The following is a 55,111-nucleotide window of genomic DNA, read 5'->3' on the forward strand; positions in this document are numbered from 1 at the left end:
AGACGACTTCCATCCCCCGGCGAACATCGCCAAGATGTCGGCCGGCACCCCGCTGGACGACGACGACCGCTGGCCCTGGCTGGACGCCATCGGCGCGTGGGCACACGGGCGGGCGGGGCTCGGCGGGGTCGTCTCCAGCTCCGCGCTCAAGCGGGTCTACCGGGACCGGCTGCGGGGCGGTGCGCCGGACGCCCTCTTCCTGCATCTGACCGGTGACCGGGCGCTGATCGAGGAGCGGATGGCGGACCGCAAGGGCCACTTCATGCCCACCGCGCTGCTCGACTCGCAGTTCTCGACGCTTCAGCCGCTCCAGGCCGACGAGGCCGGGGTGAGTGTCGACGTGTCCGGCACCCCCGAGGAAATCACCCAGCGAGCCGCCGCCGCGCTGCGCCGGCTCGACAGTTAAGGACCATCACCGTGACCAGTCTCAGCGTCGAGATGCTGGCAGCGGACGCCGCCGAACCGATCACCTCGGCAGGCAACGCTCAGTTGGGCATCGCCGTCCTGGCGGGTATAGCCGTCATCGTTCTCCTCATCACCAAGCTCAAGATGCACGCGTTCCTGGCGCTGACCATCGGTTCGCTGGCGCTCGGCTCCTTCGCCGGAGCCGCCCCGGGCGACACGATTCTCAGCTTCACCGCGGGCCTCGGCTCCACGGTCTCGGGCGTGGGCGTCCTGATCGCGCTCGGCGCGATCCTCGGCAAGCTGCTCGCCGACTCCGGCGGGGCCGACCAGGTCGTCGACACCATCCTGGCGAAGGCCAGTGGCCGGGCCATGCCCTGGGCGATGGTCCTCATCGCCTCGATCATCGGGCTGCCGCTGTTCTTCGAGGTCGGGATCGTGCTGATGATCCCGGTCGTGCTGCTCGTCGCCAAGCGCGGCAACTACTCCCTGATGCGGATCGGCATCCCCGCGCTCGCCGGGCTCTCGGTGATGCACGGGCTGATCCCGCCGCACCCCGGCCCGCTGGTCGCGATCGACGCCCTGGACGCCAACCTCGGTGTGACGCTGGCGCTCGGTGTGCTGGTGGCCATCCCGACGGTGATCATCGCCGGTCCGGTCTTCTCCCGTTACGCCGCGCGCTGGGTGGACATCAAGCCGCCGGAGAACATGATCCCGCAGCGCCCCTCCGAGGAGCTGGAGCGCCGTCCGAGCTTCGGCGCCACCCTGGCGACGATCCTGCTGCCGGTCGTCCTGATGCTGCTGAACGCGCTCGTCGAGATCGTGGTCGACAACCCGGAGAACGGCCTCCAGAAGGTCACCATGGTCATCGGTTCGCCGCTGATCGCCCTGCTCGCGGCCGTCCTGGTCGGGATGTTCACGCTCGGCCGGGCCGCCGGGTTCACCAAGGACCGGATCGCCGGCACCGTGGAGAAGTCCCTCGCCCCGATCGCCGGGATCCTGCTCATCGTCGGCGCGGGCGGCGGCTTCAAGCAGACGCTGATCGACGCCGGGGTGGGCCAGATGATCCTGGACTTCTCCGAGAACTGGTCGATCCCCGCCCTGCTGCTGGGCTGGCTGATCGCGGTCGCGATCCGCCTCGCCACCGGCTCGGCCACGGTCGCGACCATCTCGGCCGCCGGTCTGGTCGCCCCGCTGGCCGCCGACATGTCGACCTCGCACGCGGCTCTGCTGGTGCTGGCCGTCGGCGCCGGTTCGCTCTTCTTCAGCCATGTGAACGACGCCGGGTTCTGGCTGGTGAAGGAGTACTTCGGCATGAACGTCGGCCAGACGATCAAGACCTGGTCGGTGATGGAGACGATCATCTCCGTGGTCGCCATGGCCTTCATCCTGCTGCTGTCGCTGTTGCTGTAGCCGGTTCCGTACGGCGATGAACGACGGACGCCCGCCCCGGTACGTCACCGGGGCGGGCGTCTTCGCGTACGTACGTCGCGCGTGCTCACGTCGCGCGTACGGGGGTGTGTCAGCGGCGGGACGCCTCGCTCTCGGCCGCCTTCTCCAGCTGGAACGCCTCGTTGCCGAGGCCGATCCGAGCATGCACCTCGGGCTTGGCCTTGCGCAGCACCGCCCCGTACACCAGGCCGCCGGCGAGGGCGAGGATGATCACGCCGGGCAGCAGCCAGTTGAGGGCCGAGCCGGGGCCGGAGCCGACGAGGACGTCGAAGTCGCGGACGGTGAAGACGGCGATCGCCAGGAGCGCGAGTCCGGCGAGGGCGGAGGCGACCAGGCGCGGGGCCTGCGCGCGGCCGGCGCCGCGCTTGACGAAGAAGGCGATGACGGCGAAGGAGGCTGCGGCCATCAGCAGGATGACGCCGAGCGCGCCGACGTTGCCCATCCAGGTGAACAGCCGCAGGACGGGGGCGGTGGGATCGCCGACCGGGTTGTCGTCGGTGAACGCGAACGCCGCGATGATCACGACGGAGACGGCGGACTGGAGCAGCGAACCGGTGCCGGGAGCGCCGCTCGCCCGGTTGGTGCGGCCGAAGCCGGCGGGCAGCAGCCCCTCGCGGCCCATCGCGAACGCGTAGCGGGCCACGACGTTGTGGAAGCTGAGGAGCGCCGCGAACATCCCGGTGACGAAGAGGATGTGCAGCACGTCGGTGAAGGTGGAGCCGAGCCGCTCCTCGGTGAGGCCGAACAGCATGCCGGGGCCCTCCTTGAGGGAGGTGTCGGCGATGGAGCCGGGTCCGGCGGCCACGGTCAGGGCCCAGGAGCTGATGGCCAGGAACAGCGCGGCGTAGCCCACCGCGAGGAACATCACCCGGGAGACCACGATCTGCGGGCGGCTGGTCTCCTCCGCGTACACGGGGGCCTGCTCGAAGCCGACGAACGCGGCGATGCAGAAGCAGAGCGCGGTGCCGAGCCCGGCGCCGGTGAGGGTCTCGGGGTTGAAGGCGTGCAGCGACAGGCCCTCGGGGCCGGGCTTGCTCACGGCGGCGATGTCGAAGATCACCACGAGGGCGCACTCGATGACCAGCAGGACGCCGAGCACCTTGGCGTTGAGGTCGATCTTCAGCCAGCCGAGGACGCCGACGACGGCCGCCGAGACCAGGGCAGGTATCCACCAGGCCAGCTCGATGTCGAGGTACGTGGCGAAGATGCCGGAGACCTCGAAGCCGAGGATCCCGTAGATGCCGACCTGCATCGCGCTGTACGCCACCAGCGCCACGAGCGAGGCCCCCGCGCCGGCCGTCGGGCCGAGCCCCCGGGCGATGTACGCGTAGAACGCCCCGGCGTTGTGGACGTGCCGGCTCATCTCCGCGTAACCGACGCTGAACAGCATCAGGACGGCGCCCAGGATGATGTAGAGCAGCGGCTGGCCGACGATGCCCATCACGCCGAAGACCGTCGGCATCACACCGGCGACCACCATCAGCGGGGCGCTGGCCGCCACCACCGACAGCAGGAGGCCGGGGGTGCCGAGCCGGTTCGCGCGCAGGGCGCGTTCCTCGCCCTTGTAGGTGTTGATCCCGCCGGTATCGGCCGTCCCCCTGGTGGTGCCGGTCTCGCTGGAAAATGAACTGCCGGTCGACATGGCGGGATGGGTCCCCTTCTCGTTGTTCCTGGTGGTGGGGTGGTGCCCTTCGTGCTGCATTCCGTGCTGTGCTGCGTGCTGTGCCGGTGGCTGTGTTGCGTGCCGTGTTGCATGCTTCACGGGGTGCCGAGTGCGTATGTGCGCGCGGCCGTGAACGCCGCGTGGGGCTCGTGGCCGGAGTACGACCAGGGCGCGGGGGTGGCGTAGGAGCCGATGCGGTGGAAGAGGGCCGCGGCCTCGGCGGGCCGGCCCTCGCAGACCTTGGCGTGGGCCAGGAAGTTCAGGTCGAGGCGGTGGCGCGGGTGGTCGTCGCGCTCCCACTCCAGCCACCAGTCGAATGCGGCCTTCATCACCTGGCGGGACCGGCGGCCGGACCAGTGCTCGGAGCGCGCCGGGTCGTCGGGCTCGATGCCGGCGGCGACCAGGACGCGGTAGCGCTCGGCGTGGGCGACGACCGGGAGTACGGCCAGCGGGGAGTCGGCGGGGGCCAGTTCGGCGGCCCAGGCGGCGAAGTCGTACACCTCGTGGAGGGGGTCGTGGCCGCTCTCCGGGTTGCTCTCGGCCAGCAGCGCGGTCATCACATGGTGGGCGTGGTGGTGGTCGGGGTGGCGGGAGCGCACCTCCTCGAAGAGCCTGCCGGTCTCGTCCGCACCGTCGTCGCGGCCGCGGTCCAGGAGGAGCAGCGCGAGCCAGGGCGTGGGGTCCTCGGGGGTGCGGCGGGCGGCGGCCAGGCAGGCTTCCCGGGCACGGGCGGCCTCGTTCGCCCTGGCCTTGGGCCGCAGCGCGCGCACGACCCGGGCGCAGGCGAGGAGGACGGCCGCGTCGGCGCTCTCGGGTTCGACGAGCAGCCAGTCACCGGCCCAGTCCTCGGCGGACGGGGTCTCGGCGAGAGCGAGTACGCGATGGCCGCGGCGGTCCCAGTCCCGCCCGGTGGCCACCAGCAGGGTGCGCGCGTCGGACCATCTGCCCTGGACGAACTGTCCTCGTGCGGAGATGAGTTCGCCGTCGTCGAGAGCCGGGTCGAAGACGTGGTCCGAGCGGCTGCCCCGACGACGGGAGCGACCCAGGGGCGGCGGGGGCGGGGGCATGCCGCGGGCTTCTTTCGATGCGGTGTGCGAGCAGATGATCGCGCACAGCAAAGCGGCAGGTCATGCTCCACGTCAAGGGGCACCGTCCGGCAACTGCTCCGGCTTCTCGGCCAGTTGGCTGGATCTGCTCGACCGTCGGCGGTATCGGCGCAGCGTGCGGGCGGGGCGGGCGGGGCGGGGGTGACGCCTGACACACTGCGTGCATGGAGCCTCGTGAACCCCTCGCCCCCTTCCTCCTCGCCTTTCCCGGGCCGTTGCGCGACCGGTTGGTGGCGGCGGTCCTGTCCGGCGAGAAGGTGTCGACCACCGGTCTGCTGTGCGAGTACGAGCTGGAGCAGGAGGAGTTGCCTCCGGTGGGCGAACGCTCCGCGCTGATCGACTCGGACGGCCGGGAGGTGGCGGTGGTCGAGGTGACCGAGGTACGGGTGCTGCCGCTGGGGGCCGTCGATCTGCAGCACGCGCTGGACGAGGGGGAGGGGTACACGTCGGTGGCGGAGTGGCGGGCGGGGCACGAGCGGTTCTGGCACAGCGAGGAGATGCGGGAGGCGTTGGGGGATCCGGGGTTCACCGTGGATGACGGGACGATGATCGTCGCGGAGCGGTTTCGGGTGGTGGAGCGGTGGGGGTGACCGGGCGCAGGGGTCGTCCGGGGCTCGGGGCGTCCGCAGAGCGAGGCGGGCCTTCGGCCGGGTGAACGCCGGGGCTCTGCCCCGGGCCCCGCTCCTCAATCGCCGGAGGGCTTGAAATGCGGGCCCCGTCCGCGGCGCTCAGGCGACCGCTTCCGCCGCCGCCCTGCCCGCCGCCCTGCCCGAGAAGATGCAGCCGCCCAGGAACGTGCCCTCCAGGGAGCGGTAGCCGTGGACTCCGCCGCCGCCGAAGCCCGCCGCCTCGCCGGCCGCGTAGAGGCCGGGGAGCGGGGTGCCCTCGGCGGTCAGGACGCGGGAGGACAGGTCCGTCTCCAGGCCGCCCAGGGACTTGCGGGTGAGGATGTTGAGGCGGACGGCGATCAGCGGGCCCGCCGCCGGGTCCAGGATCCGGTGCGGCTTCGCGGTGCGGATGAGGCGGTCGCCCAGGTAGGCGCGGGCCCCGTGGATCGCGGTGACCTGGAGGTCCTTGGTGAACGGGTTGGCGATCTCGCGGTCCCGGGCGGTGATCTCGCGGCGCAGCTCGGCCGCGTCGATGAGGCCGTCGCCCGTCACCGCGTTCATCCCCCGGACCAGGGCGTCGAGGTCCTTCTCCACGACGAAGTCCGCGCCGTTGTCCATGAACGCCTTCACCGGTGCGGGCACGTCCGCGCGGGCCCGGCCGATCACGTCGCGGACGGACTTGCCGGTCAGGTCCGGGTTCTGCTCGGAGCCGGAGAGCGCGAACTCCTTGCCGATGATCCGCTGGTTGAGCACGAACCAGGTGTAGCCGTGGCCCGATCCCATGATGTGTTCGAGGGTGCCGAGCGTGTCGAAACCGGGGAAGAGCGGGACCGGCAGCCGCTTGCCGCGCGCGTCGAGCCAGAGGGACGAGGGGCCGGGCAGGATCCGGATGCCGTGCCGGGACCAGATCGGGTTCCAGTTCTCGATGCCCTCGGTGTAGTGCCACATCCGGTCGCGGTTGATGTGGTGCGCCCCCGCCTTCTCGGCGATGCCCAGCATCAGCCCGTCGACGTGGGCGGGGACGCCGGAGAGCATCTTCTCGGGCGGGGTGCCGAGCCGCTCGGGCCACTGGGCGCGGACCAGGTCGTGGTTGCCGCCGATGCCGCCGGAGGTGACGATCACCGCCTGGGCCTTCAGCTCGAAGGTGTCGGTGGCCTCCCGGCTGCTCGCGGTGCCGCGCTCCGCCCCGCTCGGCTCCAGGATCTCGCCCGTGACCGTGTCCAGCGCCCCGGCCGTGCGGGCGAGGCCGGTGACCCGGTGGCGGAACCGCAGCTGGACGAGCCCCTTGGCGACGCCCTCGCGCACGCGACGCTCGAAGGGCGCGACGACGCCGGGTCCGGTGCCCCAGGTGATGTGGAAGCGGGGGACGGAGTTGCCGTGGCCGGTCGCGTCGTAGCCGCCGCGTTCGGCCCAGCCGACGACGGGGAAGATCCGCAGCCCCTGCTGGTGCAGCCAGGAGCGCTTCTCACCGGCGGCGAAGTCGACGTACGCCTCGGCCCACTTCCTCGGCCAGCGGTCCTCCTCCTCGCGGTCGAAGCCCGCCGTGCCGAACCAGTCCTGGAGGGCCAGTGCCCGGCTGTCCTTGATCCGCAGCCGACGCTGCTCGGGCGAGTCGACGAGGAAGAGGCCGCCGAAGGACCAGTGCGCCTGGCCCCCGATGGACTGCTCGGGCTCCTGGTCGAGGAGGATCACGGAACGGCCGGCGTCGACCAGTTCGGCGGTGGCCACGAGCCCGGCGAGTCCCGCCCCAATCACGATCACATCAGCGTCGTACGCCATGGGTTCCATCCTGTCGGGGAGGGCGGGCCGGGAGACAAGTTACCCGTGCGTCAGATCTTGGATACCGGCCGCTGCCACGTCAACCGTCCGGCTGCTGTTGGATGAAACGCATGACGCCTTCTGACGAGATTCTGGACATCGTCGACGAGAACGACGAGGTCATCGGCCAGGCCCCGCGCGGCGAGGCGACCGCGCGGGGGCTGCGGCACCGCTGCGTGTTCATCGAGGCGCGCGACGCGGAGGGGCGGATCTTCGTCCACCGGCGTACGGCCTCGAAGCTCGTCTTCCCCTCGCACTACGACATGTTCGTCGGCGGGGTCGTCGGTGCGGGCGAGTCGTACGAGGAGGCGGCGCTGCGCGAGGCGGAGGAGGAGCTGGGCGTCTCGGGGCTTCCGCGGCCCGAGCCGCTGTTCCGGTTCCTCTACGCCGACGGGGAGCACACCTGGTGGTCGGCCGTCCATCAGGTGCGGTGCGAGCTGCCGGTCTCGCCGCAGGTGGAGGAGGTCGCCTGGCACGCCTTCCTGGACGACGCCGAGCTGGAGCGGCGGCTCGGCGAGTGGCCCTGGGTGCCGGACGGGCTGGAGGCGTACCGGCGACTGCGGGAGCTGCGGGCGGGCTGACCGGGCCCGTACCACGCACACCCCCTAGGGTTCCCCGTGTGAACAAGATCGCGCGGAGTGTACGGCTGTGGTTCGCGCCGCAGCGGATCCGGGAGGAGGGGGACACCCCCGACTACCGGTTCTCGCTGGCCAACGAGCGGACGTTCCTCGCCTGGATCCGGACGGCTCTGGCCCTGATCGGCGGGGGTTTCGCCGTCGACCAGTTCCTGCCCGAGCTGGTGTGGGGTGTCCGGGCCGGGCTCGCGCTCGGGCTGCTGGCCGCCGGGGTGCTCTGCGCGCTGCGGGCGGTCAACCACTGGGTGCGGTGCGAGCGGGCGATGCGGCGGGGCGAGGACCTGCCGGTGTCCCGGTTCCCGACCCTGCTGAGTCTGGTGGTCGCCGTCGTCGCCGTGGCGATGGTGGTGGTGGTCCTCTTCGGCTGGGAGGGCGTGTGACGGCGACGGCGGACCGGGATCCGGGGCTGCAGCCGGAGCGGACGCGGCTGGCCTGGCGGCGGACGACGCTGACCGCCACGGTGGTCGCGCTCCTCGCGGGGCGGCAGGCGCTGCACAGCGGGGCGACCCCGGCCGCGCTGGTCGCGGTGGCACTGAGCGCGCTGGCCTGGCTGGGGTTCCTACTGGTCGCCCACCGCCGGGTGAGCGTGCTGGGGGTGGCGCGACCCGAGCAGTTCACGCCGCGCGGGGCGCTGACGGCGGCGCTGTGCACGGTGGCGCTGGCGGTGTTCGCGGCGGCGATGCTCTTCTGAGGCCGGGCGCCCGACACCTGACGGCCGGGCTGCGGCGGCGGCGATGCTGTTCTGAAACCGGCCGATTCTGCAGGCGGCCGGGCAGCGCGCCTACGCGTCCCAGTCCACCGTGACCACGATCTTGCCGCGCGTCCGCCCCTCCTGGTTGAGCCGGTACGCCTCGGCGGCCTCCTCCAGCGGGAACACCCGGTCCACGTGGACGGTGACGATGCCCCGCTCGGCCAGCTCCGCGACCTGGGCCAGGTCCGCCGCGTCGGGGCGCACGAAGGCGTAGCGGCCGCCGTAGGAGAAGACCTCGTCGTCCGCGATGGAGGCGAGCCGGCCGCCCGGGGCGAGGGTCTCGGCGGAGGCTTTCAGCGCGTCGCCGCCCACCGTGTCGAAGGAGGCGTCGAAGCCCTCGGGGACCAGGTCCCGCAGCCGTTCGACGAGGCCCTCGCCGTACTCCACGGGCTCCGCGCCCAGGCTCCGCAGGTGCTCGTGGTTGCGGGGGCTCGCGGTGCCGACGACCCGGCAGCCGGTGTGCCGGGCGATCTGGACGGCGAGCGACCCCACGCCCCCGGCCGCCGCGTGGACCAGGACGGTGTCGCCCTCGCGGATCTTCAGGGTGCGGTGCAGCACCTGGTACGCGGTCAGCCCGGCCAGCGGCAGGCCCGCCGCCTCCTCGAAGCTCAGGCTCAGGGGCTTGCGGGCGAGAGTGCGCACGGGGGCGGCGACGTACTCGGCGAACGTACCGCGGGAGAGGAAGTCCTCGCGTACGTAGCCGATGACCTCGTCGCCCACCGCGAACTCGTCGACGGCGACGCCCGGTTGCACGACGACCCCGGAGACGTCCCAGCCGGGGATCACCGGGAAGACGGCGTCGAGGGCGCCTTGGAGGTAGCCCTCGCGGGCCTTCCAGTCGACCGGGTTGACCGCTGCGGCCCGCACCTTCACCAGGACGCTGTCGGGGCCGACCTTGGGGTCGGGCCGCTCGCCGTACTCCATGACGTCGGCGGAGCCGTACGCGCTGTAGCTGATCGCCTTCATCCCTCGACCTTCCGCGCAGGTCCGGGTCGCCGCAACTCAGGCGGTACGGCCGTGGGCCCCGCCCTCACCAGCGCGGGACCTCCGGCGTCGTCCAGTCCGGGTCGGCCACGCGCATCGCCGCCGCGTCGTCGCGCTCGCGGTAGGTGCCGTCGTCCGCCAGCCAGCGGCGGTGCAGGGCGGCGAGGCGGTCGCGGTCCAGTCCGACGCCGAGTCCGGGGGCGTCGGAGACCGTCAGCCGGCCGCCGGTGAAGGTGTGGCGCTCCGTGATGACGTCCTCGGTCTGCCAGGGGTAGTGGCTGTCGCAGGCGTACGCGAGGTCCGGCACAGTGGCGGCGACGTGGGTCATCGCGGCGAGGCTGATGCCGAGGTGGGTGTTGGAGTGCATGGAGAGTCCGACGCCGAACGTGCGGCAGATGCCCGCCAGTTCCCGGGTGCGGTGCAGTCCGCCCCAGTAGTGGTGGTCGCTCAGGACGATCTGCACGGCGTCGCGGGCGAACGCCTCGGGGACCTCGGCCAGGGTGGTGACGCACATGTTGGTGGCGAGCGGGACGTCGGTGCCCGCCGAGACGGCGGCCATGCCCTCGGTGCCGCTGGTGGGGTCCTCCAGGTATTCGAGGACGTCCTTCAGCTGCTCGGCGACGTACAGCGAGGTGGGCACGGACCAGGCACCGTTCGGGTCCAGCCGCAGCGGGCGGCGGGGGAACGCCTCGGCCAGGGCGCGGATCGCGGCGATCTCCCGGTCGGGCTCGAAGACGCCGCCCTTGAGCTTGAACGAGCCGAAGCCGTAGGTGTCGGCGAAGCGCCGGGCCTGGGCGACCACGCCGGCCGGGTCGAGCGCAGCGCCCCAGTCGTCCCGCTCACCGGAGACCGGGTGGGCGGCCCAGCGGTAGAAGAGGTACGCGCTGTACTCGACGCTGTCGCGGACCTTGCCGCCCAGCAGCGCGTGCACCGGCAGGCCCTGCGCCTTGCCGAGGGCGTCCAGGCAGGCGACCTCGAAGGCGGAGACGACCGAGAGCCGGATCTTCCCGGCGTTCCTGACCCCGCGCAGCCCTCCGGCGTCCACCCGGTCGTCGGCTGCGGCGTGCGACCCGTCGCACACCTCGTCGGCCAGGGCGAACAGCCCGTTCAGGTCGGTGACCGCCCGGCCCGCAAGCGCCTCGGCGAGGGAACGCGCGGGCTCCAGGTAGGCGCCGTCGCCGTACGTCTCCCCCACACCGGTCGTCCCGTCCCGGGTGACGACCTCCACGATCAGGCGCGGGGTGTACGGCTGGTGGACTCCCTGCGTGTTCAGCAGGGGCGGATCGGATACGAGGATCGGGGTGAGCCGGACGTCTTCGATCACCAAAGCTGTATTCATACGTGAACAATATTCAGAGATGCGTTTCACCACCAGAGTGCGGACGACTTCCGCAGTGGCAGATCCCGAAGGGCACTGGACGACATACCGACTGGTCGGCATCATGGTTCCGACCCGTCCGCAGTCGCCCGGAGGTACGCACCATGAGCCCAGTCCCCCCACCAGGTCTCGATCCGGAGCTGCTGCGCGGCCACCTCGACCGCGAGCGACCGGGGCTGGTGAGCGGACCCCTCGAAGCGCGGCTCATCGAGGGCGGCCGCTCGAACCTGACGTACGTCGTCGGCGACGGGACCGGACAGTGGGTGGTGCGCAGACCGCCGCTCGGCCATGTGCTGGCCACCGCGCACGACATGGCGCGTGAGCACCGCGTGATCAGCGGTCTGCACCCGACCGCCGTCCCCGTGCCGGAGCCGCTGCTGCTCTGCGAGGACGACTCGGTGATCGGCGCGCCGTTCTACGTGATGGAGTACGTCGAGGGCACCCCGTACCGCACCGCCGAGCAGCTCGCCCCGCTGGGCCCCGAGCGCACCCGGGCGGCGGTCCTCGGGCTCGTCGACACCCTGGTCGATCTGCACGCCGTGGACCCGGAGGCGGTCGGGCTCGGGGACTTCGGGCGGCCCGAGGGCTTCCTGGACCGGCAGCTGCGGCGCTGGGGCAAGCAGTTGGACGCCTCCCGCAACCGTGACCTGGCGGGCATCGACGAGCTGCACGCGGCGCTCGGCCGTGCGCTGCCCTCCTCCCCCGCGCCCACCGTCGTCCACGGCGACTACCGCCTGGACAACGTCCTGATCGGCTCCGACGACCGGATCAAGGCCGTCCTCGACTGGGAGATGTCCACCCTCGGCGACCCGCTGACCGACCTCGGGCTGCTCGTGATGTACAGCTCCGACCTCGGTCTGCCGCAGTCGCCCGTCTCCACCACCAGCGGGGCGGCCGGGCACCCCGCCCCCGCCGAGCTGATCGAGCGCTACGCGGCCCGCTCGGGCCGGGACACCTCGGCCATCTCCTGGTACACCGCGTTCGCCTGGTTCAAGCTCGCCGTGATCCTGGAGGGCATCCACTACCGCTACACCCTCGGCCAGACCGTCGGCGCGGGCTTCGACCGGATCGGCGAGCTGGTCCCCGTCTTCATCGCGCACGGCCTCACCACCCTCCAGGAAGGCTGAACCCCCATGGACTTCGCATTCGACGCCCGTACCGAGGAGCTGCGCTCCCGCCTGCTCACGTTCATGGACGAGCACGTGTATCCGGCCGAGCAGGTCGCCGAGGAGCAGCGGGCGCGGCTCGCCTCGCCGTGGGACACCCCGGCGGTCGTCGGTGAGCTGAAGGCCGAGGCCAGGCGGCAGGGGCTGTGGAACCTCTTCCTGCCCGACGCGGAGTACGGGGCCGGGCTGACGAACCTCCAGTACGCCCCGCTCGCGGAGATCACCGGACGCTCCCCGCACCTCGCGCCGACCGCGACGAACTGCGCCGCCCCGGACACCGGGAACATGGAGGTGCTGTTCCAGTTCGCCACCGAGGCACAGAAGAAGCAGTGGCTGGAGCCGCTGCTCGCCGGGGAGATCCGCTCCGCATTCGCGATGACGGAACCGGACGTGGCGTCGTCGGACGCGACGAACATCGAGACGCGGATGATCCGGGACGGCGATGACTACGTCATCAACGGGCGCAAGTGGTACATCTCCGGGGCGATGAACCCTGACTGCGCGGTCTTCATCGTGATGGGCAAGACCGACCCGGACGGCGAGGACATCCGCCGCCAGCAGTCGATGATCCTCGTCCCCCGCGACACCCCGGGCGTAGAGGTGCGGCGCGCGATGCAGGTGTACGGGTACGAGGACCACTCGCACGGCGGCCACGCCGAGGTGGTCTTCCACGACGTACGGGTGCCCGCGGCGAACCTGATCGGCGAGGAGGGCGGCGGCTTCGCCATCGCCCAGGCGCGGCTGGGTCCGGGCCGGATCCACCACTGCATGCGGCTGATCGGGATGGCGGAGCGGGCCATCGAGCTGATGTGCCGGCGGGCGGTGGCGCGTACGGCGTTCGGCAAGCCGCTGGCCGCGCAGGGCGTCGTGCAGAACTGGATCGCGGACGCCCGGGTCACGGTGGAGCAGCTGCGGCTGCTGGTGCTGAAGACGGCCTGGCTGATGGACACCGTGGGCAACAAGGGCGCGCACACCGAGATCCAGGCCATCAAGATCGCCACCCCGCGCGCGGTGGTGGACATCCTGGACTCCGCGGTGCAGCTGTACGGCGCGGGCGGGGTGAGCCAGGACTTCCCGCTGGCGGAGCTGTGGGCCTCGGCGCGGACGCTGCGGCTGGCGGACGGGCCGGACGAGGTGCACCAGCGGTCGCTGGCCCGTCGGGAGATCAAGCGGTACGTGTGACGGACGCGGTGCGGCCCCCTCCCGAGGTGCTCGTCGGGAGGGGGCCGCGGCCGCACGCGTGCGTGTACAGCAGGCTCAGAAGGTGAGCTTCCAGCTGTCGATGTAGCCGGTGTCCTGGCGGGCGACGTCCTGGACGCGGAGCTTCCAGGAGCCGTTGGCCACCTCGCTGGAGGCGTTGACCGTGTACGTCGTGATGACGTTGTCGGCCGAGTCGCCGCTGCTGGAGTTCTTCAGCCGGTACGCGCTGCCGTCCGGGGCGAGCAGGTCCACCACGAGGTCGCCGCGGTAGGTGTGCTTGATGTCGACGCCGACCTGAAGTGCGGCCGGGGCGTTGCCCGTTCGTCCGGTGACCGCGACCGACGAGGTGACCGCCGCTCCGGCGTCCGGGATGGCGACGTCGGTGGTGTTGCTGAACACGCCCTCGCCCGTGGGCGGTTCGCCGGTGCCGGAGGACAGGGTCCAGACGGCGTGGGCGGCGGCGTCGCTGTTGCGGTCGAGGGCCGTGTCGTTGATGTTGCTCAAGTTGTCGCACGACGAGTGGTAGCAGCGGTCGAAGGCCTGGCCCGCCGTACCGCCCCACTTCTGCGCCTGGGCGGCGGACTTGGTGTAGCCCGCGCCGGTGAAGAGGCCGCCGACGGGGACGCCGACGTTCTTGAACGGGGCGTGGTCGGAGCGGCCGTCGCCCTCGGTCTCGATCTCGGTGGGGACGTTCAGGCCCGCGAAGTAGTCCTTGAAGGTCTTCTCGATGACCGGGTCGTCGTCGTAGACGAAGTAGCCGGCGTTGGGCGAGCCGACCATGTCGAAGTTGAGATAGCCGGAGAGCTTGGAACGCTCGGCGGACGGCAGGTTGTTGACGTAGTACTTCGAGCCGATCAGGCCCAGCTCCTCCGCGCCCCACCAGGCGAACCGCAGATGCTTGTCGGGCTGGTACCCGGCGCGGGAGACGGCGAGCGCGGTCTCCAGCACGGCGGCCGAGCCGGAGCCGTTGTCGTTGATCCCGGCGCCGGAGGAGACCGAGTCGAGGTGGGCCCCGGCCATCAGGACCTTGTTCGGGTCGCCGCCGGGCCAGTCGGCTATCAGGTTGTAGCCGGTGGCGCCGTTGGAGGTGAACTGCTGGAGCGTGGTGGTGTATCCGGCCGCGTCGAGCTTGGCCTTCACATAGTCGACGGACGCCTTGTAGCCGGGGCGGCCGTGGGCGCGGTTGCCGCCGTTGTTCGCGGCGATCGTCGAGAACTGCGAGAGATGGGCCTTGACGTTGGCCACGGGGATGTCGGGGGCGGCCGCGGCGGCTGCCTCCGGCGTCGGCGCTCCGGCGGCCTGCGCGCCGGGCGCGGCGGTCGCGAGAAGGGCAGCGAGGGCTACGGCGGCGACGGCCGCCGGGGATCTGCGCAGGGTGGAACGGTTCGGTCTCATTCACGGGCTCCGGATTCCGTTGGGGACTGACGGAACGTGCGGGGGGTCCCCGGCCGCGCGGTGATCCGGCCGGGTCCTGGAGCGTGGGCCTGGACAAGCGGCCCAGAGGTGCGCAATGCGTGACCGATGCTCAGGGAAATGACAGTGCTCCGTCAAGAGCGGAAACCGGACAGGTCCGTTCTATTAACGAACGGACCTCGGCCCGTGAACGCTGGCGCCTCCGGAGGAGGCCGGACATACCTCATACATCCAGATTCGCCCCGCCCGGCCGGGCGGGCCACTGGATCACCCCGGGACGGGAGCCCCTACGGGCGCAGGGCCCGCAGCAGCAGGTCCGCGAGGTGGTCGGCGACCTCCTGGCGGCTGAGCGGGCCGTCCGGGCGGTACCAGGTGGAGAGGTGGTGGACCGAACCGAAGTGGTAGTCGACGACGAGGTCGGCGGGGGTGGCGGAGGAGAACACGCCGCTGTTCTGCCCCTCCTCGATCAAGGCCCGGAACCGCTCGTGGTAGCGGCGGCGCTCGACGCGTACCTGCTTGTTCTTCTCGGGGCTCAGGTGGTGCATGGAGCGGAAGAAGATCGCGGCGTCGTCCAGGTTGTCGATGGTCGTGACCACCACGTCGGCCGCCGCGTCGCGCAGCCGCTGCTCGACGGGGGCCTCGGCGTCCGCGAAGGCGTCCAGACGCTCCTGCTGGAGCCGCAGCACCCGGGCGTAGACCTCCTGGAGCAGGTCCTCCTTGGAGCCGAAGTAGTGGTAGAGCGCCCCCTTGGTGACGCCCGCCGCCTCGACGATCTCCTGGACCGAGGTGCGGTCGTACCCGCGCTCGGCGAAGAGCCGGGTGGCGGCGGCCAGCAGCCTCTGGGGGACGGGAGTGCCGTTCTGGTCCGTCGCCTTGGCCATGAGCCGCCACCTTCCTTTCGTACTGTGCGTGTGCTGTTGGGACGCTGTTCTAACGGGGGGAACGCAGTTCCCGCCTGAGGATCTTCCCACTCGCCGTCTTCGGCAGCTCGGTCAGGATCTCCACCTCGCGCGGATACTTGTACGCGGCGAGCCGTTCCTTGCAGTACGCGCCCAGCTCGCCGGGTTCCACCGATGCCCCCGGGCGCAGACTCACGTACGCCCGGACCGTCTCCCCCCGGTAGGCGTCGGGCACGCCGACGACGGCCGCCTCCCGCACCGCCGGGTGGGTGTAGAGGACGTCCTCCACCTCGCGGGGCCACACCTTGAATCCGGAGGCGTTGATCATGTCCTTCTTTCGGTCGACGACGTACAGCCAGCCGGCCGCGTCCATGAACCCGATGTCACCGGTGCGCAGCTCGCCGTCCGGGAAGGCGGCGGCGGTGGCCTCGGGGAGGTTCCAGTAGCCGGAGACGACCTGGGGGCCGCGCACCGCGATCTCGCCCTGCTCCCCGAAGGACACCTCCCGCCCCTCCTCGTCGAGGATCCGGACGACCGTGTCGGGCCCGGGGACACCGACGGAGAGCGTGCCGGAGACCGGGTCGACGGGGGCCTCCCGCTCGGGCGGGACCGAGGCGCAGGGGGCGGTGCACTCGGTGAGCCCGTAGCCGTTGCGGATGTACGGGCCGAAGCCCGCGCGGAACTTCTCCACGAGCGCGGGCGGCAGGGGCGCGCCGCCGGAGGAGATCACCCGGAACGAGGCGAAGTGGTCCGGGGTGGCGTCCGGGTGCGCGGCCAGCGCCATGAAGGCGGTGGAGGGCCCGACCGTGTAGGCGGGGCGGTGGGCGGCGAAGGCCTCCAGGACGACGCCCGCCTCGAAGCGGTAGGCCAGGACGAGGGTGCCGGCGTTGGCGATGCAGGCGGAGAGCTCACAGACCATGCCGGTGATGTGGAAGAGCGAGGCGAGCGCGAAGTAGGCGGAGCCCTCGGCGATCGGATGGCCGGTGCGCTGGCGTTCGGCATTGACCATGATGTTGCCGTGGGCGTTCATCGCGCCCTTGGGGGTGCCGCTGGTGCCGGAGGTGTAGCTGATCAGCGCCACGTCCTCGGCGGTGAGACCGCGGTCGGCCGGGGCCGGGTTCCCGGCGCGGGCGGCGGTCAGCAGGTCGTCCGCGAGGTCGTCGGGGCCGGGGGCCGGGAGCCGCTCGAAGCCGAGGACGCGCGGGTCGTTCACGCTCTGGAGGTCCAGTTCGCAGGCGGTCAGCGCGATACGGAGGTCGGGGGCGGCCGCCGCGGTGTCCCGGAGATACGCCTCCCACGCCCGGTCCGAGCAGATCAGCGCGGTGACCCCGGCATCGGCGAGGACATGGCCGACCTCGCCCGCCTTGTACATCGGGTTGAGCGGGACGACGGTGGCCCCCGCCTTCCACGCGCCGAGCAGCGCGAGGACGAAGTGCGGGCTGTTCTGGAGCATGATCGCGACCCGGTCGCCGCGGCGCAGCCCCCGGGCGGCGAGGTGCCCGGCAACCGAGTCGGACAGCTCGTCGGTCTCGCGGTAGCTGAGCCGGCCGTCGAAGTAGGCCAGGGCGGGGTGGTCCGGGGCCCGGTCCACGGCCGCCCGCCAGGCGTGGAGCACGGTCGGGGGCGGGGTTACGGGGGCGCGCTGAGCCTCGCTGAGCAGGGCGAGCCAGGGCTGGGCGGCGTAGATCGATGTGGTGGGGGAGGACGCGGGGGCTCCGGGAGCCGGCGGGCCGCCGGAGGGCGTGGCTCCGGGAGCCGGGGCGCCGGAGGACGTGGGGTCGGTGGGGTCGCTCATGCTCCGCTCCCCTCCTCCCACTTCTGCTGGAGCTTGTTCATGTTGCCCATCCACCGGTCGGGATCGGCGGCACGCGCCTGGTAATAGCCCGCCACCTCGGGGTGCGGCAGGACCAGGAAGCGGTCCGCGTCCATCGCCTCGAACAGGGCGTCGGCTACGGCGTCCGGCTCGATGGCACCCGGGGCGAGGACCAGCTCGCCGGCCGATCCGGCGGCGGTGAGCATGTCGGTGCGCACGCCCTGCGGACAGATCGCGTGGACCTTGATCCCGCGGTGGCGGTAGGTGAGCGAGAGCCACTCGGCGAAGGCCACCGCCCCGTGCTTGGTGACGCTGTAGGGGGCGGCGCCGATCATCGTCAGCAGCCCGGCGGCGGACGCGGTGGTGACGAACCGCCCGCTGCCGCGCTGCAGCCAGTCCGGCAGGAGGGCCCTGGCCGCGCGGACGTGGGCCATCACATTGACGTCCCAGGCGGCGGCCCAGACCTCCTCGTCGGCGAACGCGTCACCGGGCGAGGCCAGACCCGCGTTGGCGCAGTAGACGTCGACCGTGCCGTCCAGCGCCTCCCGGGCCGCGTCCACGATCCCCGAGGCGTCCCCGGCGACGGCGATGCCACCGATCTCCTTCGCGAGCGGTTCGATCCGCGCGAGGTCGAGGTCGTTGACGACGACCCGCGCCCCTCCGGCGGCGAACCTGCGGGCCAGAGCGGCTCCGATGCCGCCTCCGGCCCCCGTGACCACCACGCCGGCGCCCTGCACCGTACTCATCGTCATCCCACCTCTCCGATCCGGCTGCACCGGCAGACTAACCGGTCGGTATGTGATCGGGAAAGGGTCGGGAGGGGCCGGGGAAGGACCGGCGCGGCGTACGGGGGCGGCTCGGGGAATCGGCGCGGCCCAGGTCGTTCCGCGCGGCCCCGGCCCGCGCTAGCGTGCGTGGCCATGACAGTCGGCGCGATCATGGAGGTAGCGGAATGAGCCTGTCCCGACGTGGTGTGCTGGCCGCGGGAGGCGCGATGGGAGCGCTCGCGGCGACGGCGGCCGGCACCGGCACCGCCTCCGCCGCCCCCGAAGGCTCCCCGGGGCACGGGCGCGGCCAGGTACGTACCGGCTTCGACCGGCTGGCGGCCGACGGCTACCGGCTGCTGCGGGGCCAGAAGGTGGGGGTCGTCACCAACCCGACCGGCATCGCCGCCGACGTCCGGCACATCGTCGATGTGATGCACCCGGACGAGCGGGTGAACCTGACCGCTGTGTTCGGCCCCGAGCACGGGTTCCGGGGCACCGCGCAGGCGGGCGGCTCCGAGGGCCGTTACGACGACCCGGCGACCGGGCTGCCGGTCTACGACACGTACCTCAAGAGCGGGCAGGACCTCGCGGACATCTTCACCGCGTCGGGCGTGGACACGGTCGTCTTCGACATCCAGGACGCGGGTGCGCGCTTCTACACGTACATCTGGACGCTGTACGACTGCATGGAGGCGGCGGCGCTCGCGGGCAAGCGGCTCGTCGTGCTGGACCGGCCGAACCCGGTGACCGGGCGGGCCGCGCTGGGCCCGGTGCTGGACCCGGCGTTCGCCACGTTCGTCGGCCGCCGGGAGATCGCCCAGGCGCACGGAATGACGGTGGCGGAGCTGGCGCTGTTCTTCAACGCGGAGTTCCTGCACGAGAATCCGGTGCGGCTCGAGGTGGTGACGATGTCGGGGTGGCGGCGCTCGGACTTCTTCGAGGACACCGGGCTGCCGTGGGTGCCGCCGAGCCCGAACATGCCGACGCCCGAGACGGCTCTCGTCTACTCCGGGACCTGCCTCTTCGAGGGGACGAACCTCTCCGAGGGCCGGGGCACCACGCGCCCCTTCGAGCTCCTCGGCGCGGAGGGCATCGACCACCGCTGGGCGGCCGCGGCGAACGCGCTGGAGCTGCCGGGAGTCGCCTTCCGGGAGGCGTACTTCGCGCCGACGTTCTCCAAGTTCCAGGGCAGGACGGTGGGCGGGGTCCAGCTCCACGTCCAGGACCGGGAGGTCTTCGACCCGGTCCGCACCGGGATCGCCCTGCTGGTGACCGCGAAGCGGACCTGGAGCGGCTTCGCCTGGCGGCCGGACAACTGGATCGACAAGCTCACCGGGAACACCCGGGTCCGCACGATGATCGACGCGGGCGCGGACACGGACGCGGTGGTACGGGCGTGGCAGCGGGACCTGTCGGCGTTCCGGGCGAAGCGGCGGAGGTATCTGCGGTACGGGGGCTAGCCTCCCGGCTCAGGCTGCCGTGAGATCCATGTCGCCGAGGTACTCGCCGTCGTCCGTGAGGCCCCGCTTGCGGTAGCCGAGCCGGAGGTAGAACTCCTCCGGCCCGCCCTCGCCGGGCTTCCAGGTCACGGTCGAGACCGTCCCGCCGCGCCGGCGGATCTCCTCGTTCACCGCCCCGACGGCGAACCGCCCGTAGCCCCGGCCCTGCTCCCCCGCGGCGACGGCGAGCCGCCAGAGCCCGGAGCGCTTCGGAGCGTCCGGCACCCCGGCGTCGAAGTCGAACGCCAGGTCGAAGTACGCCATCACGAAGCCGACGGCGCGCTCACCGTCGCAGATCAGCCGGGGCCAGGCGAGGTCCGGGTGCACATAGGCCTCGGCCAGGGACTGCGCGACCGGGGAGACGAACCTGCGCTGCTCGGGTGCGACTTCCAGCCGACAGGCGTCGAGCACGTTGTCGGCGGTGATCTTTTCCAGGCCCGGTCGAGCTGTTGCCATGGGGGGGAACCCAACCTCACGGGCCCGCGACGGCGCCAGGCAATTTCGCCACCCGCGCCAGGCGCGCACGCCCGCGGACCACCCGCCCGTGCGCCACTCCGCTTCCGCCCGTGGCACCCCACCCCACATGGGGATTCTCGGCCAATGGACGGATTTCATCTTTCGATGGAGCCGAAACGGGCAGGCGTACGTCCATTCCATGACGTCCAAGGACGAGCGACGGAGGTGGCGGTGTCATGGCCGGTTTCCGGAGTCTTGCGAGACAGGTCCGAGATCCGCGGGGTGATCTGGCCCTGCGGCGGTATTCGCTGCGGAAGTGTTTGGAGAGGTTCGCCCCGTACGGGCACCGGGCGACCTGGGACCATCTGTGCGCCCGGCACGGGATCGACCCCGAGGACCGGGAGCCCGATCCGGTGCGCCTGCTGCGCGCGCTGGACGAACTGGAGGAGGCGCGGGCGGTCTGGCTCGCGTACGAGGCGGGGTTCGCGGAGCGGCGGCGGCGCGAGAAGCACGCGGGGCTGCGGCGGCCCGGCGCGTTCGACGACTGGCACCGGCGCACCTGGGGCGGTCACGGGGTGGCCCGCTGCACCGACCCGGGCGTCCATCCGACGCAGCCGCTCGCGGAGGTCCTGCGCCGACTGATCGCGGCGCTCGGCTCCGGTCCCGGCTCGGCCTGTCCGGTCTGTGCGGGCACCGGTATCGAGTGGCGGCAGGAGCGGGGCGAGGAGCCGTGGGCGGGTCCGGTGTGCACGGGCTGCGGGATCGCGGTGCCGCAGCCCGCCCTGACTGACCGCACGCTGGCCAGGGCCCGGCTGCCACGACACCGGAGGCCGGCCGCGGCGGCGGCTGCGTGACGTGACCAGGAACGAAGTTCGGTAGCTCGGCGCTAAGGACGGTGTTCGGCCGGCTGCTTGCGTTCGGGCATCAGACGGGAACCGGTGATCTTCTCGCCGTTGATGTCGTCGGGGTTGGAGAGGACGCAGGTCTCCAGCGACAGACAGCCGCAGCCGATGCAGTCGGTCAGATGGTCGCGCAACCGGTGCAACTGCGTGATGCGCTCGTCCAGTTCCTTGCGCCACGCCTCGGAGAGACGGGCCCAGTCCTCGCGGTTCGGCGTGCGCTCCTCGGGCAGTTCGGCGAGCGCGTCCCGGATCGTGGCCAGCGGAATGCCGACGCGCTGGGCCGCCCGGACGAACGCGACCCGGCGCAGCGCGTCACGGGAGTACCGGCGCTGGTTGCCGCTGGTGCGGCTGCTGGTGATCAGGCCCTTGGACTCGTAGAAGTGCAGGGCCGAGACGGCGGCGCCGCTGCGCGCCGAGAGCTGGCCGACCGAGAGTTCGTGGAGTGTCTGCGGGATCTGGGGCACCCCTCAAACCTACTGCCATGTCGTTGACAGGAACGGGCCGCCCAACGATGCTGAGCAAGCGCTTAGACATCGCGCCGGATGGTGCGTCGAGCCGGAAGGCAGGGACCGGGAACATGGCAGAGCCGAGGATCTTCACGTCCGCACAGGAGCTGCGGGACGGTGTGGGCGAGCAGCTGGGACACAGCGACTGGCTGGAGATCGAACAGAAGAGGATCGACCAGTTCGCCGAGGCGACCGGCGACCACCAGTGGATCCACGTGGACCCGGAACGGGCGAAGGACGGGCCGTTCGGCACGACCATCGCGCACGGCTATCTGACGCTCTCGCTGCTGCCCGCGCTGGTACCGCAGGTGATGCGGGTCGAGGGCATGAAGATGGGCATCAACTACGGGACCAACAAGGTCCGTTTCCCCTCGACCGTCCCCGTCGGCTCGCGGCTGCGGGCCACGGCGGTGCTCCGGGAGGTCACGGAGGTGGGCGGCGGCGTGCAGGTCACGGCGGTCGTCACCGTCGAGCGCGAGGACAGCGAGAAGCCGGCCTGTGTCGCGGAGTCGGTGTCCCGCTACTACTTCTGACCCGAAGCCGTACGGGCCCCGACCATCCGCAGGACGAGGTCGGCGTACAGCTCGCCGACCTCGTCGGGCGTACGGCTGCCCTGGGCGTTGAACCAGCGGGCCACGTCGATGCAGAGGGAGAGCACCGCGAGCGTGGTGCCGGGGACGTCGGGGACGTCGAACTCACCGTCGCGCACGCCTTCGTTGATGATCCGGCGCACCACCGCGTCGCTCCTGCGCCGCAGCGCGACGATCTCGGTGCGGTGCTCCTCGCCCAGCGCGTCGAGTTCGTACTGCACGACCCGGGCGGTGGTGTGCCGCTCCGCATGCCAGCGGACGAAGGAGCGGACGGCTCCGGCGAGCCGCTCGGCGGCCGTGCCGTCCCGGTCCGCCTCGGTGTCGAGCACGTACAGCGCCCGCTCGTGGCCGATCTTGCTGATCCGGTGGAGCAGCTCTTCCTTGGTCTTGAAGTGGATGTAGAGCGCGGCCGGGCTCATTCCGGCCCGGCCGGCGATGTCACGGGTGGTGGTCGCGTGGTACCCGCGCTCGGCGAAGGCGTCCACGGCGGCGACGAGGAGCCGCCTGGCCGCCTCGGGAGTGACCTCGCCCCACGGCGTGTCCTCGCCGCTCGTCTCCTCCGCCGCACTCATCGCCCAGGGCCCCTCTCCGTCAACAGGACGAACACCATACCCCGAACCTGAGCAAGCGCTTAGGGGCGGTCCGGTCGGCGGTACGGGGTCAGAGCTTCTGGAACGGGTCGTGCTCGGCGAGGATCTTCTCCAGCCGGGCCTGGTCGACCCGGCTGTGGATCTGCCCGGCCTCCTGGCGGTCCCTGATCACCTTGGCGAGCGTGAAGCAGGACGTGACCAGATAGAGCACGCCGATGGCGAGGAATCCGCGCACCCAGGCGTCGGCGTCGAGGAAGAAGATACCGAAGGCGACCGCGCCGATGGCCACCATGAAGGAGGCCACGGCCTGGACGTAGAAGGCCGCGGTGCTCTGCTGCTTGACCGATGTCGTCTCACTCATGGGCCCAGCATCCGCCGACGTGGCGCACGCCACATCCGTGCCCGTACTCAGACCGGTACTCAGACACCCGTACGAGCCCGGGCGCCGGTCAGAAGGCACGGTCACCGGTCAGAAAGCGGAGACGCCGGTGAGCGCCCGGCCGATGATCAGCTTCTGGATCTGGCTGGTGCCTTCGTAGAGCGTCATCACACGGGCGTCCCGCAGCAGCTTGCCGACCGGGTACTCGTCGATGTAGCCGTAGCCGCCGAAGACCTGGAGGGCGTTGTTGGCGCAGCGGACGGCGGCCTCGGAGGCGTACAGCTTGGCCTTCGAGGCGGCGGTGGCGAAATCCTGGCCCCGGTCGATCAGGTCGGCGACCCGCCAGGTCAGCAGCCGGGCGGCGTCCACGTCCACGGCGATGTCGCTCAGCAGCTCCTGGACGAGCTGGTGGCGGGCGATGACCTTGCCGAACTGCTCGCGCTCACCGGCGTAGCGCACGGCCGCGTCCAGGGCGGCCTGGGCGATGCCGACACAGCCCGCCGCGACCGACATGCGCCCCTTGGCGAGGGCGGACATCGCGATGGAGAAGCCCTTGCCCTCGGGGCCGAGGAGGCAGGACGCCGGTATCCGGACGTCCTCAAGGACCAGTTCGGCGGTGGCCTGGCCGCGCAGGCCCAGCTTGCCGTGGATGGTGCGGCGGGTGAGGCCGGGGGTGTCGGCGGGGACGAGGAAAGCGGAGACGCCGCGGTGGCCGGGGCTGTCGTTCGTCCGCGCGAAGAGCAGGACGACGTCGGCCCAGGTGCCGTTGGTGATGAACGTCTTGGTGCCGCTGATCACGTAGTCACCGCCCTCGCGGACGGCCCTGGTGGCGAGGTTCCCGGCGTCCGATCCGGTGCCGGGCTCGGTGAGGCCGAAGCAGCCGATCGCCTCGCCGGAGGTGAGCAGGGGCAGCCACTGCCGTTTCTGCTCCTCGCTCCCCCAGGACGCGATCGTCTTGGCGACGAGGCCGAGCGATACGGAGACGATGCCGCGCACCGAGGAGTCGCCGCGCCCCAGCTCCTCGGTGACCAGGCAGTAGGACAGGTGGTCGCCGCCGGAGCCGCCGTACTCCTCGGGGACGGTCAGCCCGAGGAAGCCGAGACCGCCGAGCTTCTTCACGACCGACCTGTCGACATTCTCGGCCCGGTCCCAGGCGACGACGTGCGGGGTGACCTCGCGGGCGACGAAGTCCTCGGCCAGTTTCCGGACGGCTTCCTGCTCCTCGCTGAGCGCCAGGTCCATCGTGCGCCACCCCGCTTCCGTCGATCACTTAATTAGCACTGCTAGTTTCTGGTGCGCAGGGCCTACTATGAGCCGCATGGCCCGACCGCGCAAGCCCCTCCTCAGCAGAGACCGCATCGTCGGGGCGGCGAGCGCTCTCGTGGACGCCGAGGGGCTCGACGCCGTCTCCACCCGTCGGCTGGCGGCCGTCCTGGGGGTGAGCGGGCCCTCGCTCTACAACCACTTCCGCAACAAGGAGGAGATCCTCGACGCCGTCGCCGACGCGGTCTCCGCACAGGTCGACCTGTCGATGTTCGAGGAGCCGGACCCGCGCGACTGGCGGGAGGCCCTGCACGACTGGGCGCTGTCCTACCGGGCCGCCCTCGCGGCGCATCCGCACATCGTCCCGGTCCTCGCCCGGGGCCCCGGCCGCCGCCCGGCGGGGCTGCGGGTGGCCGACGCGGTGTTCGGGGCGATGGTGGGGGCGGGGTGGCCGCCCGCGCAGGCGACCCGGATCGGGGCGCTGATGCGGTACTTCATCACCGGCTCGGCGCTGGGCTCCTTCGCCGGGGGCTTCGTCGACGACGAGACCGCCTACGACCCCGCCGACTACCCGCACCTCGGCCAGGCCCACCTGCTGGCCGACCACCGCCGTCAGGTCGACGAAGGGGCCTTCGAGACGGGGCTGCGGGCGCTGCTGGAAGGGCTGGCGATCCAGTACGAGCAGTACGCGCGGCCGGTGGGCGGCGACGCGGCGACGGTTCGGCCGGTGCCGAACCGTCCGTGACGCACGCTGGACGTATGGACCGTTCCCCCCGGCCACGGCCGCACGACTCCACCGCCGGACGCCTCGCCGCGCTGGCCGCCCTCCTCGCGGGACTACCTGTTACGACCATCTCGCGGGGCGGCTCGGCATCCGGATCACCGAGGCGATGACGGTACGGGGGCTGCTGCGGCAGGACACAGGGTTCGCGCTGACCGAGGCGGGCCTGGAGTGGTTCGGCGCGCTCGGCATCTCCCTGGACCGGTCGGGGCGGCGCCCCCTGGTGCGGAGCTGCCTGGACTGGACGGAGCGGCGCCCGCATCTGGCAGGGGCGGCGCGGGCGGCGCTGTGCGCGCATGTGCTGGGGGTGGGGTGGTGCGAGCGGGTGGGGTCGGGGCGGGCGGTGCGGGTGACTTCGGCGGGGGTGACAGCGCTGTCGGACGCGCTGGGCGTCGACCCCGCGTCCCTCACCGCCGACGGCCCGGCCGCCTGACGCCCCAGCACGGGGGCCCGCCGCCTGCCGGACGGACCCGCGCCTCACAAGCCCGTCCGGCGCTTGCGGACGAACCTGCATCATTCCAGCCAATCCGGCGTTTGCTGACGAACCCGCACCATTCCAGCCCGTCCGGCGTTTGAGGACGGAACCGGCGCTCGGGTTGGGCGGCACCCCTGCTTCCCGGACACGGAGGAGTCGCCCCGTACCAGCGCCACGGTTCCGTCCTCAAACGCCGGACGGGCTGGGTGTGGCAGGGCTCCGTCCTCAAATGCGGGACGGGCTGGAGGGGGCTGACAAGCTCGCCGGGGCGTCGATTGACGGGGAATGACAATTCGGTGGGGAGCGAAGCGTTTCGGCTTTACGGTCGTGGCCATGACGACGGCCCCGGCCCCCCTCCCCGCCTCCCCACCGGCCCACCGCTGGCGGGCCCCCGCCGCCGCCTGCACCACCGTCGTGCTGTGGGCCTCCGCCTTCGTCTCCATCCGCAGTGCGGGCGAGGCCTACTCCCCCGGCGCGCTGGCCCTGGGTCGGCTGCTGGCGGGCACGCTGGTGCTCGGGGCGATCCTGATCGTCCGCCGGGAGGGGCTCCCGAGGCGCGGCGCCTGGCCCGGGATCATCACCTCGGGGGTGCTGTGGTTCGGGCTGTACATGGTCGCCCTGAACTGGGGCGAGCAGGAGGTCGACGCGGGAACGGCCGCGATGCTCGTGAACATCGGGCCCATCCTGATCGCCCTGCTCGGCGCCCGCATGCTCGGCGAGGGGCTGCCGCGCCGGCTGCTGCTGGGCATGGGCGTCTCGTTCGCGGGCGCGGTCGTGGTGGGGCTCGCGATGTCCGGGCACGGCGGCCCCTCCGTGCTGGGCGTGGCCCTGTGCCTGCTGGCCGCCGTGGCGTACGCGGCGGGCGTGGTGAGCCAGAAGCCGGCCCTCGCGCACGGTTCCTCGCTCCAGATCAACACCTTCGGCTGCCTGATCGGAGCCGTCGCCTGCCTGCCGTTCACCGGGGTGCTGGTCTCCGAGGCCGCCGACGCCCCGCTGTCCGCCACCCTGAACATGGTCTACCTGGGCGTCTTCCCGACCGCGCTGGCCTTCACCACCTGGGGCTACGCGCTGGCCCGGACCACCGCGGGGAAGATGGGCGCGACCACGTACGCGGTCCCGGCGCTGGTCGTGGGGATGGCGTGGGTGCTGCTGGACGAGGTGCCGACCCCGCTCGGCATCGTCGGCGGGGTGCTGTGCCTGGCCGGGGTGGCGGTCTCCCGGAGCCGTCAGCAGACTGGGCCCACACGCGGAAATCCGGCCCGGCCGGTGGAGGGATCCCGTCATGACGAGGAGCGCCAAGCGGAACGGACGTAACGGGGGCAAGGGCAGGGCGGGCCGCGACCAGCCCCACGCCCCCGAGGAACGTGACGCCCCCGGGGCGAGCCCGACCGGCAGCCCCGAGAGCCCCGGCGGCCAGGGGGCGAGCGCGCGGGCGGCGCGTCACGGCGGGGCGTACCTGGACGGTTTCGGTGTCGTTGACAGCGGGGACGACGATCCGGTCCTCGTGACGCCGGAGGGCCACGCCCGCGACGCCTGGCGCGAGGACTACCCGTACGACCGCAAGCTGCGCCGCCGCGACTACGACAAGGCCAAGCGAGACCTCCAGATCGAGCTGCTGAAGCTCCAGCACTGGGTGAAGGAGCGCGACGAGCGGCTGGTGATCCTCTTCGAGGGCCGGGACGCGGCGGGCAAGGGCGGCACGATCAAGCGGTTCACCGAGCATCTCAACCCGCGTGGCGCGCGGGTGGTGGCGCTGGAGAAGCCGACCGAGCGCGAGCGCACGCAGTGGTACTTCCAGCGGTACGCGGCACATCTGCCGAGCGCCGGGGAGATCGTCCTGTTCGACCGCTCCTGGTACAACCGGGCGGGCGTGGAACGGGTGATGGGGTTCTGCACGACCCGCGAGTACCTGGAGTTCATGCACCAGGCGCCGGGGTTCGAGCGGATGCTCGCCCGGGACGGCATCCACCTGGTGAAGTTCTGGTTCTCCGTCTCCCGCAACGAGCAGCGCAACCGGTTCATGATCCGGCAGATCGACCCCGTACGGCGGTGGAAGCTGAGCCCCGTCGACCTGGCCTCCCTCGACAAGTGGGACGAGTACACCGAGGCGAAGGAGCTGATGCTCTTCCACACGGACACGGCCGACGCGCCCTGGACGGTGGTGAAGAGCAACGACAAGAAGCGGGCCCGCCTGGAGGCGATGCGGCATGTGCTGGACCGCTTCGACTACCCGGGCAAGGACCCGGAGGTGGTGGGGAAGCCGGACCCGCTGATCGTGGGCCCGGCCTCCCGGCTGTTCGAGGAGGGCGAGATGGACGCCCGGCTGCTGGGGCCGGTCGCCTCGACCTCCCGGACCACGGACCACTAGCGGCGTTCTAGAACACCACGAGCGCCCGGCCGCCCTTGCCCGCGATCATGTTGTCGAAGGCGGCGGGGATGCCGTCCAGGCCGATGTGCTCGGTGACCATCATCGACAGGTCGAAGCGGCCCGCACGGATGTGGTCGGCGAGGACGGGCAGGTCCTGGGCCGGGTCGCTGTTTCCGTAGACGCAGCCCGTCAGGGACCGGCCCCAGTGGAAGATCTCCAGGGCGTTGAAGGTGACTTCCTGGTCCTTGCCGCCGATCCCGACGACCGTGGTGCGGCCGCCGCGCCGGGTGGACTCCCAGGCGGCCCGGATGGTGGCGGGCCGGCCGACGCACTCCACCGCGGCGTCCGCGCCCTGGCCGCCGGTCAGCTTGCGGATCTCGCGCGGGGTGGTGGCGGAGGCGATGACGTAGTCGGTGGCGCCCGCCTGCCGGGCCAGCTCCTCCTTGGCCGGGGAGACGTCGACCGCGATGATCTTCGACGCGCCGGCGATCCGGGCCGCCTGGAGCACGGCGAGGCCGACGCCGCCGATCCCGAAGACGACGACGCTCTCGCCCTCGCGGACCCGGGCGCTGTGGTGGACCGCCCCGTAGCCGGTCAGGACGGCGCAGCCGAGGAGGGCGGCGTCGGTGAGCGGGATGCCGTCGGGGGCGGGGAGGACGCAGTTGGCGGCGACGACGGTCTCCTGGGCGAAGGCCGCGACGTTGAGCCCGGGGTGGAGGTCGGTGCCGTCGGCCGTACGGGCGTGGAGGCGGGAGACTCCCTTGAGCGCGTCGGCGCAGAGCCACACCTCGCCGATCCCGCAGTGGAAGCAGACCCCGCAGGAGGGGGCCCAGTTGAGGACGACGCCGTCGCCGGGCGCGACGTGCGTGACGCCCTCGCCGACGGCCAGGACGGTGCCCGCTCCCTCGTGGCCGAGGACGGCCGGCACCGGAACGCGCATGGTGCCGTTGGACAGGGACAGGTCGGAGTGGCAGACCCCGGCGGCGGCGAGCGCGATGCGCACCTGACCGGGGCCGGGCTCCGGCAGAACGATGTCGGTGATCTCCAGCGGAGCTCCGACGGCGGGCAGTACGGCGGCGCGGACCACGAACAGGCTCCTTACGAGTTACGAGATACGAGCTACGAGCTACGAGCTACGAGGAAAGGGGTACGGGGGTCAGAACTGGAGCGACTTCGTCTGGAGGTACTCCGCCAGACCGTGTGGGCCCAGCTCACGGCCGACCCCCGACTGCTTGTAACCGCCGAACGGCGCCATGGGGTTGAACCGTCCGCCGTTGATGTCGACCTGCCCGGTGTCCATCCGGCGGGCGAAGGCCACCGCCTCCTCCTCGTCGGCGGCCCACACCGCCCCGGCGAGCCCGTACACGGTGCCGTTGGCGATCCGGAGGGCGTCGTCCACGTCCTCGTACCGCAGGATCGAGACGACCGGGCCGAAGATCTCCTCCTGGGCGATCGTCATGTCCGGGGTGACGTCGGCGAAGACGGTCGGGCTGACGTAGAAGCCGGTCTCCAGGGGCGCGTCCGGGCCGCCCGCGATCAGCCGGGCCCCCTCCTCGACGCCCTTCTCGATGTAACCCCGCACCCGGGCCTGCTGCTTGGCGTTGACGAGCGGACCGACCCGCTCCCCGACCACGTACTTGGTGACGGCGTTCGCCGCCAGCTCGACGGCCTCGTCGTACCGTTCGGCGTCCACCAGCATCCGGGTCCAGGCGCTGCACGTCTGACCGGAGTTGGTCATCACGTTGGCGATGCCGACGTTGACCGCCTTGGCGAGGTCCGCGCCGGGCAGGATCACGTTGGCGGACTTGCCGCCCAGCTCCAGGGCCACGCGCTTGACCGCGGCCCCGGCGGTGGCGCCGATCTGCCTGCCGACGGCGGTGGAGCCGGTGAACGAGACCAGGTCGACGTCCTCGTGGGCGGCGAGCGCCTGGCCGGCGACCGGTCCGAATCCGGTGACGAGGTTGAAGACCCCCGGCGGCAGACCGGCGGCCTCGGTGGCCTCGGCGAAGAGCTGGGCGGTGAGCGGGGTGTCCTCGGCGGGCTTGAGGACGACGGTGCAGCCGGCGGCGAGGGCGGGGGCGACCTTGGCGACGATCTGGTGGAGCGGGTAGTTCCAGGGGGTGATCGCGCCGACCACGCCGACCGGCTCCAGCAGCACGGTGGAGTTGCCGATCCGCTCCTCGAACGTGTGGCGGGCGGCCAGTTCGGCGTACGAGGCGGCCACCAGTACGGGCACACCCGCGTGGACCATCTGCGACAGCGGCAGCGGTGAGCCCAGCTCCGCGGTGATCGTCTCCGCCAGCACGTCCTTGCGGGCGGCCAGCGCGTCGGCCAGCGCGGTGAGCCGGGCGGCGCGCTCGGCGGGCGGCGTCGCGGCCCAGGCGGGGAAGGCGGCGCGCGCGGCCCGCACCGCCGCGTCGACGTCCTCCGCCGTTCCCGCCGGCACGTGCGCGATGACCTGCTCGTCCGCCGGGTTCACGACCGCGATCGTGTCCCGGCCGACGGCGGGCCGCCACGCGCCGTCGATGTACATCTGGTCATGGGCCTGCATGGCTGTTTCCTCCCGGACGGGCTGTGCGGAGCGCCGAAGCCGTGCGGCGGGCGCGGGGCACACGTCGCACCCGGCCAAACTAGCGCCGTTAGTTTTCCGGCGCCAGAGAGCTTTCCGAGACCCCCGTCACGCCGGTGACACCCGTGACGCCGGCCGGGCGGGGCGTGTGCACCCCCGCGACCTCTACCCGCTTCCCGGGACGGCCATCCGGCCACCGGGGGCGACTTGCCGGAACGGCATGATCCCTTGCCCCGGCGGCGGCCGACCGGACGACACTGGGGCGAGACCGGCGAGCCCGCACCCGCGCCGCCCCGACCGAGGAGGCACCATGACCGCCACGCCCCGCCCCCGCACCCGGCGCCGGGACACCCCGCCGCCCCGGACCGGCGCCAGCGAGGCGGAGGTGCTGCGCGGGTTCCTCGACTACCTGCGCGCCTCGATCGCCGCGAAGGTCGAGGGCGCACCCGGTCCGGAGGCCCGGGCCGCCGGGGTGCCTTCGGGTACGAACCTGCTGGGGCTGCTCCACCATCTGACCTTCGTCGAGCGGGCCACCTTCCTCGGGGACCGCGTCACCGACTGGCCGTCGACGTTCCACGCCGCCCCCGAGGACGGTGTGGCCGAGGTCGTGGACCGTTACCGGAAGGCGGTCGAGGAGGCGAACGCCGTACTCGACGGGTGCGCCGACCTCGGCACACCGCTGCCCCGCACACGGCCGGGCAAGCCCTCCCCCAGTGTGCGGTGGGCCCTCACCCACCTGATCGAGGAGACCGGTCGGCATGCCGGTCACGCGGACATCCTCCGGGAGCTGATCGACGGCTCGACCGGTCGCTGACCGCCTCGCCGACGGGCGCCTGTTCCGTGGGGCCCTCGTCGGCGGGTTCCGTCCCCGCAGGCGCCGGCCCCGCACGGTCCTCGCCGCGCAGGCCGAGGCCCGCAGCGCCCACCAGCCCCACGCCGAGCAGCACGAACGGGGCCGCCACCCCCACCGCGCCCGCGATCAGACCCGCCGCGGCGGGGGCGGCGACCTGGCCGAGCCGGTTGCCGGTGAGCCGGAGGGCGAGGGCGGTGGAGCGGGCCCCGTCGGGGGCGGCGCGGACGACCGTGGTCATGGACAGGGGCTGGCCGACGCCGAGGCAGAAGCCGAGCACGGCCAGCATCACGGCGAGGACGGGGACGGAGACCGGGAGCGCGACGCCCGCGCAGAGGAGTCCGGCGAGCAGGCAGCTGGTGGTCAGCAGGGCCCGGCGGCCCAGCAGTCGCAGCAGCGGCGTCATCACCAGTCGGCAGGCGATCGTGGCCGCGGCCCGCAGGCTCAGCAGCAGGCCGACGGTGGCCGGGGCGATGGAGCGGTGCTCGCCGACGACCGGCAGGTAGGCGGTGAGGATGTCGGTGGCGGACAGCACCGCCATGCTGATGAGGATGCCCGCGGGGACGCCCCGCGTGCCGAGGATCGTCCGGACGGGGACCTTGCCGCCGGTCCGCGGCCGGGTGTCGGCCGTACGGCGGTGCTCGATGCGCCAGAGCGAGGTGAGGGCGACCGCGCAGACCCCGGCCGACACGAGGAGGGCGAGCGCGCTCGTACGGCCGAGGGCTCCGCCCTGTCCGGAGATGAGCGCGCCCGCCGCGATCGGGCCGATGAGCTGGCCGAGGGAGGCCCCGATGGTGAAGTGGCCGAAGTTGCGGTCCTGTTCGTGGGGTGCGGACTGCCGGGCCACGATCGACTGCGCGCCGATCACGAAGCACAGGTGGCCGAGGCCCATCACCCCGCTCCAGGCGGCCATCGCGGGCAGCGAGGAGACGAGGCCGCTGAGCGCGCAGCCGCCGGAGATCAGCAGGACGCCGAGCGGCAGCAGGGGTGCGCAGCGGCCGTGGTCGGTGCGGCGGCCGAGCGGTACGGCGACGAACAGCGGGAGCAGGGCGTAGACCCCGGCGATGACGCCGACGGCCGTCTCGTCCGCGCCCAGCGCGAGGGCCCGGTAGGAGACGGCGGGCCGCGCCATCGACACCGCCCCCTGCGCGAAGGCGAAGGCGATGACGAGGCGCAGCAGCCAGCCCCTGCCGGGCCCGGGTCGCGGTCGTCCGGTCATCACATGATGCCGAAGAGGATGCCCGCCGCAAGCACCACCAGCGAGGTGAGCACCGCCCACTTGACGGTGAAGCGGGTGTGGTCGCCGAACTCGACCTTCGCCATGCCGACCAGGACGTACACGGCGGGCACGAGGGGCGAGGACATGTGCAGGGCCTGGCCGGCCAGGGAGGCGCGGGCGATCTCCACCGGCGAGACCCCGTGGGCCGCGCCCGCCTCGGCGAGGACGGGCAGGACGCCGAAGTAGAAGCCGTCGTTGGACATGAAGTAGGTGAGCGGCAGGCTGAGCAGGCCGGTGACGATGGCCATGTGCGGGCCCATCGCCTCGGGGACCGTGCCGACGACCCAGTCGGCCATGTGCTCGACCATGCCGGTGCCGGTGAGGACCCCGGTGAAGACGGCGGCGGCGAAGACCATGCCGGAGACGTTGAGGACATTGTCGGCGTGCGCGGCGATCCGGGCCCGCTGGTCGGGCATGTGGGGGAAGTTGACGGTGAGCGCGAGGGCCGCGCCGAGCAGGAAGAGCACCGGGATCGGCAGCAGCTCCATGATCATCGCCGCGAGCAGGGCGGCGGTGAGTCCGGCGTTGAACCAGTAGAGCTTGGGGCGGAGCGTGGGCCGGTTCGGGTCGAGGCCCTGGAACGCGTCGTCGTCCTCTTCCGCGTTCTCCGTACCACCGGCGGAGGCCGAGGCCCCGGACCCGGTCCCCGTGGCGCCCGCGGAGGCTCCGGTGCCCTTGTGGAGGCGGTCCTTGCCGCCGGTGCCACCGGTGCCGGCCGAGACGGTCTCCGGCTCCGGCTCCGGCTCCGGCTCCCGGGCGAGCGCCTCGTCGAGGGTGAGCATGCCCAGGCGCTTGCGCTCCCGGATGCCGAGCACGTACGCCAGCACGAACACGGCGAGCAGGCCCATGGCGAGCGCCGGAATCATGGGGACGAAGATCTCGGAGGCGTCCAGTTTGAGGGCGGTGGCGGCGCGGGCGGTGGGGCCGCCCCACGGCAGGGTGTTCATGACGCCGTTGGCGGTGGCCGCGACGCCGGTCATCACCACCAGGCTCATTTTCAGGCGTTTGTAGAGGGGATACATCGCCGAGACGGTGATCATGAAGGTGGTGGACCCGTCGCCGTCCAGCGAGACGATCGCGGCGAGCACCGCCGTACCGACCACGATGCGCATCGGGTCGGCCTGGCAGAACTTCAGGATGCCCCGGACGATCGGGTCGAACAGGCCGACGTCGATCATCACGCCGAAGTAGACGATGGCGAACATCAGCATGGCGGCGGTGGGGGCGAGGTTGCCGACGCCTTCGATCACGTAGTCGCCGAGTTGGGCGCCCTGCCCGACGGCGACACAGAACAGTGCGGGGATCAGTACCAGCGCCGCGATCGGCGACATCTTCTTCGTCATGATCAGGACCAGGAAGGTCGCGATCATGGCGAAGCCGAGGATTGTCAGCATGGGGGATACCTAACGTTCATCCTTGAACTCCCACCGGTCTCGGCGGTCGGTCCGGATGACGTTAGGGGCCTCCTCGAAGAGTTAACAAGACGTTGACGCGTGAGCAATACGAGCAAAACCCCAGGTCAACGCGGTGGTGCTAGTGAGCTGGGGTGACGGACACAGGGATGGCGTTCAGGACCGCCGTGCCGGACAGCGGATCCAGGAGCGTGCCGTCGAGGAGCTGGTTGACGTTCGCCCCGGGGTGGGCGGCGGCGACCGACATCCGGGTGCCGGGGCGGCTGTGGCCCCAGCCGTGCGGGAGGCTCACCACCCCGCTGCGCACGGTGTCGGTGATCTCGGCGGGGGCTTCGATGCCGCCGCCCGAGGACTCGATGCGGGCGGTGTCCCCGTCGGCAAGACCGAGGCGGGCCGCGTCGTCGGGGTGGATCTGGAGGGTGCAGACGTTGGACCCGCCGGTGAGCGAGCCGACGTTGTGCATCCAGCTGTTGTTGGAGCGCAGATGGCGGCGGCCGACGAGGACGAGCGGGGCGGGCCGGTCGCCCAGCGCCCGGCGCAGGCGCGGCAGATCGGCGGCGATCGGGTCCGGGAGCAGTTCGACGCGGCCGGAGCGGGTGCGCAGGACCTCCGGGAGGCGGGGTTTCAGCGGGCCGAGGTCGATGCCGTGCGGGTTCGCGAGGAGTTGCTCCAGCGTCAGCCCGTAGGGGCCGAGGCGCAGCATCAGGTCCAGTCGCCGTTCGGGGCCGCTCTCGCCGGTGAGCCCGGCAGCCAGCTCTTTCGGAGCCCCGGTGCGGGTGAGGGCGGTGTCGACGGCCAGGTCGTCGACGGCGGAGGGCGGTGCGCCGTGCATACCGCTCACCGCGAGGATCAGCCGGGCGTGGATCTCGCTCTCGTCCATCCGCCCGTCCTCCAGAGGGACGGCGGCGCGGGTGTAGCGGACCTGGTTGTGGACGGCGAAGTTGTTGAACGCGAAGTCGAAGTGGGCGCTCTGCGAGGGCGGCGGCGGGGGCAGGACGACGTCGGCGCGGCGGGAGGTCTCGTTGAGGTAGGGGTCGACGCTGACCATGAAGTCGAGCCCGTCGGCGAGGGCCGCGTCGAGCCGGTCGCCGTCGGGCGCGGAGAGCACGGGGTTGGCCGCGATGACCACCAGGGCGCGGATGCGGTCCTCGCCCGGGGTGTCGATCTCCTCGGCGAGGGCCGCGATGGGCAGTTCGCCCTTGGCCTCGGGGTGCCCGGAGACCCGGCTCGACCAGCGGCCCAGCGCGAAGCCCTTGCCGGGGGCGGCCTTACGGGTCCCGGGTTCGGCGGTGCGCGGTGCCCGGGCGGTGGCGGAGAGCGGGAAGAGCGCGCCGCCGGGCCGGTCGAGATTGCCGGTGAGGATGTTGAGGATGTCCACCAGCCAGCTGGCCAGCGTGCCGTGCTCGACGGTGCAGCTGCCGATGCGGCCGTAGACGGCGGCAGTGGGCGCGGCGGCGAGTTCGCGGGCGATGGCGGTGATGGTGTCCGCGTCCACGTCGCAGGCGGCGGCGACCGCTTCCGGGGTGAAGTCGGCCAGGGCGGCGGCGAGTTCGCCGAGGCCTTCCAGGTGCTCGGCGAGCGGCCCGGGGTCGGCGAGCTTCTCGTCGATGAGAGTGTGCGCGAGGGCGGCCAGCAGCAGGGCGTCCGCGCCGGGCCGGATCGCGACGTGCCGGTCGGCGAGGCGGGCGGTGCGGGTGCGGCGCGGGTCGATGACGGTGAGGGTGCCGCCGCGCCGGCGCAGGGCCTTGAGCCGGCCGGGGAAGTCGGGGGCGGTGCAGAGGCTGCCGTTGGACTCCAGCGGGTTCGCACCGATCAGGAGGAGATGGTCGGTGCGGTCGAGATCCGGTACGGGGATGGCGTGCGCGTCACCGAAGAGCAGGCCGCTGGAGACGTGCTTGGGCATCTGGTCCAGCGTGCTCGCGGTGAACACGTTGCGGGTGCGCAGGGCCCCGAGCAGCAGGGGCGGATAGAGGAAGCCCGCCATCGTGTGCACGTTGGGGTTGCCGAGGACCACGCCGACGGCCTGCGGCCCGTGGGCTTTCACCAGGTCCGGCATCCGCGCGGCGATCAGGTCGAACGCCTCGCCCCAGGCCGCCTCGCGCAGTTCCCCGTCGTCGCCGCGCACGAGGGGGACGCGCAGCCGGTCGGGGTCGGCGTCGAGCCCTCCGAAGGAGGCGCCCTTGGGGCAGATGAAGCCCCGGCTGAAGATGTCGTCGCGGTCGCCGCGCGCACCGGTGACGGTGGTCCCCTCGATGGTGAGGGTGAGGCCGCAGGTGGCCTCGCAGAGGGGGCAGATACGCGGTGCGGTGCGGGAGTCGTGGGACATGGGCCCTCCCCGGGGCGGCTGCGGCGACGGCACGCGGACATGGGCCGGGCGGGGCGTGGGAGCCCCGGAAGCCCGGCACGGGCGAGCATACCGACCGGTACGCACGGCGGGGAGGTCTCGCACGGAGAAACGGAGAAGACGGCGGACGGGCCTCGCGAGGGGGACGGGCCGACCCCGGCGCCGGAAGGAGGCGGGCGGACCCCGGCGCCGGAGGGAGGCGGGCGGGGCAGGAACCCCCGAGACACCCCCTGGGGCCCGGAGCCGTCGCTCAGTCCAGCGTCTGCGCGAGATAGGACCTGACCAGCGTCCGGGTCTCGGCGACGATGGCCGCGTCGCCCGAGGGGTCCATGCGGAAGGCGAGTTGCAGCAGCGCGTCGGCCGCCTCGACGCTCACCAGGATCGCCCGGGACAGCCCCTCGTCGGGCCGTCGGCCGAGGTGCCCGGCGAGCAGGACGGCGAGCCGGTCCGCCAGCCGCCGGTTGGCGTCGTCCGCCGCACCCTCGGCGGGGAACGGCGGCCCGAAGTCGACGAGCGCGAAGCCGGGGACGCTCCGCTTCATCGCCAGGTACTCGTCGAGCACCGCGTCGATGGCGGCGCGCCAGTCGGTGGCGGGCAGGTCCGTGAGCCGGGCGGCGATGCGGTCCGCGTAGGTGTCCAGGTTGCGCAGCGCGAGGGCGTCGACAAGCGCGCGCTTGTTGGAGAAGAACCGGTAGACGGAGCCGATCGGCACCTCGGCGCGCTCGGCGACGGCCCGGGTGGTCAGCTGCTCGTAACCGGTCTCGTCGAGGAGCCCGGCGCAGGAGTCGAGTATCCGGGCCAGCCGGTCGGCGCTGCGCTGCTGCACGGGGGCGCGGCGGAGGTTCGGGTTGACAGGGGGCTGAGGAGGCACGGGCCCATGATGCCGTGCCCCGCGCACGGGCCGGACACCAGAGGCGGCGGGGCGGGCACCGGAGGCGGCGGGGCGGGCACCGAAGACGGCAAAGGCGGACACCACAGGCAGCGAGGGCCGACTCCACGGACACACGCACCGAATGGCGCGATGTATGCCGTTGACGCGCCCCGCTCCTATTCCTACGGTGGTGCATAGGATTCGTCGTCCGGCGGATCCGAGGGCTTTCTTGGGCACCGGGAGTGCGGGATGAGCGCGATCGACCAGGCGAGGAAGACGGCCGAGGGGCTGACCTATTCCTCCGGCTTCGGCAACGAGCACAGCTCGGAGGCGGTGCCGGGGGCGCTCCCGCACGGCCGCAACTCCCCGCAGCGCGCACCCCTCGGGCTGTACGCGGAGCAGCTGAGCGGCTCCGCGTTCACCGAGCCGCGCGCGGACAACCGCCGTTCCTGGCTCTACCGGATCCGCCCCTCGGCCGCCCACCCGGCGTTCACCCGCATCGACAACGGCGCCCTGCGCTCGGCCCCGTTCACCGAGACCGTGCCGGACCCGAACCGGCTCCGCTGGAACCCGCTGCCCGACCCCGCGCCCGGCACGGACTTCCTGAGCGGCCTGTGGACGCTCGGCGGCAACGGCGACGCCGCACAGCGCGCCGGGATGGCGATCCACCTCTACCACGCCAACTCCTCGATGACGGAACGGGTGTTCAGCGACTCCGACGGCGAGCTGCTGATCGTGCCCGAGCACGGCGGGCTGCTGCTGCGCACCGAGCTGGGCCTGCTGCACGCCGAGCCGGGCCACGTCGCGCTGATCCCGCGCGGGGTCCGCTTCCGGGTGGAGCTGCTGGAGGAGACCGCGCGCGGTTACGTCTGCGAGAACTACGGCCGCCCGTTCGCGCTGCCCGATCTCGGCCCGATCGGGGCCAACGGCCTGGCGAACGCCCGGGACTTCCTCGCCCCCGTCGCCGCGTACGAGGACCACGAGGGCCCGGTGGAGGTGGTCAACAAGTTCTGCGGGAACCTCTGGTCGGCGACGTACGACCACTCGCCGCTCGACGTGGTCGCCTGGCACGGCAACCACACCCCGTACGTCTACGACCTGCGCCGGTTCAACGTGATCGGCACGATCAGCTACGACCACCCCGACCCGTCGATCTTCACGGTGCTGACCTCGCCGTCCGACACCCCGGGGCTGGCCGGGGTGGACTTCGTCGTCTTCGCCCCGCGCTGGCTGGTCGGCGAGGACACCTTCCGCCCGCCGTACTTCCACCGCAATGTGATGAGCGAGTACATGGGCCTGATCGACGGGGCGTACGACGCGAAGGCCGACGGCTTCGTCCCCGGCGGCGGCTCCCTGCACAACATGATGTCGGCGCACGGCCCGGACCGGGAGACCTTCGACCGGGCGAGCGCGGCGGAGCTGAAGCCGCAGAAGATCGACGACGGTCTGGCCTTCATGTTCGAGACCCGCTGGCCTGTCACGGCGACGGAGCAGGCGGCGTCCGCCGGTCATCTGCAGCGCGACTACGACGACGTGTGGCAGGGTCTGAGCCGCAACTTCCGTCCGTAGCCGACGGGCGCGGGTGGCCCGCAGGAGCGGAAACGGGACGGGACGGGGACGGGGACGACATGACCGAGAGCCATGAGCGGGCCGAGGCGGACGGCGGTACGGCGGAACAGCCGCGCCATCCGCCCGCCTTCGCCCCCGACTCCCTCGTGCTGAACCGGAAGCTGCCGCTCTGGTACCAGGTCTCCCAGTCCCTGCGGGCCTCCATACTGGGCCGCCCGCAGGACGCCTCCGCCCGGCTGCCCACCGAGGAACAGCTCGCCGCGCACTACGGGGTCAGCGTGCTCACGATGCGCCAGGCGCTCAAGGAGCTGGAGACGGAGGGGCTGATCAGCCGGCACCGGCGGCGCGGCACGTTCATCGAGCCGCGCGCCCGGCGGGTCTCCCCGGTCCGGCTGCTGGGTTCGGTCGACGCGATCGTGGCCCAGCAGTCCGGCGAGGCGACGACCGTGCTCGGCCACGGCCCGGTCCCGCTCCCCGGCGATCTCGCGGAGTACTTCCCGGACTGCGACGAGGTGACCTGCTACCGGCGACTGCGCCGCGACGGCGAGAGCGACGAGCCCACCAACTGGGCGGAGAACGCGGTGCGCCCCGACGTCGCCGCCCGGATCGACGTGGCCGACCTCGAACGCTGGCCGATGACGAAGGTCCTGCGCGATGTCGTCGGGGTCAGGATCTCCCGGATCACCGACACGGTGGAGGCCCGGCTCGCCGACCCCGTCACCGCCGAGCTGCTCCAGGTCCCGCTGCTCAGCCCGATCCTGCACTACACGGGCGTGACGTACGACGAGGAGGGGCGCGTGGTGGACGTGGCCCGGATCCGCTACCGGGGCGACCGGTTCTCCTTCTCCGTGACGGTGGAGGCCCACTGACCCCGCCCCACGCGGACTCCGCCCGCCGTTACGATGCGAAGGGTCACGGCGGACAGGGGAGGGACGGCTCGGTGGCAGCGCGCAGGACGGCGGCGGCCGGATCCGGCGGGGACACGGAGTCCTCGCCGCTCGACGCGTTCGTCCTTCTGGACGAGCTGATGCCGTGGTCGGTGAGGCCGCTGAGAACCGGCCGTGCCTGGGTGAGCGGCCCCGACCCCGCGGCGCTCCGGGCCCGCTGGGAGCGGCTGGCCGGTGCCGACGCCGCCGAGCAGGAGCGGCTGTTCGCGCCCACCCGTTCCCGTACGCCCCGCACCTCGGTCGCGGCCCTGCCCGGCCAGTCGACCGGCACGGCCCGCTTCGCCCGGGATCCGGGCCCCTGCCCCGACCCCGTACGGATTCTGCACGGCCCCTACGACGAACAGTGGCTGCTCCCCGACCACCGGCTGATCGACGCGGCCCGTCCGGAGCTGTGGCGGGTCGCCGACGGGCAGCAGCTCTTCGCGGTCGAACACAGCCCCGCCCCGGAAGATGCCGGGCCCGCCCTGTCCGTGACCGCACTGCTGCCCGACGGGCACTCCCCCGCCGGGCGGCCCGGCCGGATCAGGCCGCTCCACCGCAGGCCCGGGGGCACGGAGCCAAACCTCGCGCCGGGGCTCCTGGACCTGCTGCGCGGGCGGCTCGGCGGCAGCGGGGGCGCCGAGCCGGACAGGTTCACCCCGGAAGCGGCGCTGGCCTGGATCCTGGCCGCCGCCGGGCCCTCAGCCTCCGGCGTCCTGGTCCCGCTGCCGGCCGACGGGGCGGTGTGGTCGCAGGGGGTGGCGCTCGGCCGGGAGCTGCTGCGGCTCCAGTCGCGCGGGGCCCGGGGCGGGGAGCGGCCCCGGCTGCCGGGCGGGCGCAGGCCCTATGTGCGGGCGGCGCTCCCCGCGCGCCCCACGGAGCTGTCCTACGACGCCGGGGAGGAGGCGCTGATCGTCGGCGACGGCCGGATCTCGCCGGTGCCCGCGGCGGCCTGGGAGTTCACGGTGGGCGGGGTGCGGGTGCTGGAGCTCTGGTTCGGCCGCCGGGCGGCAGCGGCGGCGGGCCGGGGGCCGGAGGGAGCTGGTACGGACGGCCTCGACGCGGTCGGGGCGCGCGGCTGGCCCCGGGAGTGGACCTCGGAGCTGCTCGAACTCATCACCGTACTGGCCCTGCTGGACGGCACTGCGGGCCCCCGCAAGGAGTTGCGGGCCGCGCTGGAGGCGGGTCCGCTGATCGGTCCGGCAGAGCTGCGGGCGGCCGGGGTGCTGCCCGTCCCGGCCTCGGCACGGCGTCCGGCATCCGTCCTCGGCCACCAGGAGGAGGGCCCGGAGGGGCAGTTCGCGCTGCTGTAGCGGCGGCCGGAGGGCAGTGCGCACTGCCGTGAGCGGCGGCCGGAGAGAGGCAGTCCGGGCTGCCGGGAGCGGCGGCCCGGGCGGCGGAGGGTGGCGAAAGCGCCGGTCAGCGGGTATGCACGGGGTCATGAACACATTGCCCCTCCCCCTCGACGGCATCACGGTGGTGGCCGTCGAGCAGGCGGTCGCCGCCCCCTTCGCCACCCGGCAGCTCGCGGACCTCGGAGCACGGGTCATCAAGGTGGAGCGCCCGGACGGCGGTGACTTCGCTCGCGGCTACGACACGGCGGCGCGCGGTCTCGCCTCGCACTTCGTCTGGTGCAACCGCGGCAAGGAGTCCCTCGCCGTCGATCTCAAGGACCCGCGCGGCCTCGCGGTGGTCCGTGAACTCGTCGCCGGGGCCGATGTGTTCGTCCAGAATCTGGCGCAGGGGGCGGCGGCCCGGCTCGGGCTCGACGCCGCCTCGCTCTGCGCCGCGCACCCGCGGCTCGTGGCCGTCGACATCTCCGGGTACGGGGCCGGCGGGCCGTACGCCCACAAGCGGGCCTACGACATGCTCGTGCAGTGCGAGGCCGGGCTCGTCTCGGTGACGGGGACGGCGGAGCAGCCGGTGAAGGCGGGCATTCCGGCGGCGGACATCGCGGCGGCGATGTACGCGTTCTCCGGGGTGCTCGCGGCGCTGCTGCGGCGGTCGGCCACCGGGCGGGGCGGCCCGGTGGAGGTCTCCATGCTGGACGCGCTGGCCGAGTGGATGGGCCACCCGCTGCACCAGGGGATGCACGGGGCCACGCCTCCGCCGCGTACCGGCCTCGCGCACTCGGTGATCGCCCCGTACGACGCCTTCGCCACGGCCGACGGCGGGCAGGTGCTGCTCTCCGTGCAGAACGACCGGGAGTGGCGGCGGCTGGCGGAGCAGGTGCTGGGGCGCCCCGAGCTGGCCGAGGACCCGGACTTCGCGACGAACGCGGCGCGCACCGCGAACCGGGAGCGGACCGACGACGCGGTGGGGCGGGCGCTGGCGGGTCTGACGGGCGAGGAGGCGCTGGCCGGTCTGGAGGCGGCGGGCATCGCCTGCGCCCGGCTGAACACGGTGGCCGATGTGGCGGCGCATCCGCAGCTCGCGGCACGGGACCGGTGGCGGGAAGTGGGTTCACCGGTGGGGCCGTTGCGGGCGCTGCTGCCGCCGATCACGCTGCCGGGCGGCGAGGATCCACGGATGGGTGCCGTACCGGCGCTGGGCGAGCACACCGATGCACTGCTGCGAGCCCTGGGGATGACGGACGAGCAGACATCGGTGCTGCGCCGGGACGGAGTGATCGCCTGACCTGGTCCGTCCCGAGCGGAGGGCCGGTCCGGGGCGGGCCGTGGGTCAGCGGCGGCTGCCGAAGAGCGAGCGCCGCAGTCGCCGCAGCGGCGCGAAGAGCGACACACGGGCGCTCCTGCTCCGGCGGGCGTGCGCGGCGTCGCGCGAGGTCAGCTCACGCATGAGCAGCGTCGCTTCCGCCGCTTCGCGCTGCGGGACGACAGGGCCGCCGAGCACCGCGAGATGGCGGTCGAGGCGCGTACTGGTCGCACCGCTCCCGCATGTGATGGCAGGCACACGCGCCCTGCTTCGCACCGTTATCTGTTCCATGTCACTCCCCACCCGTACGAGGGCACCCGGTCCGGGCAGGTTAACCCTATCGTCCCGCGGTGACACCCGTGTATCCCGGCCACACGATTGCGCACACATATACGGAGGTTGACGGCCCGTTACTGAATCCGCGCGATTCCAGGGCGACTTGGGACAGTTCGGAAGTTTTGCCCCTTAGATCGCCCGTCGTTCCGTCCCGAAGCGGGAGCCTCGACCGGCGAGGACTCCCGCACGAGGCGGCCGACGGAGGAACGCGCCCGTCAGAGAGCGGACTTGAAGACCGGGAGATAGCCTCCCGACTGTCCGGCGGCGGTCGGGTGGTAGGACTCACCGATGTTGAGCCAGTTCACGCTGTGCAGCCAGGAGCTGCCTGAGCAGATCTCGTGCCCGGTGAAGGTCGCCCTGACGTCGCCGAAGGTGAAGCCGTGGTCCGCCGCCCGCTTGGCGGTGGCCGTGTTGAGGTGGTCGGACGCCCCGTTGATGGCGGAGCGTTCCTTCTCGCTCAGACCGGCGATGCAGCTGCCGCCGAGCTGGTAGAAGCGGGGGTAGCCGAGGACGACGACCTGGGCGGAGGGGGCCTTGGAGCGGATGGCCGAGTACACGGAGTCGAGCCGGCCCGGGAGGGTGGAGTCGACGTAGGCGCGGGCGGTCGCGATCCGGTTGAGACAGGTGGCCTCGGACTGGAGGACACAGGTCGTCATGACGTCGGCGAACCCGGCGTCGTTGCCGCCGATGGAGATCGAGACGAGGTCGGTCGAGGCGTTCAGCCTGCCGAGCTGACCGCCCGTGACGTCGTTGGTCCTGGCGCCGGAGCAGGCGGCGAAGTCGAAGGACGAGGGGGAGTTGGCGGCCGCCCAGAGGGCGGGGTAGGCGCGGCTGCTGCGCTTGCAGCTGGAGCCGTCGTAACTGCCGGCTCCGACACCGGAGGAGTACGAGTCGCCGAGGGCGACGTAGTCGACGGCGGCGGCGGACGAGTCGGCGTTCGCGACCCCCGCACCGGTCAGGGCGAGAGCGGCACCGAGCAGGAGAGAGGACGAGAACGCCACGAGTCTGGACATTTTCATGGAACCTCCTTGAGCAGGGGGTATCTGCCTACTCCGTAGTAGCAGCGCCTCCGCCCGACCGGAAGTGTCCATGCCAAAAATAGAGTGGAGTGCTTCCGTCCGCCCCCGGCGGTTCAACGGGCGCTCACCGGCGCTCCGCTGTCGCTCCGCCGGCTGCCGGAGGGGGCGCTCCGCCGGCGCCCGGGGGTCGCTCCCCCGGTCACCGCGGCCCGCGCGCCCGGCACGCGCCGGGAAACCGGGTGCGCGGGGTGCCCCCGTGCCGGATCATGAGCGCCATGCCCGACTCCCCCGCATCCGCTCTGCCGATCCGGCTCTTCCTCAACGACAGCGACTCACCGTCCGATGTCGTCGACGCGCTCTTTCTCGGCCGCTTCGCGACGGGCGAGCAGCCTTACGCGCACAACTCCTCCCTCGACCGGATCAAGGCCGGGGCGACGCTGCTGCCGCCGGACGCCCGGGTGTTGCGGACCACCCGCGACGACAACCGCAGCTCGACCCTGGCGGAAGGCGAAGGCTGGACCCTGCTGGTCTCCCGGTGGAACCGGGGCGCGGACGTCACCGTGACCGCGACCAGCGCGGAGCTGGCGGAGAAGGTCCTCGGCCAGGCCACGGACGGGGCGCGGGACGAGCCGGAACCCCAGCCCGACAACGTGGCCATGGGCTTCTGGTACGTCTCGCCGACCCGCGGCCCGCACCGCACCACCCGCCGGATCGCCGCCGGGAGCTGGGACGAGGTCCGCCCCAACTACACCGCGCCGGTGGCCGATGCCATGGACCGGCTGATGAAGGTCACGCCGGACGACATCGCGGGCCGGCTGCTCCTGCTGCACGGCCCGCCCGGCACCGGCAAGACGTCCGCGCTGCGCACCCTGGCCCGTTCCTGGCGCGAGTGGTGCCAGGTCGACTGCGTGCTGGACCCCGAGCGCCTCTTCAGCGACGTCGGCTATCTGATGGACATCGCGATCGGCGAGGACGACGGCACGGAGAAGGGCCGGTGGCGGCTGCTGCTCCTGGAGGACTGCGACGAGCTGATCCGCGGCGAGGCCAAGCACACGGCGGGCCAGGCCCTGTCCCGGCTGCTGAACCTGACGGACGGTCTGCTGGGCCAGGGCCGCAACGTGCTGGTGGGGGTCACCACCAACGAGGACCTGGAACGGCTGCACCCGGCCGTCGTCCGGCCCGGCCGCTGCCTGGCCAGGATCGAGGTCGGCCAGCTGACCCGCCAGGAGTCGGTGGCCTGGCTGGGCACGGACGAGGGGGTCGGCCGGGAGGGCAACTCCCTGGCCGAGCTGTACGCGCTGCGCCGGGGCATCGGCCCCGCGTCGGTGCCGAAGCAGGACACGGGGGCGGACGCGGGGCTGTACCTCTGATCTCCCTACGCGGTCGCGGCTGAGAGGTCAGTCCCCGTACGCGGTCGCGGCTGAGAGGTCAGTCCCCGTACGCGGCCCGCACCGCGTCCTTGGCCAGCGACAGGGCCTGCTGCCGGGTGAGGCCGAGCCGCTCGGCGGTCTCGGCGTACTGCTGTGCGGCGGTCGCGGCCCGCTGTTCGGCCGCTCCCCCGGCGGCCGCGACGAACGTTCCGTTACGCCCCCGGGTCTCGATCACGCCGTCCGCCTCCAGGGCCCGGTAGGCCTTGGCGACGGTGTTGGCGGCGAGGCCCAGCTCCTCGGCGAAGCCGCGTACGGTCGGGAGCCGGTGGCCGACGGGCAGCGCACCGGAACGGGCCAGTTCGGAGAGCCGGTTGCGCAGTTGCTCGTACGGGGCGATGCCGGAGTCCGGGTCGAGGACGATCTTCTCAGTCACGGGCCGATTGTCCCCCACCGGCGGAAAAAGAGGAGGCGTTCGGGGCGCGGCTGCGCATACGGTCCACCGCATGACTGTGATCGTGCGTGATTTCCGCCCGTCCGACGCGGAGGCCTGGACCCGGGCCCGCCGGGCCTCGGTCCCCTGGATGGTGGCCACCCCCGAGCAGATCGTCCACGACCTGACGCACGCCCATCCGGACAAGCACTACCGGCTGCTGGTCGCCGAGGAGGACGGCGAGATCATCGCCACGGCCCAGGCGGGCATCGCCCACGAGAGCCCCGAGCCGGGGCAGGGCTACTTCACCCCGCAGACGCTCCCCGGCCGCACGAACCGCGGCGCGGGCTCGCTGCTGCTGCGCACGGCGGAGGAACACCTGGCCGGGGTCGGGGCCACGGTGCTGTACGCGTGGGTGCTGGACAACCCGGAGAGCCTGGAGTTCGCCCGTAAGCGGGGCTACGAGCCCAAGCGGTCGGCGCACTTCCAGCGGCTGGACCTCGCGGGCGGGGCCCTGCCGCCGCGTCAGGAGCTCCCGCAGGGGGTCGAGCTGCGGACCGGGGTGGACTTCGCCGACGATCCCCGGGCGCTGTTCGAGGCGGACTCCGAGGTGACGGTGGACGAACCGGGCGACATCACCTCCGAGCTGGACGACTACGAGGACTGGCTGACGAGCGTCTGGCGGCACCCGGCCTTCGACCAGGGGCTCACGTCGGTGGCGCTGGTGGACGGGAAGGTGGCGGCGTTCAGCGCGGCCACCACCGACGGCGAGCGGACCTATCTGAGCGCCATGACCGGCACCCTGCGGGAGTTCCGGGGGCGGGGCCTGGCGAAGCTGGCGAAGAACGACTCGCTGCACCGGGCGCGGGCGGCCGGCTACACGGACGCCTACACCTCCAACGACACCGGCAACGGCCCGATGCTGGCCGTCAACCAGTGGTTCGGCTACCAGGTCTGCGCGACGGAGGTCCGCCATGTCCGCACCCTCTGAGCCCCGCGCGGGCGGCCCGGAGGAGCTGGTCGTCGCCCTGACCAAGGCGGGCCGCACCAAGATCCGCTATCCGGCGGAGCTGGTCCGGGACGACGGCGTCCGCGTCACCGTCCGGGCGCCGTGGGCCGCGCCCGGGGTGCGGGACTTCGGCTTCGTCCGGTTCGAGCCGGGCGATGTGTTCACCGAGCACTACTGGCGGGACCGGTGGTTCGCGGTGAAGGAGGTCCGCACCGGCGACGGCGGGCTCAAGGGCTGGTACTGCGACATCACCCGGCCCGCCGTGCTCGCGGACGGGGTGCTGGCGGTCGAGGACCTGGACCTGGATCTGTGGGTCTCGGCCGACGGCTCGTGCGTCCTGCGACTGGACGAGGACGAGTTCGAGGCGAGCGGCCTGGCCGAGCAGGATCCGGCGGCGGCCGGTTCGGCGTCCTCGGCGTTGGACGAACTGGAACGCCTGGCGAGGTCCGAGGGGCTGGCTCCTCTGCTGGTCTGATCCGACCGGCCCCGCCCCGGGCCCTGTGTGCGGCTCCCGGCTCGGGGCCGGCGCGGTGGCTCCCCGTACTGCTCCCGGCTCGGGGCCGGCGCGGTGGCTCCCCGTACGGCAACCGGCTCAGGGGCGGCGCGGTGGCTCCCCGTACGGCAACCGGCTCAGGGGCGTGGCCGGGAGGCGGCGACGAGCTCCACCTCGTATCCCGCCGGGTCCTCCAGGTAGGCGGCGTGGTGCCCGTCGCCGCCCGCGTACGGATGGCGGTCGGCGAACAGCAGGCGCCAGCCGTACGCCGGGGCCTCGGCCGTCAGGGCGTCCAGGGCGGCCCGGTCCGCGACGTGGAACGCCAGGTGGTTGAGCCCGGGGCGGCGGCGGTCGTGATCACCGGCGACCAGGTCCGGGGAGTGTTCAAGGACGACATACGCGTCGCCGCGCCGCCAGCTGCGGCCATGGGCCCAGTGCTGGTACGGGACATGGCCGAGGCGGTCCAGCAGCCAGCCCCAACTGCGCTCCGCAGCCGCCAGGTCCGCCACCCACAGCTCGATGTGGTGCACCCGGCCGGTGGTCTCCCCGGCAGCCGGGAGCGGGACGGCCCGCCCGGCACCGCCCGGGACGTAAGCGATCGGCTCCCCGTCCCGATGCCAGTGGATCATGAAGTGCTCGCCCGCCCGGTAACCGTCCAGGCCCGCACGGCAGTACGCCACCATGTCGTCCGGTAGCGCGGCCAGCGGGAACCAGGCCAGCTCCGAGCACTTCTCCGGCTCCGCGTTGCGCGGCGGGCGCTCCGGGTCGTACTCCGCGACGAAGAACCAGCCCATGCGCGCCCCGCCGCCGGGGCCCCGGTGCTGCATCACGAGGGCCACCCGCAGCTCGTCGGGGTCCAGATCGAGGCCGATCTCCTCGGCGGCCTCCCGGATCATCGCCTCGCGGACGTCCTCGCCGTCCTCCGCGTGGCCGGAGGGCATGTGGAGCAGCCCGTCCGCGTAGCCGGTGTTGGAGCGGCGGGCCAGCAGGACGTCCGGGCCCCGGCGCAGGATCAGATGGACGTCGACCACTTCGGTGTGCCGGGACGCCGGCACCGCGCGGGCGATGAGCGCATAGCGTTCGTCGTCGACCTTCTTGCCCCAGAGCCGGCTGTCGGGGGCCAGGTCCTCGTGGTGGATGCGCTCGGTGTGGGCGGAGAGCAGGGCGGTGAGCGTGGTGGCGGACAGTCCGGTGCCGTTCCACACGCCTTCGACCAGGACGAGCCGCCCGCCCGGCTTCAGCAGGCCGAACCAGTGCTCCAGGGCTGCGGCCGGGTCGGGCAGCAGCCAGACGACATGCCGGGCCACGACCACGTCGAAGGCCCGCTCCCCGACCGGGGGCCGGGCGGCGTCCCCGACGAGGACCTCCGCGCCGGTCCCGGCGAGCTTGGCCCGGGCTTTTTCGGCCATGCGGGGCGAGCGGTCGACGGCGGTGACCCGGTGGCCCTGGCCCGCGGCGAGCAGCGAGAGGCTGCCGGTGCCGCACCCCAGGTCCAGCACGTCGCCGCGGGTGGCGGGCAGCCAGCTCTCCAGCCGCCCGGCCCAGGCGTCGCGCACCGCGGGGTCGAGGAGCCCGTGGTCGGGCTCCTCGTCGAAGGATCCGGCCGCCGCGTCCCAGTCGATCGTGGTCATGGCTCCGATGCTCTCAGCCGCCACTGACGGTGCGGGACTCCTCTGCCGTTTTCCGGCCACCGCGCAGCCGTGCGATCAGCCGGCCGATCAGCGGCCAGGCCACGATCAGCACCACGATCGCGTAGACGGTGACGGAGAACGGGGTGTTGACCAGGCCGGTCACACTGCCGTCGCTGATCTGGAGGGCGCGGCGCAGCTGCTGTTCGGCGGCCGGGCCGAGGATCACCCCGATGACGGCGGGCAGCACCGGTAGCCCGTACCGCCGCATCCCGAACCCGATCAGCCCGATGACCAGGAGGATCACCAGGTCGAGGGACTCTCCACCGACCGCGTACGCGCCGACGGCGGCGAAGAAGAGGATGCCCGCGTACAGATAGGGGCGCGGGATCCGCAGGAGCTTCGCCCAGACGGGCGCGAGCGGCAGGTTGAGGGCGAGCAGCAGCACCATGCCGACGAACAGCGAGGCGATGAGGCCCCAGACCAGCTCCGGTTCACGCTCGAACAGCAGCGGGCCGGGCTGGATCCCGTACTGCTGGAAGGCGGCCAGCATCACGGCGGCGACGGCGGTGGTGGGCAGTCCGAGGGTGAGCATCGAGACGAGGGTCCCGGCGGCGGAGGCGGAGGCGGCGGCCTCGGGTCCGGCGACGCCTTCGATGGCGCCCTTGCCGAACTGGTCGCGGTGCTTGGAGAGCCGCTTCTCGGTGACGTAACTGAGGAAGGTGGGGATCTCCGCGCCGCCCGCCGGGATCGCCCCGAACGGGAAGCCGATGACGGGCCCGCGCAGCCAGGGTTTCCAGGTGCGCTTCAGATCGGTACGGCCGAGCCAGGGCCGGCCGACGGGGATCGGCTTTCCGGTGGAGCGGCGCAGGTGGGCGGCGACCCAGAGGGCCTCGCCGATGGCGAAGAGCCCGACCGCGACGATCACCACGTCGACGCCGTCGGCCAGATGGAGCGAACCGAAGGTCAGGCGCTGCTGGCCGGTCATCTGGTCGAGGCCGACCAGGCCGATGGTGAGGCCGATGAGGAGGGAGGCGATACCGCGGATGCGGGAGGCGCCGAGGACGGAGGTGACGGCGATGAAGGCCAGCACCATGATGGCGAAGTAGTCGGGTGCGCCGATGCCGATGGCGAGCGATGCGACGGTCGGGGCGAGGACGACCAGCAGGATCGTGCCGATCATGCCGCCCGCGAAGTGACCGATCGCGGCGGCGGCGAGCGCCTGGGCGCCCCGTCCGGCCTTCGCCATCGGGTTGCCCTCGATGGCGGCGACCACGGCGGCGCTCTCACCGGGGGTGTTGAGGAGGATGGAGGTGGTGGAGCCGCCGAACATCGCCCCGTAGTAGATGCCCGCGAACATGATGAACGCGCCGGTCGGGTCGAGTCCGTACGTCACCGGGAGCAGCAGCGCCACGGCCATCGCCGGGCCGATGCCCGGCAGCACGCCGATCGCCGTGCCGAGCAGGACGCCTGTCGCGGCCCACAGGAGGTTCATCGGGGTGAGCGCGGTACCGAAGCCGTCGATGAGGGAGTTGAGGGAATCCATCGGTCAGAGCACCCCCATCAGCGGGCCGCCCGGAAGGGGGACACCGAGCAGGTTGTCGAAGACGAAGTAGGTGAAGAGGGAGAGCCCGGCCGCGATGAGCGGGTCGCGGTCGTAGTGGCGGCTGCCCAGTGCGTAGGCGGCCCCCCAGAAGAGCAGCGCCCCGGCGATCGGGAAGCCGAGCGGGCCGATCAGGACGGCGGCGGCGAGGAAGACCCCGGTGAGCAGGAGGACGGTGCGCCAGTCGGCGGGCTCGTCGAGGTCGACGTCCTCGCCGCCCTCTGCCTCACCGCGTCCGCCGCGCAGGACGTCGACGGCGAGCAGGGCCCCGACCAGGAGGAGCCCGGCGCCGACGACGAAGGGGACGGTGCGGGGGCCGATGGGACCGCGCTGGGCGATGTCGACGTCCATGGTGAGGGCGTCGGTGAGGACGAGCACGCCGAGCGCGAACAGCAGCACACAGACGCCGAGTTCGGAGCGTTCGCGCAGCCAGGCGCGGGTGGTGTTCCCGCTCGCACCTGTGGGTTCGGCCGACCCGGCGGGTCCGGCGGTTTCGGCCGATCCGGTGGACCCGGCGGGTTCTGTCGATTCGGTGGTCACAGTCCCAGCTCCTTGAGGACGGTGGCGACGCGCCGGTCCTGCTCGTCGAGGAAGTCGCCGAAGGGTTCACCGGCGAGGAAGGCGTCGTCCCAGCCGTTCGTCTTCATCGACTCCTTCCACTCCTTCGAGGCGTGGAGCTTGCGGATGAGACCGGTGAGCTTGTCGCGTTCGGCGTCCGAGAGGCCGGGCGGTGCGACGATGCCGCGCCAGTTGGTGAACTCGGTGTCGAGTCCGGCCTCGCGCAGGGTGGGGGCGTCGAGGCCCGGCACCCGCTGGGGGCCGGTCACGGCGAGCAGCCGCAGCTCGCCCGCCTCGATCTGGTCGCGGTACTCGCCGAGGCCGGAGACCCCGAAGCCGACCTTGTTGCCCAGGATGGAGGCGAGGAGTTCGCCGCCGCCGTCGAACGGCACGTAGTTGACCGTCTTCGGCGCGATTCCGGCTGCCTGCGCCATGAGCATCGGGGCGAGGTGGTCCGGGCCGCCGGGCGAGGAGCCGCCGCCTACGGGGACCCGGGCCGGGTCCTTCTTCCAGGCGGCGAGGAGGTCGGCGATGGTGCGGTAGGGCGAGTTCTTGGCCACCACCACGATGTCGGGCTCCTCGGTGAGCCGGGCGATCGGGGTGGTGTCGGCGAGGGTGCTCGGGGACTTGTTGGTGTGGACGGCGCCGACGACGCCGAGGCCCATGGAGAGCGCGAGCTTGCCGTTGCCGTGTTCGCCGACGAGCCGGGTCAGGCCGACCGTTCCGCCGGCGCCCGGCAGGTTGAAGACCTCGATGTTGTGGGTGAGTCCGGCGTCCTCGGCGTTCTTGGCCATGGTGCGGGCGGTGATGTCGTAACCGCCGCCGGGGGTGTTGGGGACCATGAAGCGGAGCCCGGGAATCTGAGTGCCGGTGTCGGAGCCGTCGCCCGTGGAGAGCAGGGGTGGCCCCACCACCACGAGCAGCGCGGCCCCGAACAGGGCGAGGAGAGTGCGCAGTCGCACAGGTTCCGCCTTTCGCTGTGAAGTGGCCCACATGTTGCCTGCGCGTTAAGAAGCTGTCTCTCTTCCGGTATCAACGGACGTTGTGGTCGTTGAGGTCGCGGCCTACCGTGGCGGCGTGACGACGGTGCTGGTGGTGGACGACGACTTCATGGTCGCGAAGCTGCACGGCCGCTATGTGTCCGCGATGGACGGTTTTACGGTGGTAGGGGTGGCGCACAACGGCGCGGATGCCCTGAGGGCCGCCGAGCGGCTGCACCCCGATCTGGTGCTGCTCGACATCTATCTGCCGGACATGGACGGGATCGACGTCCTGCGCGCCCTGCGCACGGCGGAGGAGCGGGACGCCTCCCGCCCCAGCACGGACGCCCTGTTCATCACGGCGGCCCGGGACGCCGGGGTGATCCGGGCGGCGCTGCGGGCCGGCGCCCTCCACTACCTGATCAAGCCGTTCAACCGGTCCGCCCTCCAGGAACAGCTACGCCATGTCGCCTCGCTGCGGACCCGCCTGGACGAGCTGGGAGAGGCCCGCCAGGAGGACGTCGACCAGATCTTCGGCACCCGCCCACCCGGCTCCCGCGAGCTGCCGAAGGGCCTGGCCGCCCCCACGGCCGACCTGGTGGAACGCACCCTGCGCGACCACCCCGGGGGCCTGTCGGCATCGGAGTGCGCCGAGGCGGGATCCCTGTCCCGGGTGAGCGCGCGCCGCTACCTGGAGTGGTTCGCCGGAACGGGCCGCGCGGAGGTGACGCTGCGCTATGGGGGGACGGGGCGGCCGGAGCGGCGGTACCGGTGGAAGGGGTGAGGGGGCCGGGGCGCCGCTGAACCTGGAGCGCGTCGCGCCCCCAGGGTCACCTCATCGCGTCGGGCCTCCGGGTCGCATCCGCGCGATCGCCTCGCGGACGTGCTCGAGCCGCAGCCGGTTCTCCTCCAGCCACCCGGTCGCCACGTCCACGGGAACCCGTACGGCAATCTGCGTCGATGACGAGTCGTGCACCGTCACCTCCAGCGGATCGTCGGGGACCACGGAGAGCCACGCACTCCGACCGCCGGGCGGCCACTCGGCTCCCTCCTCCGCCTCGAGCGCATCGAGACAACGGCCCCACTCATCCAGGCCCCCGCCTGAAATGTGCAGTCCCACAGTGCCGTTGACGAAGTCGCTCTCCAGCACGATCTCGGCCGCGTAGTAGCTCTCCTCCCCCGGCACCATCGGTGCATCACACGCGACCCGGAGGGTCACGCTCTGCACCCGGTCAGCGAACCGGAAGAGCTCCACGGCATGCACACCGTCGATCACGACACCTCATGGACGAGTGGGCGAACCGGACGCTCCGATCCTCTCGCACCCGGTCCGCAACGATGGTGGCGGCCTCCTACCTGAGCGCCCTCTTAGCCCCTCCTTAACCGCACCATAAGGATCACCCTCACCCCTCCCAACAGGGGTTTTCGCCCTTCCGAGCGGCTAGCTTGCTGATCGCCACCCCCCGACAGCACTGCCGTTTCGAAGGAGTTCCACCCATGACCGCTCGTCGCAAGGCCGCCGGAGTTCTCGCCCTCGGACTCGCACCGCTCGCGCTCGCCGGGCTGACCGCCACGCCGGCCGTCGCGCACGGTTCGCTGACCGATCCGGTGAGCCGGGTGTCGGCGTGCTTCGCGGAGGGGCCGGAGAGTCCGAAGTCGGCGGCGTGCCAGGCGGCCGTCGCGGCGGGGGGTACGCAGGCGCTGTACGACTGGAACGGCGTCAACATCGCCAACGCGGCGGGCAAGCACCGTGATCTGATCCCGGACGGCAAGCTCTGCAGCGCGGCCAACGACAAGTTCAAGGGCCTCGACCTGCCGCGCGCCGACTGGCCGGCCACCGCGCTGTCGGCGGGCAAGCACACCTTCCGGTTCCGGGCGACGGCCCCGCACAAGGGGTCGTTCGAGCTGTACATGACGAAGCCGGGGTATGACGCCACGAAGCCGCTGGCCTGGTCGGACCTGGAGGCGAAGCCCTTCGCCGAGGTCACCGACCCGGTGCTGGAGAACGGTTCGTACGTCTTCGACGGGACGATCCCCGAGCGCTCCGGGCGCCAGCTGGTCTACACGATCTGGCAGCGTTCCGACTCCCCCGAGGCCTTCTACGCCTGCTCCGACGTGACGTTCGGCGGCGGGTCGGCGGGCGGCGGGTCGGCGGAGAAGGAAGAGGGTGAGCAGGGGTCCGGTGGTGACGCCGGTGCCGAGGCTCCGGCGCCGGCTCCCTCCGCGCCGTCCGAGGAGGCGATCACCGAGGGCGCCGAGAAGTCCTCCGTCGAGCACAACGGCCACGGTGACGACGACGCCGGCACCGGGGCGAAGGTCACCGCCGCCGCTCCGGCCGCCCCGGAGACGAAGGCCGAGGGCAACGCCCCCGAGGTGAACACCGCGAGCAAGGACGAGGTGCTGGCCGAGACCGGTGGTTCCAGCAGCAGCACCTACCTGGCGATCGGGGGCGCCGGAGTGCTCGCCGCCGGTGCGGCCGTGCTGTTCGCCTCGCAGCGCCGGCGGGCCGCCGCCGCGGCGGGGCGCCACAGCCGCTGACCGCGGCGCCCCTCTCCGTACCCCTGCCGCGTCCCTCCGGGACGTCGGGCGCGGCAGGACATGAGACGGGCCGGGGCCCGCTGTCCGTACTGTCGGACGGCGGGCCCCGGCCCGTTGCCGTGCGGTGGGTCAGCCGATGACCGAGGCGCAGGTGGTCGGGGTGGCGCGGGCCGGGTCGAGGGCGTTGGCCACCTCGTGGAAGGCGATGCGGTCGACGGTCCCGATCGCGACGTGCTCGGAGAGGTCGACCGGGCACAGGTCCTGGAGCAGCACATTGCGTACGTTCGGCCCGTCCAGGTACTGCGTGCGGTACGGGGTCACGACCTGGTCGTACTTGGTCGCGATGACGGTGTAGCGGACGCCGGGAACGGTGTCGCCGCCCGCCGTGAGCTTGGTGATGAAGGGCGACCCCGCGACCTGGTCGGCGAGTCCGGGGGTCTTGTCGCTGATGAACTTCTCCACGCCGGGGAAGTACGGCAGGAGCCTGGTGAGGCCGAGCAGCGTGGTGCCGTGGTTGTCCGGGGCGATGCCGACGAGGGCGTTGACCTTGTCGGCGCCGCCGAGGAACTTCAGGTAGTAGTTCGGCATCATGCCGCCCTGGGAGTGGCCGACGATGTCGGCCTTCGGGGCTCCGGTGGCGTCGAGCACCTTGTCGACGAACACGTCGAGCTGTTCGGCGGACTTGTCGATGGGTCCGAGGCCGTGGAAGAACGGCACGCCCGGCAGCTGGCCGTAGTCGAGGGAGAAGACGCAGTAACCCCGGTTGACCAGGTAGGGGGCAAGGACCAGCCAGTTGTCGATCGAGTTC

Annotated in this window: 53 protein-coding genes and 1 pseudogene (2 of these 54 only partly in view); 25 read left to right on the forward strand and 29 right to left on the reverse strand. The window is 72.4% G+C overall.

Translation table 11 applies throughout. The features are described from left to right. Together WQO_RS06175 and WQO_RS06180 are read left to right on the forward strand one after the other, a co-directional pair. A protein-coding gene (locus WQO_RS06175) for a gluconokinase (RefSeq protein WP_029181973.1) crosses the window boundary here: on the forward strand, window positions 1-406 show its 3' portion. Its footprint begins 104 nt before the window's first position; 406 of the gene's 510 nt are visible here — the last part of the coding sequence; its start codon lies off the left edge, out of view; its stop codon occupies window positions 404-406. Window positions 407-417: 11 nt separating this feature from the next. Next, window positions 418-1,815, forward strand: a complete 1,398-nt coding sequence (locus tag WQO_RS06180) for a GntP family permease (protein ID WP_010057079.1) — start codon at window positions 418-420, stop codon at window positions 1,813-1,815. A 109-nt stretch (window positions 1,816-1,924) separates the two neighbouring features. On the opposite strand, the gene WQO_RS06185 is transcribed toward WQO_RS06180, so the two are convergent. Further along, window positions 1,925-3,496, reverse strand: a complete 1,572-nt coding sequence (locus WQO_RS06185) for an APC family permease (protein ID WP_029181972.1) — start codon at window positions 3,494-3,496, stop codon at window positions 1,925-1,927. Window positions 3,497-3,612: 116 nt separating this feature from the next. Then, window positions 3,613-4,584 carry a hypothetical protein gene (locus tag WQO_RS06190; RefSeq protein WP_010057077.1) on the reverse strand — a complete coding sequence of 324 codons (972 nt, stop codon included), beginning with the start codon at window positions 4,582-4,584 and terminating at the stop codon, window positions 3,613-3,615. A gap of 203 nt (window positions 4,585-4,787) precedes the next feature. On the opposite strand from WQO_RS06190, the gene WQO_RS06195 reads away from it, so the two are divergent. Further along, a complete protein-coding gene (locus WQO_RS06195) occupies window positions 4,788-5,213 on the forward strand; it encodes an ASCH domain-containing protein (protein WP_010057076.1) in 426 nt (141 codons plus the stop codon). A 138-nt stretch (window positions 5,214-5,351) separates the two neighbouring features. Here the strand turns inward: WQO_RS06195 and WQO_RS06200 are convergent, their stop codons facing one another. Then, window positions 5,352-7,010, reverse strand: a complete 1,659-nt coding sequence (locus tag WQO_RS06200; protein WP_010057075.1) for an FAD-binding dehydrogenase — start codon at window positions 7,008-7,010, stop codon at window positions 5,352-5,354. Window positions 7,011-7,120: 110 nt separating this feature from the next. Between WQO_RS06200 and WQO_RS06205 the strand changes: the two genes are divergently transcribed. The 3 genes from WQO_RS06205 to WQO_RS06215 are packed head-to-tail and all read left to right on the forward strand — an operon-like array spanning window position 7,121 to window position 8,375. Then, window positions 7,121-7,630, forward strand: coding sequence for an NUDIX domain-containing protein (locus WQO_RS06205; protein ID WP_010057074.1), 510 nt, complete (start codon window positions 7,121-7,123; stop codon window positions 7,628-7,630). 38 nt (window positions 7,631-7,668) lie between these two features. Then, complete coding sequence (locus tag WQO_RS06210; protein WP_010057072.1) at window positions 7,669-8,064, forward strand: YidH family protein; 396 nt, start codon at window positions 7,669-7,671, stop codon at window positions 8,062-8,064. Beyond that, window positions 8,061-8,375, forward strand: a complete 315-nt coding sequence (locus WQO_RS06215) for a DUF202 domain-containing protein (protein WP_010057071.1) — start codon at window positions 8,061-8,063, stop codon at window positions 8,373-8,375. Before WQO_RS06210 ends, WQO_RS06215 begins: the two co-directional genes overlap by 4 nt. Before the next feature lie 90 nt (window positions 8,376-8,465). Here the strand turns inward: WQO_RS06215 and WQO_RS06220 are convergent, their stop codons facing one another. Then, complete coding sequence (locus WQO_RS06220; RefSeq protein WP_010057070.1) at window positions 8,466-9,401, reverse strand: NADP-dependent oxidoreductase; 936 nt, start codon at window positions 9,399-9,401, stop codon at window positions 8,466-8,468. Between the two features lie 64 nt (window positions 9,402-9,465). Continuing rightward, complete coding sequence (locus tag WQO_RS06225; RefSeq protein WP_058953888.1) at window positions 9,466-10,758, reverse strand: glucarate dehydratase family protein; 1,293 nt, start codon at window positions 10,756-10,758, stop codon at window positions 9,466-9,468. A gap of 143 nt (window positions 10,759-10,901) precedes the next feature. On the opposite strand from WQO_RS06225, the gene WQO_RS06230 reads away from it, so the two are divergent. Both WQO_RS06230 and WQO_RS06235 read left to right on the forward strand, forming a co-directional pair. Then, the gene (locus WQO_RS06230; protein WP_010057067.1) at window positions 10,902-11,924 is read left to right on the forward strand and encodes a phosphotransferase family protein; all 1,023 of its coding nucleotides are present in this window, start codon (window positions 10,902-10,904) and stop codon (window positions 11,922-11,924) included. Window positions 11,925-11,930: 6 nt separating this feature from the next. After that, window positions 11,931-13,145, forward strand: coding sequence for an acyl-CoA dehydrogenase family protein (locus tag WQO_RS06235; RefSeq protein ID WP_010057066.1), 1,215 nt, complete (start codon window positions 11,931-11,933; stop codon window positions 13,143-13,145). 75 nt (window positions 13,146-13,220) lie between these two features. Here the strand turns inward: WQO_RS06235 and WQO_RS06240 are convergent, their stop codons facing one another. The 4 genes from WQO_RS06240 to WQO_RS06255 form a co-directional block, all read right to left on the reverse strand. Continuing rightward, entirely contained in the window at window positions 13,221-14,558 is a 1,338-nt protein-coding gene (locus WQO_RS06240; protein WP_010057065.1) for a M28 family metallopeptidase, read from the reverse strand. 305 nt (window positions 14,559-14,863) lie between these two features. Beyond that, entirely contained in the window at window positions 14,864-15,457 is a 594-nt protein-coding gene (locus WQO_RS06245; protein ID WP_010057064.1) for a TetR/AcrR family transcriptional regulator, read from the reverse strand. A gap of 49 nt (window positions 15,458-15,506) precedes the next feature. Beyond that, window positions 15,507-17,270, reverse strand: a complete 1,764-nt coding sequence (locus WQO_RS06250; RefSeq protein ID WP_010057063.1) for an AMP-binding protein — start codon at window positions 17,268-17,270, stop codon at window positions 15,507-15,509. Beyond that, window positions 17,267-18,040: an SDR family oxidoreductase gene (locus WQO_RS06255; RefSeq protein WP_010057062.1), complete on the reverse strand. Its 774-nt coding sequence runs from the start codon at window positions 18,038-18,040 to the stop codon at window positions 17,267-17,269. The genes WQO_RS06250 and WQO_RS06255 overlap by 4 nt, the downstream gene beginning before the upstream one ends. A 200-nt stretch (window positions 18,041-18,240) precedes the next feature. On the opposite strand from WQO_RS06255, the gene WQO_RS06260 reads away from it, so the two are divergent. Further along, window positions 18,241-19,515, forward strand: a complete 1,275-nt coding sequence (locus WQO_RS06260; protein WP_029181970.1) for an exo-beta-N-acetylmuramidase NamZ family protein — start codon at window positions 18,241-18,243, stop codon at window positions 19,513-19,515. A gap of 9 nt (window positions 19,516-19,524) precedes the next feature. On the opposite strand, the gene WQO_RS06265 is transcribed toward WQO_RS06260, so the two are convergent. Next, a complete protein-coding gene (locus WQO_RS06265; RefSeq protein WP_010057059.1) occupies window positions 19,525-20,010 on the reverse strand; it encodes a GNAT family N-acetyltransferase in 486 nt (161 codons plus the stop codon). Between the two features lie 236 nt (window positions 20,011-20,246). Here WQO_RS06265 and WQO_RS06270 point away from each other — a divergent pair, with 236 nt between their 5' ends. Then, the gene (locus tag WQO_RS06270; protein ID WP_029181969.1) at window positions 20,247-20,864 is read left to right on the forward strand and encodes a hypothetical protein; all 618 of its coding nucleotides are present in this window, start codon (window positions 20,247-20,249) and stop codon (window positions 20,862-20,864) included. A gap of 32 nt (window positions 20,865-20,896) precedes the next feature. Here WQO_RS06270 and soxR read toward each other — a convergent pair whose 3' ends face one another. Beyond that, complete coding sequence (gene soxR / locus WQO_RS06275; protein WP_010057054.1) at window positions 20,897-21,376, reverse strand: redox-sensitive transcriptional activator SoxR; 480 nt, start codon at window positions 21,374-21,376, stop codon at window positions 20,897-20,899. A 113-nt stretch (window positions 21,377-21,489) separates the two neighbouring features. Here soxR and WQO_RS06280 point away from each other — a divergent pair, with 113 nt between their 5' ends. Further along, window positions 21,490-21,951, forward strand: a complete 462-nt coding sequence (locus tag WQO_RS06280; protein ID WP_010057053.1) for a MaoC family dehydratase — start codon at window positions 21,490-21,492, stop codon at window positions 21,949-21,951. Here the strand turns inward: WQO_RS06280 and WQO_RS06285 are convergent. From WQO_RS06285 to WQO_RS06295, 3 genes are all read right to left on the reverse strand, one after another. Further along, window positions 21,942-22,580 (reverse strand): TetR/AcrR family transcriptional regulator, encoded by a 639-nt coding sequence (locus tag WQO_RS06285; RefSeq protein WP_010057052.1) that lies wholly within the window; start codon window positions 22,578-22,580, stop codon window positions 21,942-21,944. The genes WQO_RS06280 and WQO_RS06285 overlap by 10 nt on opposite strands. Before the next feature lie 88 nt (window positions 22,581-22,668). After that, entirely contained in the window at window positions 22,669-22,959 is a 291-nt protein-coding gene (locus tag WQO_RS06290; protein WP_010057051.1) for a YiaA/YiaB family inner membrane protein, read from the reverse strand. A gap of 108 nt (window positions 22,960-23,067) precedes the next feature. Continuing rightward, window positions 23,068-24,219, reverse strand: coding sequence for an acyl-CoA dehydrogenase family protein (locus WQO_RS06295; protein ID WP_010057049.1), 1,152 nt, complete (start codon window positions 24,217-24,219; stop codon window positions 23,068-23,070). A 76-nt stretch (window positions 24,220-24,295) separates the two neighbouring features. On the opposite strand from WQO_RS06295, the gene WQO_RS06300 reads away from it, so the two are divergent. The 4 genes and pseudogenes from WQO_RS06300 (at window position 24,296) to ppk2 (ending at window position 27,864) form a co-directional block, all read left to right on the forward strand. After that, window positions 24,296-24,985: a TetR/AcrR family transcriptional regulator gene (locus WQO_RS06300; RefSeq protein WP_010057047.1), complete on the forward strand. Its 690-nt coding sequence runs from the start codon at window positions 24,296-24,298 to the stop codon at window positions 24,983-24,985. An 85-nt stretch (window positions 24,986-25,070) separates the two neighbouring features. Beyond that, a pseudogene (locus WQO_RS06305) lies at window positions 25,071-25,454 on the forward strand (transcriptional regulator); the annotation flags it as partial. 375 nt (window positions 25,455-25,829) lie between these two features. Continuing rightward, window positions 25,830-26,810, forward strand: coding sequence for a DMT family transporter (locus tag WQO_RS06310; protein WP_029181968.1), 981 nt, complete (start codon window positions 25,830-25,832; stop codon window positions 26,808-26,810). After that, window positions 26,779-27,864 (forward strand): polyphosphate kinase 2, encoded by a 1,086-nt coding sequence (ppk2, locus tag WQO_RS06315; RefSeq protein ID WP_010057042.1) that lies wholly within the window; start codon window positions 26,779-26,781, stop codon window positions 27,862-27,864. The genes WQO_RS06310 and ppk2 overlap by 32 nt, the downstream gene beginning before the upstream one ends. Before the next feature lie 7 nt (window positions 27,865-27,871). Here the strand turns inward: ppk2 and WQO_RS06320 are convergent, their stop codons facing one another. Together WQO_RS06320 and WQO_RS06325 are read right to left on the reverse strand one after the other, a co-directional pair. Continuing rightward, window positions 27,872-28,951: a Zn-dependent alcohol dehydrogenase gene (locus WQO_RS06320; protein WP_010057041.1), complete on the reverse strand. Its 1,080-nt coding sequence runs from the start codon at window positions 28,949-28,951 to the stop codon at window positions 27,872-27,874. Between the two features lie 69 nt (window positions 28,952-29,020). Then, the gene (locus WQO_RS06325; RefSeq protein WP_010057040.1) at window positions 29,021-30,415 is read right to left on the reverse strand and encodes an aldehyde dehydrogenase family protein; all 1,395 of its coding nucleotides are present in this window, start codon (window positions 30,413-30,415) and stop codon (window positions 29,021-29,023) included. 328 nt (window positions 30,416-30,743) lie between these two features. Between WQO_RS06325 and WQO_RS06330 the strand changes: the two genes are divergently transcribed. Then, window positions 30,744-31,247, forward strand: a complete 504-nt coding sequence (locus tag WQO_RS06330) for a DinB family protein (RefSeq protein ID WP_010057039.1) — start codon at window positions 30,744-30,746, stop codon at window positions 31,245-31,247. Here WQO_RS06330 and WQO_RS06335 read toward each other — a convergent pair. The 4 genes from WQO_RS06335 to WQO_RS06350 all read right to left on the reverse strand — a co-directional run bounded on the left by WQO_RS06335 (window position 31,162) and on the right by WQO_RS06350 (window position 37,189). After that, a complete protein-coding gene (locus WQO_RS06335) occupies window positions 31,162-32,502 on the reverse strand; it encodes an MFS transporter (RefSeq protein ID WP_010057037.1) in 1,341 nt (446 codons plus the stop codon). The two genes, WQO_RS06330 and WQO_RS06335, sit on opposite strands and share 86 nt — an antisense overlap. After that, the gene (locus WQO_RS06340) at window positions 32,502-33,956 is read right to left on the reverse strand and encodes a CitMHS family transporter (RefSeq protein WP_010057035.1); all 1,455 of its coding nucleotides are present in this window, start codon (window positions 33,954-33,956) and stop codon (window positions 32,502-32,504) included. Before WQO_RS06340 ends, WQO_RS06335 begins: the two co-directional genes overlap by 1 nt. 139 nt (window positions 33,957-34,095) lie before the next feature. Next, complete coding sequence (locus WQO_RS06345) at window positions 34,096-36,300, reverse strand: molybdopterin oxidoreductase family protein (RefSeq protein WP_010057033.1); 2,205 nt, start codon at window positions 36,298-36,300, stop codon at window positions 34,096-34,098. 268 nt (window positions 36,301-36,568) lie between these two features. Continuing rightward, window positions 36,569-37,189 (reverse strand): TetR/AcrR family transcriptional regulator, encoded by a 621-nt coding sequence (locus WQO_RS06350; RefSeq protein WP_107115803.1) that lies wholly within the window; start codon window positions 37,187-37,189, stop codon window positions 36,569-36,571. Between the two features lie 249 nt (window positions 37,190-37,438). On the opposite strand from WQO_RS06350, the gene hmgA reads away from it, so the two are divergent. From hmgA to WQO_RS06370, 4 genes are all read left to right on the forward strand, one after another. Next, complete coding sequence (gene hmgA, locus WQO_RS06355) at window positions 37,439-38,758, forward strand: homogentisate 1,2-dioxygenase (protein WP_010057031.1); 1,320 nt, start codon at window positions 37,439-37,441, stop codon at window positions 38,756-38,758. Between the two features lie 59 nt (window positions 38,759-38,817). Continuing rightward, window positions 38,818-39,627, forward strand: coding sequence for a GntR family transcriptional regulator (locus tag WQO_RS06360; protein ID WP_010057030.1), 810 nt, complete (start codon window positions 38,818-38,820; stop codon window positions 39,625-39,627). 71 nt (window positions 39,628-39,698) lie between these two features. Beyond that, on the forward strand, window positions 39,699-40,997 hold the full coding sequence (locus WQO_RS06365; RefSeq protein WP_010057029.1) for a type ISP restriction/modification enzyme: 1,299 nt from the start codon (window positions 39,699-39,701) through the stop codon (window positions 40,995-40,997). Window positions 40,998-41,124: 127 nt separating this feature from the next. Beyond that, entirely contained in the window at window positions 41,125-42,321 is a 1,197-nt protein-coding gene (locus WQO_RS06370; RefSeq protein ID WP_029181967.1) for a CaiB/BaiF CoA transferase family protein, read from the forward strand. Window positions 42,322-42,366: 45 nt separating this feature from the next. Here the strand turns inward: WQO_RS06370 and WQO_RS06375 are convergent, their stop codons facing one another. Together WQO_RS06375 and WQO_RS06380 are read right to left on the reverse strand one after the other, a co-directional pair. Then, a complete protein-coding gene (locus WQO_RS06375) occupies window positions 42,367-42,630 on the reverse strand; it encodes a hypothetical protein (RefSeq protein ID WP_029181966.1) in 264 nt (87 codons plus the stop codon). 260 nt (window positions 42,631-42,890) lie between these two features. Continuing rightward, window positions 42,891-43,694, reverse strand: coding sequence for an SGNH/GDSL hydrolase family protein (locus WQO_RS06380; protein WP_029181965.1), 804 nt, complete (start codon window positions 43,692-43,694; stop codon window positions 42,891-42,893). 275 nt (window positions 43,695-43,969) lie between these two features. On the opposite strand from WQO_RS06380, the gene WQO_RS06385 reads away from it, so the two are divergent. Further along, a complete protein-coding gene (locus WQO_RS06385; RefSeq protein ID WP_010057025.1) occupies window positions 43,970-45,064 on the forward strand; it encodes a DUF5925 domain-containing protein in 1,095 nt (364 codons plus the stop codon). 58 nt (window positions 45,065-45,122) lie between these two features. On the opposite strand, the gene WQO_RS06390 is transcribed toward WQO_RS06385, so the two are convergent. Then, window positions 45,123-45,497, reverse strand: a complete 375-nt coding sequence (locus WQO_RS06390) for a GntR family transcriptional regulator (protein WP_010057023.1) — start codon at window positions 45,495-45,497, stop codon at window positions 45,123-45,125. Between the two features lie 70 nt (window positions 45,498-45,567). Between WQO_RS06390 and WQO_RS06395 the strand changes: the two genes are divergently transcribed. Next, window positions 45,568-46,485: a GNAT family N-acetyltransferase gene (locus tag WQO_RS06395; RefSeq protein ID WP_010057021.1), complete on the forward strand. Its 918-nt coding sequence runs from the start codon at window positions 45,568-45,570 to the stop codon at window positions 46,483-46,485. Then, a complete protein-coding gene (locus tag WQO_RS06400; RefSeq protein WP_010057019.1) occupies window positions 46,469-46,978 on the forward strand; it encodes a ribonuclease FAU-1 family protein in 510 nt (169 codons plus the stop codon). Before WQO_RS06395 ends, WQO_RS06400 begins: the two co-directional genes overlap by 17 nt. 155 nt (window positions 46,979-47,133) lie before the next feature. Here WQO_RS06400 and WQO_RS06405 read toward each other — a convergent pair whose 3' ends face one another. From WQO_RS06405 to WQO_RS06420, 4 genes are read right to left on the reverse strand one after another with little or no spacing between them, the layout of a single operon-like run. Continuing rightward, a complete protein-coding gene (locus tag WQO_RS06405) occupies window positions 47,134-48,627 on the reverse strand; it encodes a trifunctional class I SAM-dependent methyltransferase/NUDIX hydrolase/VOC family protein (protein ID WP_079055635.1) in 1,494 nt (497 codons plus the stop codon). A gap of 13 nt (window positions 48,628-48,640) precedes the next feature. After that, window positions 48,641-50,170, reverse strand: a complete 1,530-nt coding sequence (locus WQO_RS06410; RefSeq protein ID WP_010057015.1) for a tripartite tricarboxylate transporter permease — start codon at window positions 50,168-50,170, stop codon at window positions 48,641-48,643. A gap of 3 nt (window positions 50,171-50,173) precedes the next feature. After that, complete coding sequence (locus WQO_RS06415; protein WP_010057014.1) at window positions 50,174-50,767, reverse strand: tripartite tricarboxylate transporter TctB family protein; 594 nt, start codon at window positions 50,765-50,767, stop codon at window positions 50,174-50,176. After that, window positions 50,764-51,747 carry a Bug family tripartite tricarboxylate transporter substrate binding protein gene (locus WQO_RS06420; RefSeq protein WP_010057013.1) on the reverse strand — a complete coding sequence of 328 codons (984 nt, stop codon included), beginning with the start codon at window positions 51,745-51,747 and terminating at the stop codon, window positions 50,764-50,766. Before WQO_RS06420 ends, WQO_RS06415 begins: the two co-directional genes overlap by 4 nt. Before the next feature lie 115 nt (window positions 51,748-51,862). On the opposite strand from WQO_RS06420, the gene WQO_RS06425 reads away from it, so the two are divergent. Then, window positions 51,863-52,549 carry a response regulator gene (locus tag WQO_RS06425; RefSeq protein WP_029181963.1) on the forward strand — a complete coding sequence of 229 codons (687 nt, stop codon included), beginning with the start codon at window positions 51,863-51,865 and terminating at the stop codon, window positions 52,547-52,549. 51 nt (window positions 52,550-52,600) lie between these two features. Here the strand turns inward: WQO_RS06425 and WQO_RS06430 are convergent, their stop codons facing one another. Continuing rightward, window positions 52,601-53,041, reverse strand: a complete 441-nt coding sequence (locus WQO_RS06430) for a DUF5959 family protein (RefSeq protein WP_010057011.1) — start codon at window positions 53,039-53,041, stop codon at window positions 52,601-52,603. A 221-nt stretch (window positions 53,042-53,262) separates the two neighbouring features. Between WQO_RS06430 and WQO_RS06435 the strand changes: the two genes are divergently transcribed. Beyond that, the gene (locus WQO_RS06435; RefSeq protein ID WP_058953889.1) at window positions 53,263-54,303 is read left to right on the forward strand and encodes a lytic polysaccharide monooxygenase auxiliary activity family 9 protein; all 1,041 of its coding nucleotides are present in this window, start codon (window positions 53,263-53,265) and stop codon (window positions 54,301-54,303) included. 129 nt (window positions 54,304-54,432) lie between these two features. On the opposite strand, the gene WQO_RS06440 is transcribed toward WQO_RS06435, so the two are convergent. Next, window positions 54,433-55,111, reverse strand: the 3' portion of a protein-coding gene (locus WQO_RS06440) for an esterase/lipase family protein (RefSeq protein ID WP_010057009.1). Its footprint extends 212 nt past the window's final position; 679 of the gene's 891 nt are visible here — the last part of the coding sequence; its start codon lies beyond the right edge, outside the window — the gene reads right to left on this strand; the stop codon is at window positions 54,433-54,435.

This window comes from Streptomyces globisporus C-1027 (assembly GCF_000261345.2).
In the GTDB taxonomy this organism is placed as follows: domain Bacteria; phylum Actinomycetota; class Actinomycetes; order Streptomycetales; family Streptomycetaceae; genus Streptomyces; species Streptomyces pakalii.

What these genes read in the sequence shown, in the direction of transcription:
- WQO_RS06240 (WP_010057065.1), bottom strand. Translation starts at nt 14,558, where the DNA reads ATGAGACCGAACCGTTCCACCCTGCGCAGATCCCCGGCGGCCGTCGCC.
- WQO_RS06335 (WP_010057037.1), bottom strand. Translation starts at nt 32,502, where the DNA reads ATGACCGGACGACCGCGACCCGGGCCCGGCAGGGGCTGGCTGCTGCGC.
- WQO_RS06280 (WP_010057053.1), top strand. Translation starts at nt 21,490, where the DNA reads ATGGCAGAGCCGAGGATCTTCACGTCCGCACAGGAGCTGCGGGACGGT.
- WQO_RS06270 (WP_029181969.1), top strand. Translation starts at nt 20,247, where the DNA reads ATGGCCGGTTTCCGGAGTCTTGCGAGACAGGTCCGAGATCCGCGGGGT.
- WQO_RS06395 (WP_010057021.1), top strand. Translation starts at nt 45,568, where the DNA reads ATGACTGTGATCGTGCGTGATTTCCGCCCGTCCGACGCGGAGGCCTGG.
- WQO_RS06295 (WP_010057049.1), bottom strand. Translation starts at nt 24,219, where the DNA reads ATGGACCTGGCGCTCAGCGAGGAGCAGGAAGCCGTCCGGAAACTGGCC.
- WQO_RS06325 (WP_010057040.1), bottom strand. Translation starts at nt 30,415, where the DNA reads ATGCAGGCCCATGACCAGATGTACATCGACGGCGCGTGGCGGCCCGCC.
- WQO_RS06260 (WP_029181970.1), top strand. Translation starts at nt 18,241, where the DNA reads ATGAGCCTGTCCCGACGTGGTGTGCTGGCCGCGGGAGGCGCGATGGGA.
- WQO_RS06360 (WP_010057030.1), top strand. Translation starts at nt 38,818, where the DNA reads ATGACCGAGAGCCATGAGCGGGCCGAGGCGGACGGCGGTACGGCGGAA.
- WQO_RS06370 (WP_029181967.1), top strand. Translation starts at nt 41,125, where the DNA reads ATGAACACATTGCCCCTCCCCCTCGACGGCATCACGGTGGTGGCCGTC.
- WQO_RS06185 (WP_029181972.1), bottom strand. Translation starts at nt 3,496, where the DNA reads ATGTCGACCGGCAGTTCATTTTCCAGCGAGACCGGCACCACCAGGGGG.
- WQO_RS06195 (WP_010057076.1), top strand. Translation starts at nt 4,788, where the DNA reads ATGGAGCCTCGTGAACCCCTCGCCCCCTTCCTCCTCGCCTTTCCCGGG.
- WQO_RS06345 (WP_010057033.1), bottom strand. Translation starts at nt 36,300, where the DNA reads ATGTCCCACGACTCCCGCACCGCACCGCGTATCTGCCCCCTCTGCGAG.
- WQO_RS06205 (WP_010057074.1), top strand. Translation starts at nt 7,121, where the DNA reads ATGACGCCTTCTGACGAGATTCTGGACATCGTCGACGAGAACGACGAG.
- WQO_RS06200 (WP_010057075.1), bottom strand. Translation starts at nt 7,010, where the DNA reads ATGGCGTACGACGCTGATGTGATCGTGATTGGGGCGGGACTCGCCGGG.
- WQO_RS06330 (WP_010057039.1), top strand. Translation starts at nt 30,744, where the DNA reads ATGACCGCCACGCCCCGCCCCCGCACCCGGCGCCGGGACACCCCGCCG.
- WQO_RS06300 (WP_010057047.1), top strand. Translation starts at nt 24,296, where the DNA reads ATGGCCCGACCGCGCAAGCCCCTCCTCAGCAGAGACCGCATCGTCGGG.
- WQO_RS06405 (WP_079055635.1), bottom strand. Translation starts at nt 48,627, where the DNA reads ATGACCACGATCGACTGGGACGCGGCGGCCGGATCCTTCGACGAGGAG.
- WQO_RS06285 (WP_010057052.1), bottom strand. Translation starts at nt 22,580, where the DNA reads ATGAGTGCGGCGGAGGAGACGAGCGGCGAGGACACGCCGTGGGGCGAG.
- WQO_RS06310 (WP_029181968.1), top strand. Translation starts at nt 25,830, where the DNA reads ATGACGACGGCCCCGGCCCCCCTCCCCGCCTCCCCACCGGCCCACCGC.
- WQO_RS06410 (WP_010057015.1), bottom strand. Translation starts at nt 50,170, where the DNA reads ATGGATTCCCTCAACTCCCTCATCGACGGCTTCGGTACCGCGCTCACC.
- WQO_RS06265 (WP_010057059.1), bottom strand. Translation starts at nt 20,010, where the DNA reads ATGGCAACAGCTCGACCGGGCCTGGAAAAGATCACCGCCGACAACGTG.
- WQO_RS06380 (WP_029181965.1), bottom strand. Translation starts at nt 43,694, where the DNA reads ATGAAAATGTCCAGACTCGTGGCGTTCTCGTCCTCTCTCCTGCTCGGT.
- hmgA (WP_010057031.1), top strand. Translation starts at nt 37,439, where the DNA reads ATGAGCGCGATCGACCAGGCGAGGAAGACGGCCGAGGGGCTGACCTAT.
- WQO_RS06235 (WP_010057066.1), top strand. Translation starts at nt 11,931, where the DNA reads ATGGACTTCGCATTCGACGCCCGTACCGAGGAGCTGCGCTCCCGCCTG.
- WQO_RS06190 (WP_010057077.1), bottom strand. Translation starts at nt 4,584, where the DNA reads ATGCCCCCGCCCCCGCCGCCCCTGGGTCGCTCCCGTCGTCGGGGCAGC.
- WQO_RS06375 (WP_029181966.1), bottom strand. Translation starts at nt 42,630, where the DNA reads ATGGAACAGATAACGGTGCGAAGCAGGGCGCGTGTGCCTGCCATCACA.
- WQO_RS06225 (WP_058953888.1), bottom strand. Translation starts at nt 10,758, where the DNA reads ATGAATACAGCTTTGGTGATCGAAGACGTCCGGCTCACCCCGATCCTC.
- WQO_RS06220 (WP_010057070.1), bottom strand. Translation starts at nt 9,401, where the DNA reads ATGAAGGCGATCAGCTACAGCGCGTACGGCTCCGCCGACGTCATGGAG.
- WQO_RS06385 (WP_010057025.1), top strand. Translation starts at nt 43,970, where the DNA reads ATGCCCGACTCCCCCGCATCCGCTCTGCCGATCCGGCTCTTCCTCAAC.
- WQO_RS06250 (WP_010057063.1), bottom strand. Translation starts at nt 17,270, where the DNA reads ATGAGCGACCCCACCGACCCCACGTCCTCCGGCGCCCCGGCTCCCGGA.
- WQO_RS06290 (WP_010057051.1), bottom strand. Translation starts at nt 22,959, where the DNA reads ATGAGTGAGACGACATCGGTCAAGCAGCAGAGCACCGCGGCCTTCTAC.
- ppk2 (WP_010057042.1), top strand. Translation starts at nt 26,779, where the DNA reads ATGACGAGGAGCGCCAAGCGGAACGGACGTAACGGGGGCAAGGGCAGG.
- WQO_RS06245 (WP_010057064.1), bottom strand. Translation starts at nt 15,457, where the DNA reads ATGGCCAAGGCGACGGACCAGAACGGCACTCCCGTCCCCCAGAGGCTG.
- WQO_RS06230 (WP_010057067.1), top strand. Translation starts at nt 10,902, where the DNA reads ATGAGCCCAGTCCCCCCACCAGGTCTCGATCCGGAGCTGCTGCGCGGC.
- WQO_RS06400 (WP_010057019.1), top strand. Translation starts at nt 46,469, where the DNA reads ATGTCCGCACCCTCTGAGCCCCGCGCGGGCGGCCCGGAGGAGCTGGTC.
- WQO_RS06435 (WP_058953889.1), top strand. Translation starts at nt 53,263, where the DNA reads ATGACCGCTCGTCGCAAGGCCGCCGGAGTTCTCGCCCTCGGACTCGCA.
- WQO_RS06255 (WP_010057062.1), bottom strand. Translation starts at nt 18,040, where the DNA reads ATGACGATGAGTACGGTGCAGGGCGCCGGCGTGGTGGTCACGGGGGCC.
- WQO_RS06340 (WP_010057035.1), bottom strand. Translation starts at nt 33,956, where the DNA reads ATGCTGACAATCCTCGGCTTCGCCATGATCGCGACCTTCCTGGTCCTG.